Origin of the sequence: Glutamicibacter sp. (assembly GCF_035257265.1) — a bacterium.
In the GTDB taxonomy this organism is placed as follows: Bacteria; Actinomycetota; Actinomycetes; order Actinomycetales; family Micrococcaceae; genus Glutamicibacter.
Map to the genome: position 1 here is coordinate 57,672 of NZ_DATEXC010000058.1, position 57,359 is coordinate 115,030.

A 57,359-nucleotide genomic window follows, 5' to 3' on the forward strand; every position below is an offset into this window, starting at 1 on the left:
CAGATCGCGGCAGAGCTCGAATATGCGGATCATGCGCACCTGACTAAAGATTTCCGGCAAGTACTCGGATTCACTCCCAGCGCCTATCGAGCGGGGTCTTTGGACTAGACCCCATCAACCCCACCGGACTAATCGAAACATGCCGCGACCGCGCTGATTTCGATCAAGGCTGAAAGGAGGCTCGCCGTGGCAACTGGTGGATTTGGTGAAGCCAATTTGATGGCGATGGCTCCATAAGCCTGCGAAATATCGACACCGTCAACTTGCGGAAGATTCCGCGAATTCACCTTGCTCAAATCAACCCCGGCAGCGTTCAGAGCTACTTGTGCGCGTCGCAGCGCGCTGACTTTGGGCTGTCATTGTTTCCTTGGAAGCTATCGGGATGCTCACGCGAACGTCTACGGTGAAGGGCCGGAAGATTTGTGCCGCTGCTCCCATCATGGAAACCCTGGATAACTTTGCCTTGCGGGCCGGGCAGCGGGTACGTGGAAGATTTACGCCACCGCCTGCGGAACGTTCAAGACCAGGACAACTCGTATTTAGCTTTCGCCCGCCGAAAAGTTCACACTTCCGGACATAGAAAAACGCCCCGAACTCTTCTTGCGAAGTGTTCGGGGCGTTTTCAGTTATTCACGTAATCCGTGAAATCACTAAGAAAGCTTACTTAGCCTTCTCAACGATCTCAACGAGACGCCAGTTCTTGTCTGCTGACAATGGGCGAGTCTCTGCGATTACAACCAAGTCGCCAATGCCGGCTTCGTTGTTCTCGTCGTGAGCCTTCACGTTCTTGTTGCGACGCATGACCTTGCCGTAAAGGGCGTGCTTAACACGGTCCTCAACGTCAACGACGATGGTCTTCTGCATTTTGTCGGAAACCACGTAACCACGGAGGGTCTTGCGGTCGTTGCGCTCTACAGCTGCATCCACGGCGTTATCCTTCTCGCTCATTACTTGGCTTCCTTGCCCTTCTTGGTCTCTTCAACCGGGACAACGACTTCCTGACGAAGACCCAGTTCACGCTCACGCATTACAGTGTAAATGCGTGCGATATCGCGCTTGATGGACTTCAGGTTGCCGTGAGTCTCTAGCTGGCCGGTAGCCGACTGGAAACGCAGGTTGAACAGTTCTGCCTTGGCCTTCTTCAATTCCTCGTTCAAACGAGCATTATCGAAGCCGTCCAGGGACTCGACGCTTAGATCCTTAGAACCAATAGCCATCCCTATTCACCACCCTCACGACGCACGATACGTGCCTTCAATGGCAGCTTGTGGATTGCTAGGCGCAATGCCTCTTTAGCTACCTCTTCTGAGACGCCATCAAGTTCAAACAAGATGCGTCCTGGCTTTACGTTGGCAACCCACCACTCCGGGGAACCCTTACCGGAACCCATGCGGGTTTCGGCTGGCTTCTTCGTCAGTGGACGGTCTGGGTAAATATTGATCCAGACCTTACCGCCACGCTTGATGTGACGGGTCATCGCGATACGAGCTGCCTCGATCTGACGGTTGGTCACGTAAGCAGGAGTAAGAGCCTGAATGCCGTATTCACCGAATGAAACAGTGGTTCCGCCCTTGGCAGCGCCGGAGCGCTTTGGGTGGTGCTGCTTACGGAACTTTACTCGACGTGGGATAAGCATTTAAGCCTGTCCTCCTTCCGCAGCCGGAGCTGCAGCGCCCTTGCTACGTTCTGGACGACGACGACGCTCGCCACCACGTGGGCGATCGTTGCCAGCGCCACCACGGCCACCGCGAGCAGGAGCTGCTGCGGCCTGCTGTGCAGCAAGTTCCTTGGCGGTTACGTCACCCTTGTAGATCCAGACCTTCACGCCGATACGGCCGAAGGTGGTCTTGGCTTCGAACTTGCCGAAGTCGATGTTCGCACGCAGGGTGTGCAGCGGCACACGGCCTTCGCGGTAGAACTCCTTGCGGGACATTTCTGCACCGCCAAGTCGACCGGAGCACTGAACGCGGATGCCCTTGGCACCAGCGCGCATTGCCGACTGCATTGCCTTCTTCATCGCGCGGCGGAAAGCCACACGTGAAGCAAGCTGCTCGGCGATGCCCTGGGCGACCAACTGGGCCTCCATGTCAGGGTTCTTGACCTCGAGGATGTTCAGCTGAACCTGCTTAGCCGTCATCTTCTCCAGTGCGCCACGGATGCGATCTGCTTCGGCGCCGCGGCGACCGATAACGATGCCCGGACGTGCGGTGTGGATATCCACACGAACACGGTCACGAGTACGCTCGATCTCTACGCGGGCAATGCCTGCACGATCCATTCCGGTAGACAGCAATGCGCGGATTTTTACGTCTTCTTTTACGTAATCTGCGTAGCGCTGTCCTGGCTTGCTGCTATCGGCGAACCAGTGCGAAACGTGGTCAGTGGTGATGCCGAGACGGAAACCGTTCGGGTTTACCTTCTGTCCCATTTAGTTCTCCCCACCCTTCTCCGGGGTTGAAACAACCACGGTGACGTGGCTGGTGCGCTTCTTGATCTGGAATGCGCGACCCTGAGCTCGCGGCTGGAACCGCTTCATGGTCGGTCCCTCGTCAACAAACGCTTCGCTGATGATCAGCTCGTCCTCATTGAATGCTTCACCTGCGCGGTCCGCGGCGGCACGGGCGTTAGCCACTGCCGATGCGACAACCTTGTACACTGGCTCCGAAGCTGCCTGTGGGGCAAACTTCAAGATAGCCAGCGCTTCGTTCGTCTGTAGACCACGAACAAGGTTGACGACGCGCCGGGCCTTCATAGGCGTCACGCGGATATGGCGCGCAATTGCCTTGGCTTCCATTGCTTTCCTTCTCTCGTCTTTCGAAGAAGTGCTAAGCATCTCTAGATCCCTTGCGGGACCTAGCGACGCTTGCCCTTCTTGTCGTCCTTCACGTGGCCACGGAACGTGCGGGTCAATGCAAACTCTCCGAGCTTGTGACCGACCATTGATTCGGTAACAAACACAGGAATGTGCTTACGACCGTCGTGCACGGCGATGGTGTGTCCCAGCATGTCCGGGATGATCATCGAACGGCGGGACCACGTCTTGATGACGTTCTTGGTGCCCTTTTCGTTCTCAGCTTCGACCTTTAGGAAGAGGTGCTGATCGACGAAGGGGCCTTTCTTCAGGCTGCGTGGCATGTTTCCAGGCTCCTATCGCTTGTTCTTGCCGGTCTTGCGACGACGCACAATGAGCTTGTCGCTTTCCTTATTTGGACGACGAGTACGACCCTCGCGCTTACCGTTCGGGTTGACTGGGTGACGTCCACCGGACGTCTTACCCTCGCCACCACCGTGCGGGTGATCAATTGGGTTCATGGCAACGCCACGCACGGTTGGGCGAACGCCCTTCCAGCGCATACGGCCAGCCTTACCCCAGTTGATGTTGATCTGCTCAGCGTTACCAACTTCGCCGATGGTTGCGCGGCAGCGCACATCAACGTTGCGGATTTCGCCCGATGGCAGACGCAACTGCGCGAAGCGGCCTTCACGAGCTACCAGCTGGATCGATGAGCCAGCGGAGCGAGCCATTTTGGCGCCACCGCCTGGGCGCAACTCGACAGCGTGGATAACTGAACCAACAGGGATGTTACGAAGCGGCAGGTTGTTACCTGGCTTGATATCCGCTGCTGGGCCGGCCTCGACCTTGTCGCCCTGCTTGAGGTTGTTCGGTGCCACGATGTAGCGCTTGGTTCCATCAATGTAGTGGAGCAAAGCGATACGTGCGGTGCGGTTCGGATCGTACTCGATGTGAGCAACGGTTGCCGGAACGCCATCTTTGTCATGACGACGGAAGTCGATGACGCGGTAGGCACGCTTGTGTCCGCCACCCTTGTGCCGGGTGGTGATCTTACCGGAGTTGTTACGGCCGCCAGTCTTGGTGAGTGGACGAACCAGTGACTTTTCCGGAGTCGATCGGGTGATTTCTGCGAAGTCAGCTACCGACGAGCCGCGAAGACCCGGGGTAGTTGGCTTGTACTTACGAATTCCCATTATTTAAATTCCTCGTTAAAGTGGTCTCCGCTTAGGAAAGCGGACCGCCGAAGATGTCAATCGATCCTTCTTTCAAAGTGATGATTGCACGCTTGGTATCCTTGCGTGCACCCCACCCGAATTTGGTGCGCTTGCGCTTACCGGTTCGATTCATGGTGTTTACGGACTCAACCTTGACGTTGAAGATAGCTTCAACGGCATTCTTGATTTCCGCTTTGTTTGAACGTGGGTCAACCAAGAAGGTGTACTGACCTTCATCGATTAGGCCGTAGCTCTTTTCCGATACGACTGGTGCGATGACCACGTCGTGCGGAGCCTTTGAGAAGATGCTCATTACTTGGCTTCCTCCTTCTGGACCAGTGCTTCGAAGGCAGCCTTGGTGAAGACTACGTCATCCGAAACCAGAACATCGTAGGTGTTCAACTGGTCGACGTATAGAACGTGCACAGAATCAAGGTTGCGTACCGAAAGGGCAGCAACATCGTTTGCGCGGTCAATGACGACGAGCAGGTTCTTACGTTCGGTCAGCGAACGCAAGGTAGCCAGAGCTTCCTTGGTCGATGGCGTTTCGCCAGAAACCAGGTTCTCGATCACGTGAACACGATCGAAGCGTGCACGATCAGACAAAGCGCCGCGCAGTGCAGCAGCCTTCATCTTCTTCGGGGTACGCTGCGAGTAATCGCGTGGGGTTGGACCGTGGACAATGCCACCGCCGGTCATGTGTGGAGCACGGATCGAACCCTGACGGGCGCGGCCGGTACCCTTCTGCTTGAACGGCTTGCGACCGGCGCCGGAAACTTCCGAGCGGTCCTTGGTCTTGTGGGTACCCTGACGGGCAGCAGCCAACTGTGCAACAACAACCTGGTGCAGCAGTGGGACGTTGGTCTGTACGGCGAAGATGCTCTCTGGCAGTTCGACGTTAAGTGCCTTAGTCATTTACTTATGCTCCCTTCACGGCGGTGCGTACGAGAACGACGCGACCGCGGGCGCCTGGAACGGCACCCTTGATCAGCAGGAGGTTCTTCTCAGCGTCGATAGCGTGAATGGTCAGGTTCTGAGTGGTTACGCGCTCAGCACCCATACGACCAGCCATCTTCTGTCCACGGAAAACGCGACCTGGGGTCGATGCGCCGCCGATGGAACCTGGCTTACGGTGGTTCTTGTGAGCACCGTGGGATGCAGGAGCACCGTGGAATCCGTGGCGCTTCATAACGCCAGCGAAACCCTTACCCTTCGAGGTGCCAACAACATCGACCTTCTGGCCAGCGTTGAACAGCTCTACGGATAGTTCCTGTCCTGCGGTGTACTCTGCGACGTCTTCGGTACGCAGTTCCACCAGGTGTCGACGTGGGGTCACGCCGGCAGCTTCAAAGTGACCAGCCAGTGGCTTGGTGACCTTGCGTGGGTCGATCTGGCCGTAGCCGATCTGAACTGCGGTGTAGCCGTCACGTTCTGCATTAACTAGCTTGGTGACAACGTTGCTGTCAGCCTGCACGACGGTGACTGGGATCAGAATGTTGTTTTCATCCCAAACCTGGGTCATGCCGAGCTTCGTGCCCAGCAGGCCCTTTACATTGCGGGTTGCGGTCATAGTTTTCTCGCCACCTCCCCTTAAAGCTTGATTTCGATGTTGACATCCGCTGGCAGATCGAGACGCATCAGCGAATCTACGGCCTTCGGGGTCGGATCAACAATGTCGATCAGACGCTTGTGCGTGCGCATTTCGAAGTGCTCACGGCTGTCTTTGTACTTGTGTGGCGAACGGATAACGCAGTACACGTTCTTTTCCGTTGGCAGCGGCACTGGGCCGACTACGGTTGCGCCTGCGCGCGTGACCGTCTCAACGATCTTCCGAGCAGAAACGTCAATGACCTCGTGGTCATACGACTTCAGCCGGATGCGGATTTTCTGTCCCGCCATGGCGTCATGCCTCTTCCTGTTAGCACTATCAAAAATTACTGTGCCTATATACGGGTTCTTGCGAACCGGCACGCCTTACGCTGCGACTGAATCCGGATTAGATCCGGGTTCCTCACCCGCAGGTGGCTCCGACCCCCGCGGTCGGGCGTGTCGTGAAATTTTCAGTCACGACAGTTCCGACATAGTTTTCACTTTGTGCGAAGGTCTTATAGTTTGTCACCGTTGTATCGATCCCGAACCCCAGGCATTATCCTGCGTGAGAGTCGATCCCTGTCGAACAAACCATTTCCGATTACCCCTGACGGGGATCGGGTTGCAATCAAGCAACTTATCTAGTCTGACAGGTCGACCGCCCTCGCGCAAATCTTTTGTACTGATTTAGCGCCGTGATCTTGACCTCACGAGTTCAAATTGTCTTGATCTGGCCGAGAATTTTCATCCCGGCCGAACTCAGCGCGGGTTTGGACTGGTTGCTCATCGCCGCGTGGTTTGCGTTCCACCCGGATCAGCTTCAATACCGCAGCCACAATCAACCCAACCCCGGCAAGCACCAGCCAGAGGAAAGCCAGGTAACGCAGGAACCACAGCACGGCCACGGTAATGGCAATCGCACCCCACCAGATGCAGCGTTTCTGTCCAAGCTTGAGTCCCAGGACAATCAAGGCGGCAAAGAAGAACAGGCTAAACACCTGCGCGAATCCATTTCCGTCTAGCAAGGTGCTAATCTGCGTGAGCGAGGCCAGGACCGCAGCGGTTATCACATACTGCTGGGCTGCAGGACCTCGTTTGCCCATGAAGTGCCGCGCGGCCAGAATAATCGCAAGCACCGTGAAGTACAGGAAGAAGACACTGAGAACAGGCATCTGGCGAATCTGAACATAACCGCTGAAGGCCAGCAGCCCACCGAGCGCTATGAGCGCGTCGCTCCCCAACAGCTGCCAGCGCGCAGGTAATTCGAAGAACCTGACCACGGCACCGGCGGCAAAGATCAGCAGCGCGCCGGCGATAATCCATGCGGTGCGCAGATCGTTGAAGTGCACCAGCAGACCGGCGGCTGCCGTGCTGAGAATCATTGCAGCGAAATAAACCCGGGCGGCTTGTCCCGCAACGTCCTTGGAAGAGTGCACGCCTCCCGGGTAGTGGGGCACCGGCTCCGCGAACCTGCCATGCAGCAGCGAAATTACCAGCAGCACAATCGCGGTGAGCAGCAGCTGCCAGGTAGGGTCCATCCATGGCTGCAGGCTGAACCTAGATCCTTCACGCCAGTAGGCAAGACCTTGGCCAACGGCGCCGAGCAGCGCCGCACTGGAACCGGCTGCCACCCATGCGATCTTCCGAGTATGCACCAAAAGTCCGAGTTGCCCCGCGCCAACCAGCAGCACCAACGCGGTCCAGCCAGCACCGGTAGTGATCAGAGTGATGGTCAGCAAGGCAAAGAGTGTGCCAAAGACCGGGGCGAAGCGCAGCGTGGATGAAATCCTCAAAAGCCATTGCGTGCCAACTGCCAGCAGTGCCACGGTGAGCAGCAGGATTTGTGCCACCTGTGCAGACCACCAAGGCCCGTGAATCCACCCGGTTACTTCGAAGCTTTGAATACCTTGAATATAGATCAGCGCGCACAGCCCGATCACCGACGCGAACAAGAGGAACTCTGCATGCTGCGTTTGTTTTCTCAGTGCATAGAAGCCCTTCACCGAGTGAATAATCCACAAACAGATCCCGAGCAGCATGGTGCCGCGATCAAATGATGCGAAGCCTAAATCGCCCGCGAGCAAGACCAACGGCAACAGGCAGACAAGGCCTACGGTAACCCAACGCATTTCTTGGCTCAGTGGACGCTTTGCACGCATCACCAGGAACAAGCGGACCAGCTGCGGGAGCATCACCGAAACTATCATCAGCGCAAAGCGCCCTGAGTAGTCAAAGTCGAAGAAGTTCGCGAACCACCAGATGCAAACGCTGAAGGTCAGTTGCGCTGCGGCTGCGTAGACCGTTTTCCAATGCGGCGCGTGGACCTTGCGCGCATTGAGCAAATAGAAGCCCAGATTTGCCAGCCCAACAATGACCACGATGAGCGCTGATCCTTGGAAACTGAAAATCAGCAGCGCGGCGCTGGCGGCCAACACCATGATGCGCAGTATTTGCGCATCGCGCTGTTGGCCGTGGCTGTCCAGGCGCCACCCTGCCAGGATCACATTGACTAGTGCAAGGATGATCCCAAACCCAAGCCAGATTCCTGCATTCAGCGTCAGGAAGCTTGCTTCCTCGTGCACGGCCACCGGGTGATGCAGCGACACGACGTAACTGAGCGTCATCACCGCAAGCAGCACCGAGGCACCAAAATGAATGAGGTCTTCGCGTGTGGCCGGAGCCTGGCCTTTTCTTCGAAGGGTCGAGAACAGCCACAGTGCAAAAAGCGGCAGCCATAAACCCACCACCCAGGCTAAGTTCAAGGCATCGAACTCCACTGCAGCGCGGCCGTAGCCTGGCGCCGCAGCCGTTTGCTGTCCATACCCGGTCAGCAGTTCTTGCAGTGCCCGGCCCACAAAACCGCCGAAGACCAGTACGCCAAGCCAGCGGGTCAGGTCCAAAACAAGGTGCCAGCGACCCTGTGTTTCATTGCGGAACGCAAGGGTCAGCCCAATAAGAGCTACCGCCAAAGCCGGCAGCACCCGCCACGCGAATAGACCGCTGGCCGTCATGGCTAGCAGCGCCAGCATGACCAAGGCGACGGCTTCAATCTTTCCCCGCTGGCGCAGTGCATTGAGCGTGAATACCTGCAGCACGGGAATCAACAGCACCGCGTACCACCAAGGCACCAGTGGTAAAGCGGCTTGCACCAAGGCTGCGAGCGCTGAGCCAATGACCAGCGCCCACATTGCAATGCGTTCGGTCCGCCACCAGCTGGCAGGAACTTGGAAGAGCTGGCGGTAGCCACGGGCAAAGTGCGTGAGGGCGAACCCCTGCCCGGCCCACAGCACAGCGCTGACTGCCCAGGTGATGTGTGATTCCATTCCCAGATAATTGCCGGTAGCAAAGATCAGCAGCATGAAGGTCACTCGGGCCGCATAGAGCCGGTACAACCTGAACTGCTCAATAAGCCGAATTGCCAGAAGCAGGTGCGCGGTAACCAGGAAGAAGACCCAGAGCAGATCGCGTGGGTTCAACGAACCGTACATGATCAATGCCAGGCCGAGCACTAGCAACGGCAGAAGCTGCCCGGTGGCGAAGACCGCCGAATAGAACAGAGAGGAACGGACCTTTTGACTGCGCACGGCCAGCACAAGCAAGACCACCGAGAGCACCAGCAGGAAGAGCAGATAGAACAAGATGCCGCGTTGCACCGTAGCCGCGCAAGCCATGGTGGTGGAGACCAAGACGAACACTGCAAGCCACGCGAGCACCCGGGAACGTAAACGGACCGTGGCAAAAGCGACGGCGAGTGTACCGATGAGCGAGAAAACCAGCCATACCACCGGGGCAGAAAGCGGCAGCGTCTGGTAGGTGGCGATCCCCGAGAGCGGAAGCAAGGCCAGACCGGTTCCGGCGAATGCGCTGGCAGCAGGTTTGAGGTTTTCCTTGGCCGCATGCACGTAGAGACCTACGCCGTAGAAGGCTGCGGCGAGCATGAACAGCGCGATGAGTTTTGGAAGCGGTGGCAAAGCGAAGCTGAGGAAGAGCGCTGCGGCGGCCACGATGAGCAGAGCCGCTACGTACAGCGTGACGTTGATATTGCGTAGTTCTCGTTCGCGTGCGGTGAGGACCTTGACCGGACGTGCCGGCGCTAGCGGAGCAGCAGGCTTAACCGCCAGCTGCGCAGAAACGCCTGCGGGCAGGCTTGGCGCCGGATCATTCGCTGTCCGCTCGATTAGCGGCTGAACTGTTGGCGGTCCGTTGCTGGCAGGCTGTGGCAGCTGGACAGCTGCCGGCGCCGCTTGCCTGGCCTCGCGCGCTGCATAGCTGGCGGCTGCGTTATAACCTTCTTGCCAGGCCTGCTGTTTGGCTTGGGCATCGGTGGACTGCTTCTTTTTACCGACTCGATATCCGATTAGAAAGCTTAACGCCAAGAGCAAGAGCACTACGATGAACCAGAACATACTTCGCCCTTAACTAGATGAGCCCGTCATGGGATATCAACTCCTCCAATTAGACCACTGTCTAGATATACTTGCGAAGTAAGACGCATGGTTAAGCAAAAAGATCTCCACTGCTTCCGGAGAAGCAGTGGAGATCTTTTATGTCAGACCAGTCGGTCTAGATCATTAGCAGCGAACTACTTGGTGATCTTGGTGACCTTGCCCGAACCAACGGTGCGGCCGCCTTCGCGGATAGCGAAGCCGAGGCCCTCTTCCATGGCGATTGGCTGAATCAGCTCAACCGACATTTCGGTGTTGTCGCCAGGCATAACCATCTCGGTGCCTTCTGGCAACGTGATGACGCCGGTGACGTCGGTGGTGCGGAAGTAGAACTGCGGACGGTAGTTCGAGTAGAACGGGTTGTGACGTCCGCCTTCGTCCTTCGACAGGATGTAGACGTTGGCATCGAAGCCGGTGTGTGGGGTGATCGAGCCCGGGGCTACGATAACCTGTCCACGCTCGACATCGTCGCGCTTCAGACCGCGAAGCAGCAGGCCACAGTTCTCGCCGGCCCATGCTTCGTCAAGCTGCTTGTGGAACATCTCGATACCGGTAACGGTGGTCTTCTGGATCGGACGGATGCCGACAACTTCGACCTCCGAGTTGATCTTCAGGGTGCCACGCTCGGCGCGACCGGTTACAACGGTACCGCGACCGGTGATGGTGAAGACATCTTCAATTGGCATCAGGAATGGCTTGTCGCGATCACGAACTGGGTTCGGGATGTAGGTATCGACAGCATCCATCAGATCCTCGATGGACTTGGTCCACTCTGGATCGCCTTCCAGAGCCTTCAGGCCCGAAACGCGTACCACTGGAGCGTCATCGCCATCGAAGCCCTGCGAGGAAAGAAGTTCACGAACTTCCATTTCGACGAGCTCCAGGAGCTCCTCGTCCTCAACCATGTCCGACTTGTTCAGTGCGACCATCAAGGTTGGAACACCAACCTGGCGGGCCAGCAGAACGTGCTCGCGGGTCTGAGCCATTGGGCCGTCAGTAGCGGCAACCACGAGGATTGCGCCGTCCATCTGAGCAGCACCGGTGATCATGTTCTTGACATAGTCAGCGTGGCCTGGAGCGTCTACGTGTGCGTAGTGACGGCTCGGGGTCTGGTACTCAACGTGCGAGATATTGATGGTAATACCGCGCTGGCGCTCTTCTGGAGCCGAGTCAACCGACGCGAAGTCGCGCTGCTCGTTGACATCTGGGTACTTGTCAGCAAGTACCTTGGAGATGGCAGCGGTCAACGTGGTCTTACCGTGGTCAACGTGACCAATGGTGCCGATGTTGACGTGCGGCTTGGTCCGCTCGAACTTTGCCTTTGCCACAGGTTCCTCCTAGAAACGTTTACAGAAGACTTACTTTCGTTTGCGCGGTTCGCAAACGAACTGAAATTAGTCTACTGGGGGCTTGGATAAATATAAAAATTTCGGTCCTGCGCGGGCCCTGCATGTGATGCAAATCCCTCGTTGGCCGTTTGCGAGGCCGGCTTCATTGGCAATAAAGCCGGCTTCGCGATCGGCCACTCCCCCACACGGGCGGGGTCACGGCCAAGTTTGGTTCCTAGACGATTACTCGCCGCGGGCCTTCTGGATGATCTCTTCGGCAACTGCCTTCGGGACCTCAGAGTAGCTGTTGAAGGTCATCGAGTAAACTGCGCGACCCTGGGTCTTCGAGCGCAGGTCACCAATGTAACCGAACATCTCCGACAGTGGCACGGAGGCATTGATAACCTTCACGCCGGCTGCGTCAGACATTTCCTGGATCGAGCCACGGCGGGAGTTCAGGTCGCCGATAACGTCGCCCATGTACTCTTCCGGGGTACGAACTTCGACGCTCATCAGTGGTTCAAGCAGGATTGGGTTAGCGCGGCGTGCGCCTTCCTTGAATACCTGTGAGCCAGCGATCTTGAACGCCATTTCCGAGGAGTCAACATCGTGGTAAGCACCGTCGAGGACGGTAGCCTTCACGCCAACCATTGGGTAACCGGCGAGGATACCGTACTGCATGGCGTCCTGGATACCGGCATCGATGGATGGAATGTATTCACGAGGAATACGGCCACCGGTGACAGCGTTCTTGAACTCGTAGTTCACGCCGTCGACAACCTCGAGAGGTTCGAATGCAACCTGGACCTTTGCGAACTGGCCCGAACCACCGGTCTGCTTCTTGTGGGTGAAGTCAACCTTATCCACAGCAGTCTTGATGGTTTCGCGGTATGCAACCTGTGGCTTACCAACGTTGGCTTCCACGCGGAATTCGCGCTTCATGCGGTCCACCAGGATATCCAGGTGAAGCTCGCCCATGCCGCCGATTTCGGTCTGGCCGGTGTCATCGTTCAACGAAACGGTGAAGGTTGGATCTTCTGCAGACAGCTTCTGGATAGCGGTCGACAGCTTCTCCTGGTCACCCTTGGTCTTAGGCTCGATGGCCACGAAGATCACTGGTGCTGGGAACGACATCGACTCAAGCACAATCGGGTTCGCTGGATCGCAAAGGGTATCACCGGTGGTGGTATCCTTCAGGCCGATCACGGCGTAGATGTGACCTGCGTGGATCTCGTCTACCGGCTGTTCCTTGTTGGCGTGCATCTGGAAGAGCTTGCCAACGCGTTCCTTCTTCTGCTTCGTCGAGTTGAGCAACTGGGTACCTGAAGTTGCCTTGCCCGAGTACACGCGGATGAAGTTCAGCTGACCGAAGAATGGGTGAGCGGCAATCTTGAAGGCCAGAGCCGAGAACGGTGCGTCCTCGGTAGGCTCGCGAGTGAGCTCAACTTCTTCGTTCTTTGGATCGTGGCCGATGGTTACGCCGACGTCCATTGGGTTTGGCAGGAAGTCAATCACGGCGTCGAGCATAGGCTGCACGCCGCGGTTCTTGAAGGCCGAACCACAGTAAACTGGGTAGATCTCCGAGTTGATGACCATCTTGCGAATGCCGGCCTTGAGCTCGTCATTGCTGATCTCTTCGCCTTCGAGGAACTTCTCCATGAGCTCGTCAGAGCCCTCAGCGACGTCCTCAACCAGCTTGGCGCGGTATTCCTCGGCCTTTTCCAGCATGTCTGCAGGAATTTCGCGAGTCTCGTACGCGGCACCCATGGTGACGTCACCCTTGGAGTCGCCTTCCCAGACGAATGCCTTCATGGTCATCAGGTCAACGACACCGACAAATTCATGCTCGGAGCCGATAGGCAGCTGCATAACCAATGGCTTAGCGCCAAGGCGCTTCACGATGGTCTCTACGGTGAAGTAGAAGTCTGCACCCATCTTGTCCATCTTGTTGACGAAGCAGATGCGTGGAACGTTGTACTTGTCAGCCTGACGCCATACGGTCTCGGACTGAGGCTCAACGCCTTCCTTGCCATCGAATACTGCAACGGCGCCATCGAGCACGCGAAGCGAGCGCTCCACCTCAACGGTGAAGTCAACGTGGCCAGGGGTGTCAATGATGTTGATCTGGTTGTTGTTCCAGAAGCAGGTCACGGCGGCAGACGTGATAGTAATGCCGCGTTCCTTTTCCTGTTCCATCCAGTCGGTAGTCGAGGCACCATCGTGTGTCTCGCCGAGCTTGTGATTTACACCCGTGTAGAAAAGGATGCGCTCAGTAGTAGTGGTTTTACCAGCATCGATGTGGGCCATGATGCCGATATTTCGGACCTTATTCAGGTCAGTAAGCACGTCCTGTGCCACGTTGTCTCCCTTAAAGGTGAGGCAAGGAATGCTGGATGCCTGTTGACACCCAGCACTTCCAAGCGTTTCTTACCAGCGGTAGTGAGCGAAGGCCTTGTTGGACTCGGCCATCTTGTGAGTGTCTTCGCGACGCTTCACAGCGGCACCCAGACCGTTCGAGGCGTCCAAGATCTCGTTCATCAAACGTTCGATCATGGTCTTCTCGCGACGAGCCTTCGAGTAGCCAACCAACCAGCGAAGAGCTAGTGCGGTTGCACGGCCTGGCTTGACCTCAACAGGAACCTGGTAGGTCGCGCCACCAACGCGGCGTGAACGAACCTCAAGGGCCGGGCGGATGTTATCCATGGCCTTCTTGAGAGTCGAAACAGCGTCGGCGCCGGACTTTGCAGCGGCACCTTCGAGTGCGCCGTAAACAATGCGCTCTGCAGTGGACTTCTTGCCGTCTACGAGAACCTTGTTGATCAGCTGAGTGACCAATGGGGATTCGAAGACTGGATCAGAAACTAGTGGGCGCTTTGGCGCCGGACCCTTACGAGGCATTACTTACCATCCTTCTTTGCACCGTAGCGGGAACGAGCCTGCTTGCGGTCCTTAACACCCTGAGTATCCAGAGCACCACGTACAATCTTGTAACGAACACCTGGAAGGTCCTTTACACGACCACCGCGAACGAGCACGATGGAGTGTTCCTGCAGGTTGTGTCCGACACCTGGAATGTAAGCGGTAACTTCGATGCCACCGGCAAGGCGCACACGTGCGACCTTACGCAGAGCCGAGTTAGGCTTCTTCGGGGTGGTGGTGTACACACGAGTGCACACGCCACGGCGCATTGGGTTGCCCTTGAGGGCAGGAGCCTTGGTCTTGACGACCTTAGGCGAGCGGCCCTTACGGACCAGCTGCTGAATAGTAGGCACTTTCGTGTCCTTCCATTGTCTAAGTTTGTCGGCACCACAACCGGACAGGAATCTGCCAAATCATGGAGCTAGCTGCTTGCTTTACAGCCACAGGGTAAAATGCCCCTAGGCGTGCGAAAGTGTGGCATTTGTTGCGCAACCTGCCCGCAACCCGGACTGAGTCCATTTTGCCACACCTAAAACAATTGCTTTCAGTCTAGCATTAATCCGCCATCGCTCTAGGTTCAGTAAGCTATCTCACCTATCACCCGAGCATAACCAGCTAAGCTGAACGCCGGCCATACCGCAGATGACCACAGGCTGAACCTCGGTGCACAATTCCCAGACTAAGCCCTAGTTGAGAACTCTCCCAAATGACTTATCTCCTCTTTGTCAGGTATTAAAAGGAACGCCCGCCGATACCAAAAGGTACCGGCGGGCGTATTGACTAACTAGTCAAGCATCCGTGTTTAGCGGAAGTCTGAACCATGGTCGTAGTCATCCATCGAGATGGCCTGGAATTCTGGCGAAAGGTTGCCTTCCAGAGCATCGTCGTACAGTCCCGAGGAGAATGCCGAGGAACCGGTGAACAAAGTTGCCTTTGCTTCGTCGGTTGGCTCAACGTTGATCTGGGTGTAGCGATCCAGGCCGGTACCGGCTGGGATCAGCTTACCGATGATCACGTTCTCCTTCAGACCCAGCAGTGGATCTTCCTTACCTTCCATCGCAGCCTGAGTCAGCACGCGGGTGGTTTCCTGGAAGGAAGCAGCCGAGAGCCATGAATCGGTGGCAAGCGATGCCTTGGTAATACCCATCATTTCGTCACGACCGGCAGCTGGACGCTTACCTTCGGTGACGGCCTTCTTGTTCGCAGCGGTGAAGCGCGAACGGTCAGCCAACTCGCCTGGCAGCAATTCAGTTTCGCCGGACTCAATGACGGTGACGCGACGCAGCATCTGACGGACGATAACTTCCACGTGCTTATCGTGGATGCCTACACCCTGTGACTGGTACACGTCCTGGACCTCGCGGACCAGGAACTTCTGTGCTTCACGTGGGCCCAGGACTCGAAGAACCTGCTTCGGATCCAGGGTACCGCTGGTCAGCTGTGTACCGGCAATGATGTTTTCGCCCTCTTCAACCAACAGGCGCGAACGACGCAGAACCGGGTAGGCCTGCTTCTCGTCGCCGTTGTCTGGAGTGACTACAACACGTAGCTGCTTCTCGTCGTCCTCGATCGACACGCGACCGGTGACCTCGGACATCGGAGCCACACCCTTAGGGGTACGGGCTTCGAAGAGCTCCTGGATACGAGGCAGACCCTGGGTAATATCATCAGCCGATGCAACACCACCGGTGTGGAAGGTACGCATGGTCAGCTGAGTACCAGGCTCACCGATGGACTGTGCGGCGATAATGCCCACGGCCTCACCAATGTCAACGGTCTTGCCGCTGGCCAGCGAACGGCCGTAGCACAGTGCACAGGTACCAACGGCAGAATCACAGGTCAGCACGGAGCGAACGCGGATCTCGTCAACACCGGCTGCGTACAGCTGGTCGATGAGCACGTCGCCCACGTCGGAACCGGCTTCTGCCAGAACCTTGCCGTGAGCGTCCTTGGCGTCGGTAGCCAGCGTACGGGTGTACGCCGAGTTCTCGACGGTCTCGTGCATCATGCGTACACCAACGGAGTTGTTGGCGATCGGCACGGTCAGACCGCGGCGGGTGCCACAGTCTTCTTCGCGCACGATGACATCCTGTGAAACGTCGACCAGACGACGGGTCAGGTAACCGGAGTTAGCGGTCTTCAACGCGGTATCGGCCAGACCCTTACGGGCACCGTGAGTAGCAATGAAGTACTCCAAAACCGACAGGCCTTCGCGGTACGAAGACTTAATCGGGCGAGGAATAATTTCACCCTTAGGGTTGGACACCAGGCCACGGATACCGGCAATCTGACGCAATTGCAGGTAGTTACCACGAGCCTTGGAGGTCACCATACGGTTAATGGTGTTCAGCTCTTCCATACCGTTCTTCATTGCCTCGGCAACCTCATCGGTAGCCTTGGTCCAGATGTCGATCAGGTCCTGGCGGCGCTCGGTATCGGCGATCAGGCCCTTATCGAACGAAGCCTGGACCTTCGCGGCACGAACCTCGTAAGGAGCCAAGATGGCTGCCTTGTCCATATTCGAGGTAATGTCCGAGATGGCCACGGTGACGCCCGAGCGGGTTGCCCAGTAGAAACCGGAATCCTTGAGGTTATCCAAGGTTTCTGCCACAGCGATCTTCGGGTAGCGCTCTGCCAGATCGTTGACGATCTCCGAGAGTGCATCCTTGCCGGCAACCTGTGCCACCCATGGGTAATCCGCTGGCAGGGTGTCGTTGAACAACACCTGGCCCAGCGAGGTCTCCAGAAGTGCTTCGGTACCTGGCTCCCAGCCTTCTGGAGCAGGCTGCTCGTCAGAAGGAACGAAGTTCGGAACACGAATCTTGATCGGGGCGTTCAGGTGCAGTTCACGCAGGTCCATTGCCATTATGGCTTCGGCAACCGAGGTGAAGGTGCGTCCTGCGCCAGCTTCGTTGGCACGCTTGGTGGTCAAGTGGTGCAGACCGATGATCATATCCTGTGAAGGAAGAGCAACCGGGCGGCCATCCGAAGGCTTCAGAATGTTGTGCGAGGACAACATCAAGATGCGGGCTTCGGCCTGTGCTTCTGGGCTCAGCGGCAGGTGGACTGCCATCTGGTCACCGTCGAAGTCGGCGTTGAAGGCAGCACAAACCAGTGGGTGCAGCTGCAATGCCTTACCTTCAACCAGCTGTGGTTCGAACGCCTGGATGCCCAAACGGTGCAGGGTAGGTGCACGGTTAAGCAGTACCGGGTGCTCGGTGATGATCTCTTCGAGAACATCCCAAACCTGTGGACGGTAACGCTCGACCATACGCTTAGCGCTCTTGATGTTCTGTGCGTGGTTGAGGTCAACCAGGCGCTTCATCACGAACGGCTTGAAGAGCTCCAAGGCCATCTGCTTAGGCAGACCGCACTGGTGCAGCTTCAGCTGCGGACCGACAACGATGACCGAACGGCCCGAGTAGTCAACACGCTTACCCAACAGGTTCTGACGGAAACGACCCTGCTTGCCCTTGAGCATATCGCTCAACGACTTCAGCGGGCGGTTACCCGGTCCGGTGACCGGACGGCCACGACGGCCGTTGTCGAACAGGGAGTCAACAGCTTCCTGAAGCATGCGCTTTTCGTTGTTCACGATGATCTCGGGAGCACCAAGATCAAGCAGACGCTTCAGGCGGTTGTTGCGGTTGATCACGCGGCGGTACAGGTCGTTCAGGTCCGAGGTAGCAAAACGGCCACCGTCGAGCTGAACCATTGGGCGAAGCTCTGGTGGGATCACCGGAACTGCATCCAGAACCATGCCCTCAGGCGAGTTCTCGTTGACCAGGAAGGCGTTAACAACCTTCAGGCGCTTCAGTGCACGAGCCTTCTTCTGGCCCTTGCCCTCGTCGATGATCTGCTTGAGCAGTTCAGCCTCGGCCGCAAGGTCGAAGTTCTGCAGGCGCTTCTGGATTGCCTCGGCACCCATGGAGCCTTCGAAGAACAGTCCGTACTTTTCACGCATGGTGCGGTACAGGCCTTCGTCGCCTTCGAGGTCAGCGACCTTCAGCCCCTTGAAGCGTTCCCAGACGGCACGCAGACGTTCGGCTTCAGCCTTTGAACGCTTGTCGATCTGGAGCACGGTCTTCTCTGCCAGGGTGCGAGCCTTGTTCAGCTCGGCGCCCTTGGCACCGTCGGCTTCCATGCGCTCCAGCTCGGTTTCGAGCTCAGCGGCAATAGCCTTCTTGTCTGCTTCAGCGTTATTAGCCAGGTTGCGCAGTTCCAGATCATGCTGGGCCTGCAGGTTAGGCAATTCGGCGTGGCGGCGGTCCTCGTTTACCGAGGTGATCATGTAAGCAGCGAAGTAAATGACCTTTTCAAGGTCCTTCGGAGCAAGATCCAATAGGTAGCCCAAGCGCGATGGAACGCCCTTGAAGTACCAGATGTGGGTCACTGGAGCTGCAAGCTCGATGTGTCCCATGCGCTCACGGCGAACGTTGGCGCGGGTCACCTCGACGCCACAACGCTCACAGATGATGCCCTTGAAGCGCACGCGCTTGTACTTACCGCAGTAGCATTCCCAGTCGCGGGAAGGGCCGAAGATCTTTTCACAGAAAAGACCGTCCTTCTCCGGCTTCAGGGTGCGGTAGTTAATAGTTTCCGGCTTCTTGACCTCGCCGTAGCTCCAACCGCGGATTTCTTCTGCGGATGCAAGGCCAATGCGCATGAGGCCGAATGAGGAATCGTTGGACATAGGGTCCTTTTCTCTCTTCTTTGGTGTCTGAAGTCGATACGAATAAGTAAGTCTTGGTTTCCCGCTACGCTCGCTGGGCCAGCTGGCCTCCTGAGGCAGCGATCAAGCCTAGACCTCCTCTACGGAGTTTGGCTCCGACCGGGAAAGGTCGATGCCAAGCTCTTCCGCCGCACGGAACGATTCCTCGTCCGATTCGCGCATTTCGATCGTGTTGCCGTCGGTACCAAGTACCTCAACGTTCAAGCACAACGACTGCATTTCCTTGATGAGCACCTTGAACGACTCTGGAACGCCTGGTTCCGGAACGTTCTCGCCCTTGACGATGGCTTCGTAGACCTTTACACGTCCGTGGATATCATCTGACTTGATGGTCAGAAGTTCCTGCAGGGTGTAAGCGGCGCCGTAAGCTTCCAGCGCCCAAACTTCCATCTCACCGAAGCGCTGGCCACCGAACTGGGCCTTACCACCAAGTGGCTGCTGGGTAATCATGGAGTATGGACCGGTGGAACGTGCGTGGATCTTGTCGTCCACCAAGTGGTGAAGCTTCAAGATGTACATGTAGCCAACGGAGACCGGGTCCGGGAAAGGCTCGCCGGAACGACCATCGAACAAGCGGGTCTTACCGGTGTTACCGATCAGACGCTCGCCATCACGAGTGAGGTTCGTTGAATCCAGGATTCCGCGGATTTCCTCTTCCGAGGCACCATCGAAGACCGGGGTCGACACGGTGGTCGGTCCGGACTGGCGAGGCAGGTTAGGCAGATCCTTCACCCATGCTGGCTCGTTTTCGATGTTCCAGCCCTGCTTGGCAGCCCACGCGAGGTGGATTTCCATTACCTGGCCGACGTTCATACGGCCTGGCACACCCAGTGGGTTCAAGATGATATCCAATGGGGTTCCGTCTTCGAGGAACGGCATGTCCTCAAGTGGCAGAATCTTGGAAATAACACCCTTGTTACCGTGACGGCCGGCAAGCTTGTCACCATTGGTGATCTTGCGCTTCTGTGCCACGTACACGCGAACCAGCTGGTTGACACCAGGGGAAAGGTCGTCATCGTTGTCGCGATCGAAGATACGAACACCAATGACGGTGCCCGACTCGCCGTGCGGAACCTTCAGGGAAGTATCGCGGACTTCGCGGGACTTCTCACCGAAGATGGCGCGCAGCAGACGCTCTTCTGGGGTCAGCTCGGTTTCACCCTTAGGAGTGACACGGCCTACCAGCACGTCGCCGGCTTCAACTTCAGCACCGATGTAAACGATGCCGCGGTCATCAAGCTGGGACAGGATGTCCTCGGAGACGTTCGGGATGTCGCGAGTGATTTCCTCGGCACCAAGCTTGGTGTCGCGGGCATCAACTTCGTGCTCTTCGATGTGAATCGAGGTCAGCACGTCTTCGAAGATCATGCGCTGCGAAAGAATGATCGCATCCTCGAAGTTGTGGCCTTCCCATGACATGAATGCCACGAGCAGGTTCTTACCCAAGGCAAGCTCGCCCTTGTCGGTCGAAGGACCATCGGCGATGATCGACTGGAATTCCAGACGGTCACCTTCGTTTACCAATACGCGCTGGTTGTACGCGTTGCCCTGGTTCGAGCGGGAGAACTTCATGATGGGGTACATCGACTCGGTGCCGTCATCATTCATGACAACAACCAGGTCTGCGGAAACCTCGGTGACAACACCTGGCTTCAGTGCAACGATGGAATCGCCGGCGTCAACCGCGGCGAACTTCTCCATGCCGGTACCAACCAGTGGCGACTCCGAAGCCAGCAGCGGCACAGCCTGGCGCTGCATGTTGGCGCCCATCAGTGCGCGGTTGGCATCGTCGTGCTCGAGGAATGGAATCAGTGCGGTTGCAACGGAAACCATCTGGCGAGGCGAAACGTCCATGTAGGTCACTTCGGAAGGCTCAACGATAACGGGCTCGCCGCCACCGCCCTTTTCACGGACTAGTACGGTCTCTTCGAGGAAGCGGCCGTCTTCTGCCAATGGAGCGTTAGCCTGTGCGATGAAGTGCTGAAGCTCGTCATCTGCGGTCAGGTAGTCAACCTCGTTGGAAACAACGTTGTCCTTGACCCGGCGGTAAGGAGTTTCGATGAAGCCGAAGGAGTTGATCCGTCCGTAGGTAGCCAACGAACCGATCAGACCAATGTTCGGACCTTCGGGAGTTTCAATTGGGCACATACGTCCGTAGTGGGACGGGTGAACGTCTCGAACTTCCATGCCTGCGCGGTCACGGGACAGACCACCTGGGCCCAGGGCCGACAAGCGACGCTTGTGGGTCAGGCCGGCCAGCGGGTTGTTCTGGTCCATGAACTGCGAGAGCTGCGAAGTACCGAAGAACTCCTTGATTGCAGCTACCACAGGGCGGATGTTGATCAGCGTCTGCGGGGTGATCGCTTCCACGTCCTGGGTGGTCATGCGCTCACGCACAACACGCTCCATACGGGAAAGACCGGTGCGGATCTGGTTCTCGATCAGCTCGCCCACGGCGCGGATACGACGGTTGCCGAAGTGGTCGATGTCATCTACGTTGACCGGTACGTCGACAATCTCGCCCTTGCGGGTACCGGAGATGGTCTTCTCGCCTGCGTGCAACGCGACGAGGTAACGGATCATTGCAATGATGTCGTCCTGGGACAGAACCGATGGGCTCTCGGCGTCAACCGGAACCTCTACACCAAGCTTGCGGTTGATCTTGTAACGACCAACCTTTGCCAGGTCGTAGCGCTTTGGCTCGAAGTACATGTTGCGCAGCAGACCCTGTGCAGCGTCCACCGTTGGTGGCTCGCCCGGGCGAAGCTTGCGGTAGATGTCGAGCAAGGCTTCGTTCTGATCCTTGACGTTATCCTTCTCCAAGGTGGCACGAATTGAATCGTACTGGCCGAATTCGGAGAGGATCTTTTCTTCGCTCCAGCCAAAGGCCTTGAGCAACACGGTGACCGACTGCTTACGCTTACGGTCCAAACGCACACCAACCTGGTCGCGCTTGTCGATTTCGAGTTCGAACCATGCACCACGCGAAGGAATGATGCGCGAGGAGTAGATGGTCTTATCACTGGTCTTGTCAGGCGTGGACTCGAAGTACGCACCTGGGGAACGGACCAGCTGCGACACAACAACACGCTCGGTGCCGTTGATGACGAAGGTGCCCTTGTCAGACATCAGTGGGAAATCGCCCATGAATACGGTCTGCTGCTTGATTTCGCCGGTTTCATTGTTCATGAATTCGGCCTTGACGTACAGCGGTGCCGAGTAAGTGGCGTCGCGATCCTTGCACTCTGCGATCGAGTACTTAGGATCAGCGAATTCCGGATCGGAGAAGCTCAAGGACATGGTGTCCTGGAAGTCTTCAATCGGGGAGATTTCCTCGAAGATTTCAGCCAGACCCGAGACATTCGGCACGCTGGTGTCACCAGCGGCCTCGGCCTTGGCTAGGCGGGCCTTCCACAGGTCATTACCGATGAGGCGGTCAAAGCTCTCAGTCTGCAATGCCAAAAGGTTAGGCACTTCAAGGGGTTCGTTAATCTTTGCAAAAGAAAGTCGGCCAGCGTATGCAGCATCGCGAGCCGAACTAGCGGTTTGGTTGTTAGGGTTGCTCGAGGCGACCAAGATGGATCCTTCCAAAGACCGTCAGGTTTCCGAACGCCAACCGTGCTAAGGTGCCTGTCATAGGACAAGCCCTCGTGTGACGACGCGAACCCACCGCTATATGAAGGCCACGCGCGCAAACAGGGATGGCGCAAATTTCTACTCTACCGGAGTATTTTAAGCTTGTCGATATCCGCGAGAGAAATTCATGCTATAGTTTCTTGCTACTTTTCGAAGCGTCCGGATTTCAGGCACATTTCTGCCATTCACGGTTGTCACCGGCGATACCCAGATTCCCTTTCAAGCGAAAATTCCGCTCACATTTACCCATGTGAGAGATCAAAAGCAGAGTCTTGGGCGAATATCTGCGGCCCACCTTCACTCCCCTACCGTGAAATAAGAATTCTCGCGCCATATCGCCAGTGTGCAGTTACTCACAACGGCAATAATTCATCAACTTTGCCCATCACGACGTACCGGGTCAGCTGACGCACCGTAATTTTCTCGGAATCTTTTTTGGTCTCCGATTCCATTCAACTGCGGCTTCGCAAGGAGCCATCAATAGCTCCTCCAAGCCCGGCGGGATTCCTCCTGCCCCAGTTCCCCTACAGGGATCAGCATTCGCGGGCGCGCGCACTTTTTGAATTCTTTTTCATTCACCAGGCTCCTGCGCACGGCCCATGGTCTCAGAGATTGTGGACGCACAGCTAAGCCATAAGACATAAAGGTCGACTTATGAATGCCTGACTATGTGTCCTAGATCTCCAAAAGATCACGATTATGAGCTAGCCTCGGGGGAAGGCTAAACCCAAGTGGCAGGAGCATCCGTGGAATATGGACTCTTATTTCCCGCTTGACCCTGCCCGGGTAGTAAGCCTTGAGCCGGTACAAAAAATAGCAGTCAAAAGCTAGGAGTGAAGAAGCATGAATCAGTCAAAGGTTAACGAAGCACTCACCCGAGTCAGCCTCGACGCTTCACGTCGGGATATACCTATTGAAATTGTTCCGCGCGAGCCAGCCACCTCGCTAGAGCACGCAGCAGAACTGCTCGATGTGATTCCAGCGCATTTGCTGAAGACACTGGTCATTAAGCGATCCGATGACACTTACCTATTTGCTTTGGTACCAGGTGGACGGAAATTGAGCTGGCCGAAACTACGCGAAGCAGTAGGTGTTAACAAGCTGTCTCTGCCAGACGCAGATATTGCCTACGACGTCACCCGCTACGTACGTGGAACGATTACTCCGTTCGGTTCTCATTCGGTGCTTCCGGTATATATCGATGCCAGCGTTTTCACCGAACCCATCCCCGAGGCTGTCGCTCTAGGATGCGGTGAACCCGAACATGGGCTTCTGGTCGCTCCCCAGGACCTGGCTAACGGATTTGATGCCACGATTGCCGATATTTCGATTTCCGAGTAGCTGAGCCGAAACCTGAAAGCGGGATTCTTTTAGCCCAGGTATTCAATGCGGTCAGGGACTTGATGGATTCATTGCGTAGCCATAGCCCCACTGGTTTCTCAATAAAGCGAGCCACCAGGTAGGCCACGAGAAGCATGATGGCGAAGGTCAAAGCAAGCAATACGTATTTGTTCATGCTGTCGCTCAGGCTATGGATGATCCACCATCCCCAGATTTGGTGGAAGAGGTACAGCGGGTAGGTCAGCGAGCCTGCTACGACCAGCCACCGTGCCTGAATATTTTTCAATGGGGTCAACGTACATACTGCCAACAAGGCCACGCAGAACACTGCCAGCAGCGAGAAGTGCCAGGCGGGAACGGTCAATCCCGAGAGGTAGTCGTTATCGAAGCTGCCCTTCAATCCGGTGAAGTAGGCGGAGACCATGGTGTTGAACGCGACCATCGCCCAACGCCCAACAGTGTGCCCATTCTGATAAATCAAAAACAGCACCATACCGGCGGCGAACTGTGCCGCGTATTGACCTGCAATCCACTCTTGAGCTTTGTCCATGCCGGTGACGTGCAGGGCGATTCCGAGAGCCGGCCAGATAAACGACAGCCACATAATGTTTTTGATTTTAACTAGTCCGGCAACCAACAGCAGTGCAAGCAACACGTAGAAGCGGAACTCCACCCACAGGGTCCAGTACACGCCGTCGAGATCGCGCACTCCCATGCCCTGTTGGACCATGGTGAGGTTTGGGACGATATCCTCGCGGCTTCGTCCGTCTTGCGCGTCAGGCCAAATTTTGAAGGTGAGAACTGCCGCTGCAATCACCGCAAGCCAGTAAGCCGGATATAACCGGCCCAAGCGTGAGCCAATGAAGTGGATCAGGTTCTTGCCCTGGACGGACATCAAGATTACGAAGCCAGAGAGCAGGAAGAAGAGCTGCACACCAATCAAGCCGTAGCGGCTGAACTGCGAAAGAACCGGCCAAGCTTCTGGAGCTTTAAGTCCCCAGTGGCTGTGTCCCCACGCGGTGTAGTGGTAGAGAACCACAATTAAGGCAGCGCTGATTCGCAGGCCGTCTAGTAAACCTAGCCGTGCGCCTGTCTTCTTCGTTTCCTGAGTTTGAGTTGTTGACACCATTTCACTGTAAACAATGAACTTGAATAAACCCTGTTAATAGAAACGTTATAAAACATTAGACACATTATTTGACTTTAACGACCAAAGGGCCCACGGACCCGAAGTCCATGAACCCTTTGGCAATAAGTTGCGAGTGACCGCGATACTTACTTTACGGTTACAGTTGCGCCGGCAGCTTCGAGAGCTTCCTTTGCCTTTTCTGCAGCTTCCTTGGTTGCGCCCTCAAGGACGGCCTTTGGAGCCGAATCAACGACCTCCTTGGCTTCCTTCAGGCCGAGGGAAGTCAATGCACGAACTTCCTTGATAACTGCGATCTTCTTGTCGCCAGCCGACTCAAGAACGACATCGAATTCGGTCTGCTCTTCTTCAGCTGCGGCTGCGCCGCCTGCTGGGCCTGCAACGGCAACTGCAGCTGCAGTTACGTCGAAGGTCTCTTCGAATTCCTTCACGAACTCCGAGAGCTCGATGATGGTCATTTCCTTGAATGCTGAAAGCAGCTCTTCAGTGCTGAGCTTCGCCATGGTCGGCGTCCTTTCGGTTTTGGCCCTGAGGCCTATGAATTGGGGTTACGATGCGAAAGAGTCGCGAAAGCTTAGGCTTCTGCCGGAGCTTCCTCGGCAGCTGCGCCACCGTTCTCTTCTTCTAGCTTCAGACGCAATGCGTCCACGATGCGCACAGCAGCGGAGGCCGGAGCCTGCAGTACTGCAGCAACGCGAGCGAGCTGAGTTTCGCGGGATTCCAGGGCTGCCAGAGCGGCGATGCCGGCCTGATCAAGGGCCTTGCCCTCGAAGAAGCCAGTCTTGACGACAAGCTTCTCATTAGCCTTTGCGAACTCCGTGAGGCTCTTTGCGGCAGCAACTGCGTCACCCTTAATGAAGGCGATTGCAGTCGGACCGGAAAGCTGACCATCGAATGCATCGATGCCAACTTCCTTCGCTGCGATAGCGGTCAAGGTGTTCTTCACAACTGCGTACTTGGTATCCTGACCAAGTGCGCGGCGAAGTTCCTTGAGCTGTGCAACGGTAAGCCCACGGTATTCGGTCAAGACAGCCGCAGTTGATTCCTTGAAGTCTGCAGCGATTGCTTCAATCGCTACAGTCTTGGTAGGCGTTGCCATAACACTCCTTCCGGGGATTTGTTCGGTACCGTTTCATAACCGGCGAGGCCAATAAAAAAGGCCCCGCGCAGGAGCACAGGGCATTTCAACTAATTCAAGTTAAAACAAATCTATGAAACCTGCGTTGGCCGCTCTTGCGAGCTCTTCGGGACTTATGCATGCATATGTCCGGCCGACGGTCTTCGGTATCTCTAGTCTAAACGGGGATTGTGGCATCTTCCAAATCGGTAGACGCCTTGGCCCCATGATTCGACTCACTTAATGGTCGTTAAAAGACAAGGCCTGAAGCCAGCACTTGGGGGACGCTGACAACAGGCTACTTGTCGATACAAAAGTTTTGGGGAAACTTTCATATCCAGGTCCTACATGGTCTTGGGGGGCCCATGTAGAAGCTGCCGAACAAGTCGGTGCTTTAACCTTATCACCACTTATTAAAGTAAAGGAACACATCTCAGGTAGATCACGGACAAAACTCAGGCAATTCGCATCTATACCTGCTTCTGCCAAGTCTCTGCTGCTTTGCCTCTAGTCATGGCGGGATCCCCCGGCTGCCAAAAAACTGTGGTGCGGCAAAACACAGCACCATGGGACGGTACTCACCTGGGCTTTACAGCACCAAAGCTACGCTGAGCTGCCGCGGTTTTACTCAGGTTCATGGAATAGCAAAAACCGCGGGGTAGATCAGATTTCTCTGATCTACCCCGCGGTTCTAATACTCGTTAAGGCTTAGGCCTCCACGCGAGTTACGTTCGAGTCAACAGGGATGCCTGGACCGAAGGTAGTCGAGATGGTTGCCTTCGAGATGTAGCGGCCCTTGGAAGAAGAAGGCTTCAAACGAAGTACTTCTTCCAGTGCTGCTGCGTAGTTCTCGTTCAGCTGCTTGGCTTCGAAGGAAGCCTTGCCGATGATGAAGTGAAGGTTGGCGTGCTTGTCGACGCGGAAGTCGATCTTGCCACCCTTGATGTCGGTAACAGCCTTGGCCACATCCATGGTCACGGTGCCGGTCTTAGGGTTTGGCATCAGGTTACGAGGACCCAAGATCTTACCCAAGCGGCCAACCTTACCCATGAGGTCTGGGGTTGCTACGGCCGAGTCGAAGTCGGTCCAGCCGCCCTGGATCTTTTCGATCAGGTCGTCCGAGCCTACGAAGTCAGCGCCGGCTGCGCGGGCTGCTTCTGCCTTGTCGCCGTTGGCGAAGACAACCACGCGGGCGGTCTTACCGGTGCCGTGTGGAAGGTTCACGGTACCGCGAACCATCTGGTCTGCCTTGCGTGGGTCAACACTCAAGCGGAATGCAACCTCAACGGTCGAGTTGGTCTTCTCGCCTGCGATGTCCTTTGCCAAGGCAATTGCCTCGGTTGGCTCGTAGAACTTGTCAGCCACGATCTTAGCCGCGGCGGCTACGTATGCTTTGCTGCGCTTTGCCATCTGCGTTATCTCCTTATGCAGTCGTGGTCATATGGACCGCGCCCGGTCCTGCCACGGGCAAGCGGGGGGTTCCCTGCTCGCCTTGATAATAAATTCTTTGGTGTAGTCACCGAGGTGAACTACGAAAAGCTAAAAATTAGCCTTCGACAGTGATGCCCATGGAGCGGGCGGTACCGGCGATGATCAACGAGGCGGCAGCCAAGTCGTTAGCGTTGAGGTCAGCCATCTTGGTGTTGGCGATCTCTTCAACCTGTGCCTGGGTCAGCTTTGCAACCTTGTCGGTGTGCGGGGTAGCCGAACCCTTAGCAACGCCAGCAGCCTTCTTGATCAGCTCTGCAGCTGGAGGAGTCTTGGTGATGAAGGTGAATGAACGGTCTTCGTACACGGTGATTTCAACTGGTACAACGTTACCGCGCTGCGACTCAGTCGCTGCGTTGTAAGCCTTGCAGAATTCCATGATGTTGACACCGTGCTGGCCAAGTGCTGGACCAATTGGAGGAGCCGGGTTAGCAGCGCCTGCATTGATCTGCAGCTTGATGAGTCCAGTGACCTTTTTCTTTGGGGCCATGTCGGGTCCTTATGCTCTTGCAGTTCCCATAACACAGGAGCGTGTCACGGGTTGTGGCTGTCGTGGCGCGACAGCCGAACGTACCCTCACCCCGTAAAGCAAACGGAATGGGGCACGAAGACTTAATACTACTGGATCTTGGTGACCTGATTGAAGTTCAAGGTCACTGGGGTCTCGCGCTCGAAGATCGAAACGAGGACAACCAGCTGAGCAGATTCCAGCTTGATTTCGGAAATCGTCGCCGGCATGGTCTCGAATGGACCGTCGTTGACGGTAACCGCTTCCCCGACCTCAAAATCGACGGTGACTTCGGTGATTGGCGAACGACCTGGCTTGGAAGCCGATGGCTGTTCGATCGGATCAACCACGGTGTGCTCCAGCATGGAGAACACTTCGTCAAGGTTCAAAGGGTTCGGATCGTGAGCGTTTCCAACGAAGCCGGTGACGCCTGGAGTGTGTCGAACTACACCCCACGAAGCGTCGGTAAGTTCCATACGAACCAGGACGTAGCCCGGAATACGTACACGACGAACGATTTTTCGCTGAGTATTCTTGATCTCAACGACTTCTTCCATCGGAACCTGGATCTCATAGATGAAATCATCCATGTCCTGGGTCTGAATACGGGTCTCGAGGTTCAGCTTGACGCGGTTTTCGTAACCTGCGTAAGTGTGAATAACGAACCAGTCGCCTGGCTGACGGCGCAGCTTCGAACGGAATTCTTCCTTGAGCTTTGCGACTACGTCTTCTTCAGACTCTGCTTCTTCTTCATCGCCTTCTACTTCGTCTTCTGCAGACTCGGTTTCAGCTTCAACAGATTCGTCTTCAACAACTTCGGTCTGAACTTCTTCTTCAGCAACAACGGCTGGAGCTTCGGTCTCGTCTGTTGCAACGTCAGCGGAGGTTTCTACCTGCTCGCTTTCAGTTTCAACGAACTCGTTTTCGACCTCGTCATTAATCTGCGGTTCGAGTTCCTTGTCGGACACTGCAGCTCCTGCTTTCTTTGACTGAATGACATCTAACTACTTGCCGGCGATTATACCGCCGTGGCAAATAATTTACTGTTCTGGCTGATTAGTAAACAGGAGGATCGAGCCTTGGCCCAATACGAGGTCAAGGACCGTAACGATCAGCATGACGATGCAAACGAAACCGATTACGACGAGCGTGTAATTGATTAGCTCGCTCCGCGTTGGGGTCACGACTTTTTTTAGTTCCGCGATTACCTGGCGCAGGAAAAGGAAGATGCGTCCGAAGAAGCCCTTCTTTGCCTTGTCACCGTTTCCGGGATTAACGGCAGCTGATTCGCTCAACTTGATCCTCGTTTCAAATTTTTTGGCCAGTTGAAACAATCACGGTGTGTCGCAGCCGGATCGACCACAACACACCGTGATTTGAGATTCGCTGTGCGATTATTATCGCAACTGCGCAGGGCAGACAGGACTCGAACCTGCAACCTGCGGTTTTGGAGACCGCTGCGCTACCAATTGCGCCACTACCCTTTGAGCTACTGCTCTTCACTACACACATCTTAGCCGATAGGTGTTTGACCATGTCGTTGTCGATGTCTGAGCAACGAGAAATAACTTTACGCAACGAAATAGCAAATGTCGAACTGACTGCCCACTGTGTGTCGCACACCGCATTCGGCACCACTGATCATAAACAGTTCGTGTCATTTACCGACTTCGCCGGGCATAGCTAATTGCAGGCTACTAGGATTGAAGAAAACAGCAGCTCACGTACCGTCAGGATGCATTTTCTATGTCTAGAATTTCTCGCCGCATCGGCGCCATCTCCGAGTCCGCCACCCTCGCAGTTGATGCCAAGGCGAAAGCACTCAAAGCCGCCGGGCGTCCAGTGATTGGATTCGGCGCCGGTGAGCCGGACTTCCCCACCCCGGACTACATTGTCCAGGCAGCAGTCGAGGCAGCCAAGGATCCAAAGAATCATCGGTACTCCCCCGCTGCAGGTCTGCCAGAGCTTCGCGAAGCCATTGCTGAGAAGACCTTGCGTCATTCCGGGTACGAGCTCAGTGGATCTCAGGTACTGGTGACTAACGGCGGCAAACAAGCGGTCTACAACACCTTCGCAGCCCTGCTTGATCCAGGCGATGAAGTCATCATCCCGGCACCGTACTGGACCACCTACCCGGAGTCCGTCCAGCTTGCCGGTGGCGTGCCAGTATCGATCTTTGCCGGACCCGAGCAAGGCTACAAGGTCACCATTGAGCAATTAGAGTCGGTGCTCACCGAACGCACAAAGATTTTGCTGTTCGTCTCACCGTCTAACCCGACCGGCGCGGTGTACACCGCGCAGCAGATCACCGAAATTGGCCGCTGGGCTGCCTCTAAGGGTCTGTGGGTAGTCACCGATGAAATCTATGAACACCTCACCTATGGGGACGCTACCTTCAACTCGATCGCCACGCTGGTCCCTGAACTCGAAGATCGCGTGGTCATCCTCAACGGTGTCGCGAAAACCTACGCCATGACCGGTTGGCGCGTGGGCTGGATGGCCGGACCACTTGATGTCATTAAGGCGGCCACTAACCTGCAGTCCCATGCGACCTCCAACGTGGCCAACGTATCCCAACGTGCGGCTTTGGCCGCCGTTGCCGGTCCGCTGGATGCGGTTCAAGAGATGAAGGTGGCCTTCAACCGTCGCCGTTTGGCTATTGTCCAGGGGCTTAACGCTATCGAGGGACTGCACTGCCCAATGCCAGATGGTGCTTTTTACGCCTACTCGGATGTGCGTGGACTCTTAGGCCGCAAAATCCGTGGAGTTGTGAACAACACGAGCGCCGAACTCGCCGCGTTCATTCTTGAGCAGGCCGAAGTCGCAGTCGTTCCCGGCGAAGCCTTTGGCCCGTCCGGATACATTCGCATGTCCTACGCGCTAGGCGATGCGGACCTCGCAGAGGGTGTCTCACGCATGGCTAAATTGCTGGGCGACACCGAATAAACCTTCACCTAAAACACGTGTGGCTCGATCCTTGAGGATCGAGCCACCCGTGTTTTAACGCCCCTTTAGAGGATTTTTCGGTCTACTGCCCAACGGGTAAGCTCATGGCGATTTGAAAGCTGTAGTTTGCGCAGGACATTAGAGACATGCGATTCAACAGTTTTCACTGAGATAAATAGTTCCTTGGCTACTTCCTTGTAGCTGTAGCCGCGCGCAATCAGGCGCATCACCTGCAGCTCACGGTCCGAAAGCAAATCAAGTTCTTCATCGATGCCCGTCACCGCGGCCACGCTGGAACTTCCGAAGGCGTCCAGCACAAACCCTGCAAGCCGCGGTGAGAAGACCGCATCCCCACCGGCCACCCGGCGGACCGCGTCAGAGATCTCGGTCCCGGAAATGCTCTTGGTGACATATCCGCGCGCTCCTGCACGAATTACGGTGACAACGTCCTGTGCGGAGTCTGAAACGCTGAGTGCCAAAAACTTGGTATTGCCCAAAAGATGCGCGCAGCCGGCAAGTACTTCGGCACCTCCGCCACCACGTCCACCTGGCAAATGCACGTCGAGCAGCACCACATTAGGGCGTTCTCGATCAATGACCTCGATGGCGCTCTCTACGCTGTCTGCCTCGCCAACGATCACTAGATCTTCGCTGAGATCCGCGCGTAGGCCGGAACGGAAAATTCCGTGGTCATCAACTAGGACAACGCGGATGTTCTGGTCTTTGCTCAGTTCGCTACTCATTGTTTTGTTCTTCCTGCTCGCTGCTTCGCGGCATGCTCAAGGCTACTTCGGTGCCGGTTTTTCTACTGCGAATGATGGCTTTGCCACCGGCACGATCCATACGGCCAATAATCGATTCGCGCACCCCATGCCGGTCCTCATCAATTGCTTTGACATCAAAGCCGCTGCCTCGGTCCCTGATAAAGATTTCTACCAGTTCCTTTTTGCATTCCAGATATACGGAAATCGTTCCTTCTGCATGTTTAGCCGCGTTCATCATTGCCTCGCGGCTTGCTGCGACTAAAGCTTGCTGTCCGTCGAATCCCTTGGCGTGACCCACAGCAACCACGTCAACATCACGGAACATCAGTTTTTCGATATTATCTGCTTCGGACTTCAACTCCACGACTACGTCTTCTTCATCGAGATCTTCGGTCTCATAGAGCCATGCTCGCAGTTCACGTTCTTGCACTCTGGCTAGGGTACGCACAGCCGCCGGATCATCGCTGCGCTTTTGGATTACAGCCAGCGTTTGCAGGACTGAATCATGCAGATGCGCGGCAAAGTCAGCGCGTTGCGCGGCGGCTTGGCGAGAACTCCGCTCGGCGAGGTAGTCACGCCACAAGCGGGCACCCCACGGAAGCAGCACCACCACCGCGCCGGCAATAATTGCTAACGCCGCCCACATGCCGCCGATAAGGTCCGAGGTGCTTACGGTACCGCTCAAAATTGCCAGTAGCCCACCGATGGCAAGAATCAGGCCAAGAATCAACCGCCCGAGCACCATTGCCCTGGATTTACTGTCCCCCGATAAACGCTGCCCATCGATCTGCAGCCAAGCCAAAAGCACACCAGCCACAATGCCCATGGCCGGCCAAATCAGGTCCCAGCGGATATTCAGTCCCAGCCATTGGGCTAAGGCCAATACGGCAATAAGTAACAAGCCCGTACCAATGAGCGTCTCCCGCCAGGAGGCGAGCTTCGCTGTCATTTCCTGAGGGCTTGGGATCCCTTGCTGAACTCGTCCCATTTCCTCGGCGAGCGTTCGCCTGCTTGTCCCCCACGAACGCAGTTGGCCGGCTTTGGATTCTTCGGCACTCGGGGTAAAAACCCACAACCAGGCATAGAGCAGCACCCCTACCCCGCCTAACGCGGTCAGGGCGACAAATCCGAAACGAACATAGCTCACCGGGAATCCAAGGTGCGTTGCTAGCCCGTCGCATACCCCCGCGATGAGCCCTGAATCGCTGCGAACAATCGAAGTGCGCTGCTCAGAACTTTCCATAGTGATAAGTCAAGCATGATCCAGGAAGGAAAACCGGACTTGGAGTACAAGTGGGGGTCCACTCAGGGGAAGAATCAGGGTAGGCCCTCATAGCGTCAATACGCTTGGCGCGAGAAGATTGAAATATGAACAACGAACACCCTTCACGCAGCAATATCTTTGAGCGACTGCGCGGCGCCGGCATTAATCGCCAAGACTCGCAGTGGCTCGGCGGTGTCGCAGCCGGTATCGCCACTCGACTCAACGTTGATGTGGTGTTGGTGCGTGGCGTTTTTGTTGCACTGAGTTTGTTGGCTGGTTTCGGGCTCATTATTTACGCGATTGCTTGGGCCCTGCTGGCTGATACCAGCGGAAAAATCCATTTGGAACAGGCTATCGTCAACAAAGAATGGGCTGCCGCATTAACCGGTGCTTCTATTTTTCTTGGTGTTGGCATCTTCGTAGCCCCGTGGCTTTTGAGTACTGTGGCACCAGTTCTCTGGCCGGTACTGGTGATTGCCGGTATTGCATTTGTGATCTTTAGCCGCAGAAACAGTAAGTTCGCGGGGTCTGAAGCTCCGCATTCGGAGGATCACAAACCCAAAGCTCCAGCGCCGGCGACCACGTCGGCGGCCCATCCGGGCACTGGGTCGACCATCGAAGTTCCGTGGCGAGATTCCGGGGAGCAATCTTTTAGCATCGGCGCTACCGTGCCGACCGCCAGAGTCGCGGCGACCGCTTCCTTCGCCAACACACATCAGCAGCAACCGAAGTCTGAGGAGAAGCCAGTGGAACCCGACACCTACGGCGCCGGCCAAGAGCCGCGCTATACGCCGCCACGTCAGGATCCAGCCTTCGGCAAGTCGGCAAAGAAGCTACGTAACGCTCCTCCGATCCCTGGCTGGGTCTCCACGGTGATCCTGGGCGTAACGGTGCTTGCCGTCGCGCTGATTCTCAGCCTCGATTACCTCAAGGTGGTGGATCTGCCAGGAAACGGCTGGTCCGTAGCCTTAGCATCCGGTTTGTTCCTTGTGGGCCTGTCTATGGTCTTTGCGGCACTTTCAAATCGCACCAGTGGAGGGCTCTTAGGTTTAGCCATCCCCTTGCTCGTACTCACGGTCGTCTTTTCCGGGTCAGACTTCCGTCCCGGCAATAATGGAATTTATCAGTCAGCCGATAAAGACAGCGAGTACAGTGCGGTCTTCAGCAGTTCCACGGTAGATTTACGCGGCCTGAACAACATCACCGCCCCAAAAACCGTTGAAATTGATTCGGTTTTTTCCAAGCTTGATATTGCCTTACCAGCGAACGTTCCGGTCCAAATCGAAACCAACGGGCTTTTCCTATCCGATGACGGTGCTCAGTTACCCCAGGACAACAGGAATTTCCCTGAGGGTGCTCCGGTACTCACGGTCAAGATTGATGGGGTCTTCTCCAGCTTTGACACCAGCATTTCAACACCGGACCTCACCGGAACCACGACAGATTTCTAAGGAGCAGACACCATGAACACCTCGACACAGAGCGAATCAAAGTTCCCTGCCGGCACGCTGGTTTTCGGTCTGATCCTGATCGTCGTTGCGCTTGCCTCGCTGAGTCAGACGGTCTTTGACTGGCAGTTCGACACTCCCTTGTTCTTCATCAGCCTCGTAGCACTGGCCGGTGTAGCAATGATTTTTTCGGGAATTGCGTCGGCACGCAAAGCTAAGATCAAGAACAACGACAACTTTTCCAGCAACAACAAATAACTTCAGGAGAAATCATGGATACCTTCTTTAACCAGATCCGTTCAATGCCACTACGCCGTGGTCCAGCCCGTATGGTCGCCGGAATCGCTGGCGGCATTTCCGAAAAATTCGGTTGGGACGTCACCTTGGTCCGCATCGGCATGTTGCTTTCCTTCCTCCTGCCGGTCATTGGTATCGGCGCCTACATTGTGGCGTGGCTGCTCATCCCAGCCCAGGACGACACGATTGTATTGCAGAAGATGCTCCGCAAGTTTTAATCATCGTTTCCCCTCAGAGCGGGTTGCTTTCCACTAGTAATGGAGGCAACTCGCTCTTGTGGTTTTAAACACGTAGAATCGAACACAACTCGATGCTCAATGGCGCGCGGAATCGAAAGACGTCCGAAGGGTTTTCCGCGGATATCCGGCGCCTAATGCACATAACTTTTCTTAGGTTCACCGTATATCCGAGGTCTTCCCTGCTTACTAAGTGAGGGTTAATGCGCATTGGAATCATGACCTCGGGTGGCGACTGCCCCGGTCTTAATGCAGTGATTCGTGGAGCCGTACTCAACGGCATCAAAAGTTACGACTATGAATTTGTTGGCTTCCGCGATGGCTGGCGCGGAGTCAAAGACGCAGACTACTTCGAGCTGCCACGCACCGCCGTACGCGGTATCGCCAAACAGGGCGGAACCATTTTGGGCACCTCGCGCACCAACGCTTTTGAAGGTGAAAATGGCGGGGCTGAAAATATCGCGGCGATGCTCAGAGAACACCAGATCGATGCGTTGATAGCCATCGGCGGCGAAGGAACCCTAGCCGGCGCACAGCGCCTCTGCGAGGCCGGTTTGCCGGTGGTGGGTGTGCCCAAAACTATTGACAATGATCTTGACGCCACCGACTACACCTTCGGTTTTGACACCGCCAACCAGATTGCAGTTGAAGCAATCGACAGGTTGCGCACCACCGGCGATTCACATCACCGCTGCATGATCGCCGAAGTGATGGGCCGGCACGTGGGTTGGATTGCCCTGCATGCGGGTATGGCCTCCGGCGCTCACGCGATCCTGATCCCGGAGGTTTCCACCACCATGGAGGAAATCTACCAGTGGGTCCGCGAAGCACATGAGCGTGGACGCGCCCCACTAGTTGTTGTCTCCGAGGGCTTTGTTCCCGAAGGTTTTGATGAAGCGTTCTCCGTGCGCGGGGTCGATAGTTTCGGCCGGGCACGGCTGGGAGGCATCGGTGAAATGCTCGCCCCACTTATCGAAGAGCAGACCGGATTGGAAACTCGCGCGACGGTACTAGGACATATCCAGCGCGGTGGCGTCCCCACCGCCTTCGACCGGGTGTTAGCCACACGTCTGGGTATGGCAGCTGTAGATTCGGTGGCGGACAGCGCATGGGGCACCATGGTGGCTATTCATGGCACCAAAGTAAACCGGGTGCCGCTGCGAGCAGCCTTGAATAATCTCAAACGTGTACCGGCCGACCGCTATGAAGAAGCACGAGTACTCTTTGGCTAAAACAGATTAACGAAATGGTCGTGCCCTTGTCTAAGGACACGACCATTTTTTGATGCGTGGTGCTTTTACTTGCCCGGTGGGGTGCGCAAGAACCCGGTGAACCGGCCAGCGGTTTGTCCGGCGTCCGGGGCCACAATAACTTCCTGGGAGGCAGGGTAAGCACTTTCGCCATCGACCACGGTCAGTACGGCTTCGGGATCAACGTTGCGCTTGATGACACCCAAGGCAATCGGACCGGCTTCGAAGTGCAGGCTCGTCGAGGTCAGCTTGCCCACGGTGCGTTCGCCTAGCTTAATCTCCGAGCCCTCGGCTGGCAGAGTATGCATCGATCCGTCTAGGTGCAAGAAGACCAGTCGTCGTGGCGGATGTCCAATATTGTGCACCCGGGCAACGGTTTCTTGACCCTTGTAGCAACCCTTGTCCAGGTGAACCGCGGTACGTAACCAATCCAGCTCGTGCGGAATGGTTTTGTCATCATTTTCAAAGCCGAAGCGTGGTTCCCACGCTGCGATACGAAGAGATTCCACGGCCATGGTTCCGGCGAGCTGTTCGTCGCCAACGGCCTGGGCTAGTCGGTCAAGCTCCACAATATGCAAAAACCAAGGACGTTCCAGACCGGGGTGGTCCTCACGCGAGTAAGCCCAGCCGCCGGCGCTGATCTGTGGCCAAGGGTTACGCCAAACCAAGTCATTGCATGTGGGAATCTCACGCACTGCACCGAGTACACCGTGGGTGCCGGAGAGATTCGTAATCTCTACACGCAACATGAACCGCATTGAATTAAGGAATTCACGCAGTGGCTCGGCACGGCCAAGCTCGGTAATGAGCAGTACTCGATCGGTGTCAATGAGCACCTTCATCTCATGCTCAATACGGCCCTGCACCGAGAGCAGCAGCGCTTGGCTGGATTCTCCGGGTTTCAGATTGGTGATCGATTGGCTGCTCAGCGTGTTCAACCAGCTTTGGCGGTCTTCACCGCGCAGCTCCAACACATCGAGGTGACTGAGATCAGCAATAGACTTGCCCGCAAAAAGGTCACGGGCTTCGCGGGTCGGAGCACCGTAGTGGGATGCCACCCCGGCGTCTGCACCGGTTCCGGCAATCGCTGACTGCCGGTCCAGGAGTACCGACCGGTAGGAATTTTCGCTCATCTTTAGGATTCCATCGCTTCTGCAGTGACGCGCTTGAGGGCGGCCGAGGCATGTGCCTTGAGCTCGTTGTTTCCTAAGGAAACATCCCACCGCCAGAACAGATCTCCGTTAACGAGTCCATACATTCGGGTGGACGAGGCATACTGTTTAGCATTTTTGCTGCGCAGCAGCGCTTCGGTAGCCAGCTGTATACGCGGGCCGTCAATGAGCCCGTAATAAAGTTCGGAGATTCCGCCAGGCTGCACAATATGCGCTTGGATCTTAAATCCCTCTTTGGTGTGCAATTTCTGCACATCATCTGCCGAGCGTAGCGCCGGGAAGATATCTCCGGGTGTCATCCCTGGTCCGGAATCGGCATCTTGCTGTTGGCGTTCTAACGCCCAAAAGCCGCTTTCAACGGACAGGATGCGCAGCTTGGTGCCATCGGCATCGGTTAGCCACGCTTCGCTGCGGTATTCCAAATATGGTGCGCCGACGTCACGGAAGGTGACATGCTGCCAGAAGTGCGGATCCGACTCTTCCCCTTCACCGAGGCGCCCGGTCCCTGCCCAGCTGCCAATAAGCCAAGCGAAAGGGACGAGTTCCGGCGTGAGATCCGTGGGAATATCAAAAGCCATTAAACTAGCTGCTCCTTAAAGCCTTGTTAAATGAAAATAGCGCACACATTATTGTGTGCGCTATTTCTACTTCTGCCCCTTGAAAAGACGCTTTACAACAAGTCCAGCGAATCCGGCCATGCCCAGACCTGCAACGGTCAGCAAGGCGAGGAAGAAAATTTCGAGTGCAAGGTAATTTTCATTCATGCCTACATCTTAGCCCGAGCGCCTTGCCATTTCCGACACTCGTGACGAAGCAGGCATCACATTTCTTCAATTAGTTCAACAAGGCCATCGCATACCAGCTCAGTGCCCCTGCCAGCAGCAGGATGCCGCAGGCTAGCGCGAGCACCCCTGAGATAGTGCGCACACTGCGTGAGGACAAAGCCAACGCGCGCAAGCTACCGACCAGCAGACCTGAAAGAATTCCGATGCACAGCGCCGGAGCCCAGTGCGGGCCAAAGGTCAACGCGCTAGCCAGCGCGCCGAGGGCGCCGCCAATAAGCGGTGCAAGGATAAAGGTGATGCGGTCAGGCCAGCGAGTAATCGCGATAGCTCCGGCACCGAGCAGCGCCAACAACGTGGTCAAGGTGGTCCCAAATGCCGTGTCCGTAAGCCCAATCGCCGCCCACCCGGCGCCCTGGGTCACAATAGCCAACCCGGTCACTCCGGACACCACACCTGCAAGTCGTCCCTCGGAGGAAGCACCACGCAATACTTGCGTAATGAAAATCAGCAGCACCCCGGCGGCAATGACCTCCACGCTATGTGAAGTTTGCGTGGCTCCGGGCATAAAAAGGGTCGCCGCGGTGGATGCTACTGCACAGAGTGACAAGATCACGCTCAGGGTCCACGGGGTCTCCGAACGTGTCATCCGAGGCCAAGCGTAGGCAAAAATTAGTTGCACCACTACGGCGACAATTGCCATTGCGAAGTTCACCGAGCTCCATGCGGCAGCTCCAAGCAACAGGGCGGCCGCCAGCAGCCCACTGATCAGTACCTTGATTCGCAAACCAAATTTCCCATCGGTAATAGTCGGGGCACTTGCATGTCCACATGCAAGCTTTGAATGGTTCTTTCCTTATACTGTGACACGTAAAAACTAAATTTTTGTAACTATTTGGCAGGAGGAAGTCCGTCATGGCGCACCTGCTGCTCCTGAGCAACAACGCAGACACCGGCGCGCAGGTACTTCCAGCGCTAGAACTACTGCTTCACGAAGTTCGTTGCCTACCTGCAAACTCCGAGGCTCTCAGCCAGCTAGGTGAGAGCGAAGCGGTCATTCTTGATGCTCGCACCGATCTGGTCGCGGCTCGAACCCTGGCGCAAACCATACACTCTACCGCCAACCTGCCACTGCTTTTGGTCATTGGCGAGGGTGGCCTTGGAGTGTTGAACTCTGGATGGAACATTTCAGATTTCATCATGCCCACCGCGGCTCCCGGAGAATTAGAAACGCGCATCAGGCTGATCCTTTCGGCACATCCCGAAACCGAGGCACCGAAAAACACTTCCGGGCTAACTATCGATGAACTCAGTTACACCGCTCGGATAGATCGCCGCATGCTGGATCTGACGTACAAAGAATTTGAGCTGCTCAAATATCTCTGGCAATTTCCTGGCCGAGTATTCACCCGTGAACAGCTACTGCACGAGGTGTGGGGCTACGACTACTACGGAGGCACTCGAACCGTGGACGTTCATGTGCGTCGTTTACGCGCAAAGCTCGGTACCGATCACGAACAATTGATTGGCACTGTGCGAAATGTCGGCTACCGCTTCCACAGCGAAGTTTAAGTTTGTTCCGCTACTAGTCCGCGCGCGGATCATCGGGCTAAGGTGAAGGTATGAGCGAACTGCCACAGACAACTTTGACCATCCAAAAAACGCAAGGTGAACTGGAAGAACGCGATCTTTCCGATGTTCGCAAACTTGCCACAACGGCGCAGGAATCCGATGGGAATCCCCCGCTCAGCGACCAGACTCTGGTGGCCCTAGCTACTGAAGATTCCGCCGATTCGGTGCTCAGCCTGCGCGCCGAACTCCAGCTGGAACCAGGAGTAACTGCCTTGGTTGGCGTGCTTGCCGCGGTACGTGACAGCGCGTCAAATAGCTGGGTGGTAGAACTGGTGGTGCACCCCGAACACCGCGAGCAAGGAATCGGGTCGGCGTTACTTGAACGTCTGGGCGAAGACCTTGAACTAAGAAGCATCCAGGCGTGGGCTCATGGTGGACATCCGGCGGCCAAAAAGTTAGCGGCCGGCATCGGCCTTGCCACCGTGCGCGAGCTGTACAAGTTGCGCCGTGATGATTCCGAAGCTTTGGAAGTTCCCGAACTCAAACAACGCAGCACGGTGCGTACCTTCCGTGTAGGCGAGGACGAGCCTGCTTGGCTGGCAGCAAATAGTGCCTCCTTTGCGCACCACCCGGAACAGGGTTCGCTGACCTTGACGGACCTGGATGCACGTATGGCCGAAGACTGGTTTGACCCAACGGGCTTCTTCCTGGCCTTTGATGCTGAAGAACAGCTGATCGCTTATCACTGGACCAAGATCCATCCCGCAACAGCCGACGAGGTCCGCCCGATGGGCGAGGTATATGTCGTCGGTGTGATTCCCGAGGCGCAAGGCCTGGGTCTGGGCCGAATTTTGACGGCGATGGGTGTGAACTACCTCTTGGAGCTCGGTGTGGGCTCGGTGCTGCTCTATGTAGATGCAGATAATGAACCTGCGGTAAATCTGTACCGTTCACTGGGCTTCACACTTTGGGACACCGACATCATGTACGGTCCGCAGCCGATAGAATAATAATGCACCAGCGATAAACCAGTTTTTGAACGGTGCGTTGAGGTGCAACGAGGTTTCCACTTGCAGAAAGAAGCGAGTTAAGTAGATGACTACCACCCCGAAACAGCCGGCATCACAGCTTCGTGATGTACCAGCAGCCAAGATGAACGAAGACCGCATTGAGCCGGCGGTCAAATCGCCCGTGCGGCATCCCGAGGGTGATTTTAACAATGAACGCTTCTTGGATCGCGAGCTATCTTGGCTGCACTTCAACGCGCGGGTCCTAGAACTCGCCGAAGATGCCAGCCTGCCACTGCTTGAACGAGTCAATTTTCTTTCAATCTTCGGTTCAAATCTGGACGAATTTTTCATGGTGCGTGTGGCCGGACTCAAACGCCGCATTGCCACGGGTATGGCAGTTCCCGCAGCCAACAGCATGAACCCGGTAGACCAGCTTGAACTGCTGCTCAATTCTGCTCATGAGCTGCAAACCCGCCATGCGATGGTTTTTGCCGACCAGGTGCGTCCGGCCTTAGCCGAAGAAGGCATTCGCATTACTCGTTGGGACGAGCTAGGCGACACCGAACGCGAAACTCTCTCCGCATGGTTCATCTCACAGGTGTTCCCGGTACTCACCCCACTCGCCGTGGATCCTGCCCACCCATTCCCTTACATCTCCGGCTTATCGTTGAATCTTGCGGTGGTGGTGCGCAATCCGCTGACCGGCAAGGAGCTGTTTGCCCGTCTCAAGGTGCCGGACACCATTGCCCGGCTCGTGGGTATCGATGGTGTCAAAGCCGCCCACTCCTCCCAGCGCACCGCACGTTTCATCCCGCTTGAAGCACTCATCGCGGTGCACCTGGACCTGTTGTTCCCAGGTATGGAAATCGTGGAGCATCACTTCTTCCGGGTGACACGTAACGAGGACCTGGAAGTTGAAGAAGATGACGCGGAAAATCTTCTACAGGCTTTGGAGAAGGAACTGCTGCGCCGCCGCTTTGGCCCACCGGTTCGTTTAGAAGTTGTCGATGACGTTAATCCACAGATCCTCGAACTTCTGGTCCGCGAACTGAATATCGAAGACGACGAGGTCTTTAGGCTGCCCGCGCCACTGGACTTGCGCGGGCTCGGTGTGATCGCCTCCTTGGACCGGACCGAACTGCACTACACCAAGCATGTCGGGCATACTTCCCGGTTCCTCAACGAGTCGGAAACCGCGAAGGCCGCCAACGTTTTTGGGGCGGTCCGCAGGCGCGACATCCTGTTGCATCACCCCTACGATTCCTTCTCCACCTCGGTACAAGCCTTCTTGGAACAAGCAGCCTCTGACCCTAAGGTCATGGCAATCAAGCAGACCCTGTACCGCACCAGCGGGGACTCCCCCATTGTTGACGCACTGATTGACGCGGCCGAGGCCGGCAAGCAGGTCCTTGCCCTGGTAGAAATTAAGGCCCGCTTTGATGAGCAGGCAAATATCAGTTGGGCCCGCAAACTTGAGCAAGCCGGCGTGCACGTGGTCTACGGGATTGTGGGCCTGAAAACCCATTCCAAGCTCTCCTTGGTGGTTCGCAAAGAAGGCGACAAGCTGCGTCGCTACTGCCATATCGGCACCGGTAACTACCACCCACGCACGGCCCGCTACTACGAGGATTTCGGCTTACTCACCTGTGACGAGGCCGTTGGTGAAGATGTCTCAAGGCTCTTCAATCAGCTCTCCGGTTACGCTCCGCGCTCCACCTATCACCGGTTGCTGGTGGCCCCACGAACCGTACGCACCGGGCTGCTGGAACTGATTGAAAAGGAAATCAGCAATGCCGGCGAGGGCAAAGAGGCCTCGGTCTACATCAAGGTCAACTCGATGGTTGATGAAGCCATCATTGACGCGTTGTACCGAGCCAGCCAGGCCGGGGTTAAAGTCAATGTGATCGTGCGCGGTATTTGTGCGCTGCGCCCAGGTCTTCCAGGCTTAAGCGAGAATATCGAGGTTCGTTCGATCCTGGGCAGATTCTTGGAACACAGCCGAGTATTCATCTTTGCTAATTCCGGTGACCCGCTGGTCTATATCGGCAGCGCCGACATGATGCATCGAAATCTGGACCGTCGGGTGGAAGCCTTAGTTTCCCTCCGCGATCAGGAAGATATCGACACTATGACGGGATTGATGAAGCGTTATATGGATGACTCCACCATGAGTTGGCATTTGGGTGCCGACGGGGCTTGGACCAGACATCATCGAGATGCCGATGGAAACCCGCTGACAGATATCCAATTTTGGCTCATGGAAGAACATGCCCGGCGTCGAATGAGCGGGCTGCACAACTAGTGACCAGTACTCCAGACTCCCGCTTGGTGCTTTGCTCACTGCAACGATCCAGCGATGCCGAAGAGATCCGGCTCGGCGAATTTGATGTGATTGCGGCCGGGGCGATCCCTTGGCGTATTGAACATGGACAGCTGCAGGTGATGCTCATCCACCGTCCGCGCTATGACGATTGGTCTTGGCCCAAGGGCAAGCTTGACGCGGGAGAATCAATTCCCGAATGCGCGATTCGGGAGGTCCGTGAGGAAGTCGGGCTGAACATCACCCTGGGGCTGCCGCTGGCGGCCACCGCTTACACGGTCAAGAGCAAAACGAAGGTTGTCTACTACTGGGCGGCACAAGTTGATGCTGGGGTCATTGAGCAACCCGACGGGACCGAGTGTGATCAGTCGCGCTGGGTTCAGGCAGAGCAGGCTCGCGGGCAGTTAACAAACCCCTCGGATATCGCTCCGCTCGATGACCTGATCAAGGCCCATGCGCACCAGCGTTTAGGGAGCATGCCCTTTATCATCGTGCGTCATGCCAAAGCGAAGCCGCGCGGCAAATGGACTCGTGCCGAAGGTGAACGTCCGTTAGCCGCCACCGGCAGACGCCAGGCCCTCGCACTGGCCCGGATGCTCGAAGCTTGGCGTCCTTCACATGTCGCTTCGTCCCCATGGATTCGTTGTGTCCAGACGGTGACTCCCTATGTGTCCGTGCACGGGATCAAACTGAAAAACATCAATGCGATCACCGAGCACGCGGCCAATCGAAAACCAGCCAAGGCCACCCGCGCCCTTGAAAAGCTTGTGGCCAAGGCACGCTCGCAGGTGGTGTGCATGCATCGTCCGGTGCTTCCCTTGGCCATGGCAGTCTTGCGTTCTAAGCTTTCGGCGAAGGCTGCCGCGATCCTACCGAGCAGGGATCCATTCTTAGAACCGGGCGGAGTTATCGTTGCCCATCAGGTGCCCGGATCCAAACATCAGTTCGTCTCGGTGGAAATCCACGCGCCTTATCACGACTAGCCACTGGACACGCGTTGCATCTACCCTCCAAAGCGACTATGACTAGAGGTGAGAGAAATCACGTCCAAGGAGGCTAATGCCATGTCCGCTCATCAGCCAGAGCATCCGGTTCAGAAAATTGTGCATCAAGGGTTGCGTCTGGATCATGACGAAAGCCGCCAGCGCTACAGTCTTTGGCATGGCTCCACCTTCATCGGTTTTATTGGTTATCAGCGCGAAGATCAGCTGGTGACCTTGCAGCACACCATCGTCAATGAGGAATTCGGCAGGCGCGGTTACGCGCGTGCACTGGTGACCATGGTGCTGGATAAATTACGCGCAGAGGGAGCAAAAATTGTTCCTGAGTGCAGTTACGTCCAGGACTTCTTGACCCGTTATCCCGAATACCACGACATGGTTGCCACCCAATAGCTAGCGAAGTCTCACAGTTCGGCTGTAGCTCTCGCGCCAGAGCTACAGCTACGATGGAATGGTGACTTCCCAGAACATCGAGACCCCATACGAAGATCTGTTGCGCGACGTGCTGGAAAACGGCACCGCCAAAGAGGATCGCACCGGCACCGGCACACTTTCGGTGTTTGGTCGTCAGCTCCGCTTTGATCTGAGCAAATCTTTCCCGCTGATCACTACCAAGCGGGTGCATTTCAAATCTGTCGCCGCAGAGCTCCTTTGGTTTCTGCGCGGTGAATCGAATGTGAAGTGGTTGCAGGATCAAGGGGTGCGCATTTGGAACGAGTGGGCCGATGCAGATGGCGAGCTCGGTCCTGTTTATGGTGTGCAATGGCGTAGCTGGCCCACCCCGGACGGTGCGCACATTGACCAAATTTCTGAGGTCATGGAATCTCTGCGCAACAACCCGGAATCCCGCCGTCATATCGTTTCGGCGTGGAATGTCTCGGAAATCAAGAACATGGCGCTGCCTCCGTGCCACGTGTTCTTCCAGTTTTACGTGGCCGATGGAAAACTCTCCTGCCAGCTTTATCAGCGTAGCGCTGACATGTTCCTCGGAGTCCCTTTTAACATTGCGTCCTACGCGCTGCTGACCAAGATGGTCGCCGCGCAGCTTGATTTGGAACCGGGAGAGTTCATCTGGACCGGTGGAGACACACATATCTACACCAACCATCTGGAGCAGGTTCGCGAACAGCTCAGTCGCGATCCGTATCCCTACCCCACGCTGGAATTCGCGTCCCAGCCAAAGTCAATCTTTGACTACACGCTCGAAGACTTTGTGCTCAACGATTACCAGCATCACCCAACGATCAAGGGAAGCGTTGCGGTATGAGTTCACGTCACGCTAAAGAAACTCAGAGCCTCATAGGTGCCATTTGGGCGCAGGGCGCCAACGGCATTATCGGCGCTGGCGGAACGATGCCCTGGCATGTGCCAGAAGATCTCGCGCATTTTAAGCGGGTTACCGCCGGCCATCCGGTAATCATGGGCCGCAATACCTGGGACTCTTTTCCGGAGAAATACCGGCCCCTGCCAAACCGCAGTAATATCGTGCTGACCTCCGGTGACCACGACCAACTGCGCACCGCCGGCGCACTTCCTGTCGGCTCGGTCGACGAAGCTTTGGCGCTGGCTGGACAAAGCGAAGGCAGCGAAGAAATTTGGATTATCGGCGGAGGAAAGCTCTACGCCGCCACCCTGGATTTGTGGGACATCGCCGTGATTACACGGCTGAATTTCAGCCCGGCCGGGGATACCAAAGCTCCCGCATTGACTGAAGACTTTGTCCTGTCCTCAGCCGACCCGGCTGAGCAATGGCACAGCTCAAAAAGCGGAACCGAATACCGCTTCGAATCTTGGATCCGTGAAAAGGACTAACCTACGTGAAAAAATACCTGAGCGAGCTCAAACAACACTCTGACGCGTTGTTCATCCTCGGATACATGCTGTTCCCGTTGCTTGCCCTTGTGGTAGCGGTGCTGGGATTCTTTATGGTCCTCGACGGCGCTAAGATCTTCGGTCTTATCTTGTTGCTGGTCCCTACCCAGCTATTTATCTTTGCCGCAATGTGGGCGATCAAAAATCGCAAACTGCTGCTAGAGGAGAAGTAAAGCTTCTGCTTATTCAAATCACACTCGAACCCGGCTGGGGCTCGGGTGTGATTCTGCTTTAACTGCTGTAACGAACCGAGCCGGTTGCCGTGAAGCGTCCTACCATGGAGATATGACTTCATCTGTTGGATTTGTTGGTTACCGTGGCATGGTTGGCTCCGTGCTGATGCAGCGCATGCTCGACGAGGGCGATTTTGCGCAACTGAACCCGGTCTTTTTCTCGACGTCGAACGCCGGTGGTGCAGCCCCTGGCTTTGCGCAGGGTGCCGAACCGCTGCAGGACGCCTACGACATTAAAACTCTGGCCAAGCTGCCGATTATCGTCACCGCTCAGGGCGGAGATTACACCGCCAAGGTGCACAGCGAGCTGCGTAAGTCCGGTTGGGATGGCCTGTGGATCGATGCAGCCTCCACCTTGCGCATGAACGAAGACTCGGTCATCGTGCTGGACCCGGTGAACCGGAATGTCATCGACCAGTCGTTGGTTGCAGGCGTTAAAGACTTTGTCGGAGGTAACTGCACCGTCTCATGCATGCTTATGGGTTTGGGCGGGTTGTTCAAGAACAACCTGGTCGAGTGGAGCACTTCCATGACCTACCAGGCAGCATCCGGTGGCGGTGCACGCCATATGCGTGAGCTGCTGACCCAGTTTGGTGACATCAATTCGGCGGTCTCCGCCGAACTCGCCGATCCGGCCTCCGCCATCTTGGACATTGACCGCAAGGTGCTTGAAGCTCAGCGCGGTGGATTGGACGCCAGCCAGTTTGGTGTACCTCTCGCAGGCTCGCTGATCCCGTGGATTGACGCAGACCTCGGCAACGGCCAGTCCCGCGAAGAGTGGAAGGCCGGAGCGGAGACGAACAAGATCTTGCAGACCTCCGGGGATCATCACATCATCGTTGATGGCCTGTGCGTGCGTATCGGCGCGATGCGTTCGCACTCCCAGGCGTTGACCATCAAGCTGAAGGATGACCTCTCGGTTTCCGAGATCGAAGCACTGCTCGACGAGGACAATGAGTGGGCCAAGGTTGTGCCCAATGAAAAGGAAGCCACCATGGAGCGGCTGACCCCGGTCGCTGCCTCGGGCACCTTGGATATTCCGGTGGGCCGTATCCGCAAGCTGGAAATGGGACCTAAGTACATTTCCGCGTTCACCGTCGGTGACCAGCTGCTCTGGGGCGCAGCAGAGCCATTGCGCCGCATGCTGGCCATCGCTCAGGGTCGCCTGTAAAGACAAACCATTTAGCCCCTTCGAATTCGATTCGAAGGGGCTTTTTGTGCGCTAAAGCGCTAAATCAATGAGTAATGGTTCGTTGACCAGTTCAATGCCAAAGCGTTCTTGTACCCCCGCACGCACGGCGCGTGCGACAGCCAGTAGGTCTTCGGCGGTAGCACCACCTCGGTTCGTGACAGCTAGGGTGTGCTTGGTGGACAAGCTAGCGCGGCCTTGAGCCAGACTGAACCCCTCGGTGCCTTCGAGTCCGAAGCCCTTGGAGAATCCTGCCTGGTCGATCAGCCAGGCTGCGGAAAGCTTCACCAGACCATCGGTGTCCACCGGATAGTTTGGGGCGCCTTCTGGCAAGCGTTCAAGCACCAGCACGTCAACAATCGGGTTGGTGAAGAAGGACCCGGTGGAGTGCGAGTCCACGTCCTTCGGTTCGTAGACCATGCCTTTGGAGCGACGTAGTTCAAGCACCTGCTGGCGCACCAGCTGCGCCGAGGCGGATTCACCGGGTGCAACGCCCAAGCGGCGAGCTAATTCCGCATAACGTATCGGCGCCGAAACTTCTGACCGAGTAAGTTCAAAGGCAACTTCGAGCACCACAAAGCGCGGCGAACCGGCTACGCTGGTGCGCTTGATCAGCGAATCCCGGTAGGAGAATTCGAGCTCTTCACGATGTAGCGTCAGCGCGGTTCCGAGGTGCCGGTCATAAACCCGCGCCCAGGCCAGGTGCTCAGACACGTCGGCGCCGTAGGCACCCACGTTCTGCACCGGGGTGGCCCCGGCGCAACCCGGGATGCCGGACAGCGCCTCCAAGCCGCTTAGGCCTTCTACGAGACTGTATTCCACGCAGGCGTCCCAGTTTTCCCCGGCAGCGACGCGCAATAACAGCGTATTGGTGCCCAACGCTTCAAGCTGCAAGCCGCGGGTGGCGATCTGAATGGCGGTTCCCCGGAATCCGCGGTCATTGATCACCAGGTTTGAACCGCCACCGATCAGCAGTACCGGGGTGCCGGCAGCATCGGCTGCCGCCAGCGCAGAGACCAGCTCTTCTTCGGTACCTGCCACTACCAATTGGTCGGCGGGTCCACCGACCTTCGAGGTCGTCAAATTCTTCAGCATGCTCCTACTTTCGCATAGTTTCGCGTTGCTATTTTTCGCTTCGGTGATCGGCCACATTGGAAGAGAGGAAGAAGGCCAAGAGCACCAGAATCGAGATGGATCCCAACGCCGGCAACAGGCCGATAGCGCCTGCTAGAAGGCCCAGCAGTGGCGGTCCGCCTAAGAACGCGCCATAACCAATGGTGGAGACCACCGAAACGCGGGTGGCCGCCCGCAATGGATCCTGCGAGGCTGCGCTCATGGCCAGTGGGAAAGTCAGGGCAACACCCATACCCCAAATGGCCAGGCCGATAAATGCAATGGGCAGGTTTCCGGCAAAGGCAAAAAGCAGCACACCTATCAGCGCTGCAATGGCACTGGCTCGAATCATAATCACGCGTCCCAGACGCAGGATCAGATCACCGGACAGCAGCCTCGTGAGGGTCATGGTGCTGACAAATACGCCATAGCCAATCGCTCCGGTGGCCTCGCTCGTTTGGTAACCGTCGGCTAAGGCCAGTGCTACCCAGTCCCCTGCTGCTCCCTCGGCCAAAGCCATGCCGAGGACCAGCACGCCGAGCAAGATAGTTTGTGGTTCTTTCCACGCTTGCGCCAATGAGGGGCCCGTATGGTTGCGCGGGGTACGGCTGAAATCTTCACCGAAGCTCCGGGCGCTGACCAGCACCGTCACCACGATGATCACGCCCATCACCGCATAGTGCACATATAGTGGCAGATTGACCGCCGCTGCCAACGCGCCAATGCCAGCTCCCAGCACCGTGCCGATGGAGAAAAAGCCATGCAGCTCCGGCATGATGCTTCGGCCCAATGCACGCTCCATGGCTGCGCCCTGCACATTGGAGGCCACGTTCCACGAAGCGGTACCCAGTCCTTGAGTGAACAGGAAAATCCCGGTCAGCCAGGTGGATTCAAACACCGAGGCGCTGATCCCGATCAGCAGCAACGAACTACCCGCCAAGGTGGCAGCTATGCGCATGACACTGGTGGCTCCGAGCCGCAACACTGCTTGTCCGGAGAGCGCCACGGACAAAAACGACCCAGCGCTCAGGCACAACAGCAGTAAACCGACATTCGCGTGGTCTAGCTGCAGCGCGTCGCGCAATGCCGGGAGCCGGGAGACCAGAGCCGAGATCAACAGGCCGCTGGCCAGGTAGGCGGCAAGTAACCCGTTGCGCCAGGCGATTACCGTGCCCTCGCCGCCTAGTTGCTTGTTCAGAGCTGGACTACCGCCTGGCACTTCATCAGTACCTTTGTGCCGTTGGCGGTGACCGTCAGGTCCACGCGTGCCGTTTGTGCTTCCTCATCCAGTGCACCGATCTTGCCTTCAACCTCAATGGCGGTGCCTTCGGCATCGCTTGGGTTGCTCCCTGCGGGATCTTCCACCACAACCGGCTTGGTGAAGCGGGTCTGGTAATCCACGATGGCGCCCGGGTTTCCTACCCACGCACCGACAAGATCAACAACTGCACCCATGGTGAACATGCCGTGGGCGATCACCGAGGGCAGTTCGACCTCTGTGGCAAAGCGTTCGCTGTAGTGGATCGGGTTAAAGTCTCCCGAGGCACCTGCATACCGCACCAGGTCCCCACGGTTGACCATGACGGTCGTTGAACCGATTACCTGGCCTTTTTCTAAGCTAGAGAATTTGATCACGGTTTAGTCCCCTGCCCGTACCAGTAGCGATGAAGTGGTGGTGGCGACCTTCTCGCCTGACACCGTGGTGATTTCGGCGCGCGTGGTGATCATTGCACCTGCACCCATTTCACGGATCTGGTCCACATAGAGTTCTGCCAGCAGTTCGTCTCCGGCCACAATGGGGCGGTGGTGAGTGAAACGCTGGTCAGCGTGCACCACACGAGAGAAGTCAATTCCGGAGGCCGGATCTGAGATCAGCTGCGCATCTGCGCGCTGCGCGATGATGATGACAAAAGTCGGCGGGGCTACCAAATCTGCGTAACCCAATGCTTGGGCGGCTTGCACGTCAAAGTGCGCCGGGGAGCTAGCTTTTGTGGCCGTGGCGAATTCACGAATTTTTTCGCGGCCTACCTGGTAGGACGCTCCAGCGGGGTAAATATGCCCCACGAGGTCAGGGTTGATACCCATTAGTTCTCCTGAACGTTGCGAGTTACTCGGTTACTTTTGCTTCTTGGCGCGCGGAACGGCAAGCCCATTGGCGATACGCCACTTGCGGGTGTCCTTGGCGCGGATAACTAAGCCGATGATGTGGCACAGCATGCCCACAATCATGATGCCAATGGCCGTGTATACCAGCGAGAGCGAGGGGATGTTCGAGCCAATAATTGCCAAAATGATGCCAAAGCCCATGACCCCCATGGCGGTGAACACAAACTTTTTGTAACGCGGTGAGGCCGCTTCCCATGGAGTGTTGGTCATGGCATCCAGTTTAGTTCAGAGTGCACGGTACAAAGCGCAAATGAAGGGATAAAACGGGTGAAACTCAGAACAATGGCGATTGTTCTTCGAAGAACTGGCCACGTTGCACTTCGATATCCACTTCACGGGTTTTCAACTCCGCCGCGTCCAGCAAGCGCAAAGTAGTGTTTTCCCCGCTGTCGACCAGAATGCTCTGGCCAAGCACTCCGCGCACGCGCAGATTCATTTCATGGCCGGCAATGGGTTCCGTCCACGGATGTACTGTTTTTGAATCCCAGGCTCGCACCACTTCCATGGCGTAGGCAGGCTGCTCCCACTTTTGGTCTAGCAGTTCCACTCCATACGCGGCTAGTTCACCTTGGGCCTCTAAGAATTTCTTGGCACGAGTCGCCTCTAACGCGTTGGCTGCGTCCAGACTAGTTTCGTCGAGCTCCCATGAGGTCAGCCCCTTGACCTTGGATTTCTGTCGGACTTGTTGTTTAAGACCCACGTGCTCGGTCACTAGGTCTTCCAACACTCGAATCGCACCACCATCACTGGCGCGCGCCACGTATCTAGCGCTCACGGCTCCTTGCTGTGCCAGACGGGTCCACTTACTCTGTGTGGAGGTCGTACCAACCTTGGTCGCGCCATGGGCAAAACTTGCGACATAGAGGAAATGTGGTTGTTCTAGATATTTGCGCAGGCCCTGCGGTGCCTCTCCAGTTTTGTGAAACTGGTGCATGAATTTGCTCTGGTCCGAACGCCGGCACCCCTCGCATTGAGTTCCAGTGTTAAGTCCCTTGAGTTTAGGGCAGCTATGCAGTGTTCGTGAGCCATCATCGCGCATGGTGACATAACCTAAACAAAATTTAGTTTGCCCAACACGTAGCTTGATTGAACGGTTTTCGCTGAGTGGTTCGTTGACCCATTCATCACCGCGACGCAGTCTGAGCACCGGGACCGGCTCATGGGGCGAGAAGCTAATGCCATGGCAAAGCTGCCGGTTTTCACGTTCGAGAATCATCTGCGCCTTTCAACAAGTTCTGCATTCAACGTTAGAGCATTGGACTTCTCGCCTCAGCACGCGCAACGTGCATCGGATTCATGCGCAATTCTTAGTCGACAGGATTAGGGTTGGAGCAAAAGACGAACAACTAGTGTGTTTCGAGTCTGCTAACTGAGCTAGAGGTGGTCGAGATTTCTTCCAATACAGATGAATCCCACGAAGTAATTCCATTGCCGTCGGTGGAGTCTTCAAGCTCCAACGGTGCCCTAGTCTACGATTTTGCGCATTCGCTACGGCAGTCGCTTCCAAAATTCATGATGGAGTACCGGTTCGCCGCGGACGAGGTGCTGACTAAGGTTTCAATTTTGCGCGAGGAATTTTTATACCTTCACAAGTACAACCCCATCGAACATGTTTCGTCGCGCGTGAAATCTCCAGAGAGTATCCTGCGAAAAGTCGTCAAGCGTGGCATCGATCCGGATCTGGCATCAATTAGAGCCAACATCACCGATATCGCCGGTATCCGTATCACCTGCAGTTTCATCAAAGATACCTACAAGGTGCTACACACGCTCACCGCACAAAATGATCTGAAAGTGTTGCAGATCAAGGACTACATCAAGCATCCAAAACCCAATGGGTATAAGAGCTTACACCTGATTCTGGAGATCCCGGTGTTCCTTTCCGAGGGCCCAGTCCCGGTCGTTGTTGAAGTACAGATACGCACCATCGCTCAGGATTTTTGGGCGAGTCTTGAACATAAGATTTTTTACAAGTATGAGGGCGCGGTTCCTGAACATTTGGTCGAGGAGCTCACCGACGCGGCAAACGCCGCGGAAAAGTTGGATCTGCAAATGCAACGGCTGCATACCGCGGTACACGGACATGATGTCAATGCAGAGTCGCCCACGGTAGGAGAACCGTTCGACGAGAGCTTGATGCAACAGGTCAGAGCCCTGGCCATGAAGTCAGCATCAAAAGAAGAGTGAGTCATATTTAAACGAGGAAAGCCTCGAAAACTCTAGGAGTTTTCGAGGCTTTTGTCGGTAGCGGCGCCGGGACTCGATCCCGGGACCTCACGATTATGAGTCGTGCGCTCTAACCAGCTGAGCTACGCCGCCACAAGTGGGAAGCCATCCTGTAGAAGCCAAGATGACTTCCCACTCAGAGCCCCCTGCCGGAATCGATCCGGCGACCTCGTTCTTACCAAGAACGCGCTCTACCACTGAGCTAAGGGGGCAACGAGTAAATACTCTACACGGATTTCTCAGCAAAGAAAAATCGCAGTCCACGTTGAATTGAAATCCGGCAAATCACCTATATAGCCAAGTCAAGTATGGATACGAATTTCGAATCGGAGCTTAGTTTCAGAAGTTCAGAGAAAACTTCTCCAGTGACGCTACTCACGAATTTGGTCAAGACTTCACTAGTCGTTTAGCAACGCGATGGCTAGTGATTCAAATGCAGGCATCAACGGATCAAAAGTCGAACATTGCTGCAAGTGCCTTCCTCCTACTTCACGAAAATCCACCAAGCGGTCACATCTATTTCGAAGCGCAGAAAGCCTACTGAGATCCGATTTTGTGACCTCCGGCACTCACCCTAGGGCGATTTTGAAAACCCTTTCAATGTGTGTAAAGTATTTATCTGTTGCCCCCTTAGCTCAGTGGTAGAGCGCGTTCTTGGTAAGAACGAGGTCGCCGGATCGATTCCGGCAGGGGGCTCAGATAAGAGGGAGAGAATCTTTTATAGATTCTCTCCCTCTTGCTTTATTTAACACCCGATTCGGTTCGGACCAGAACCGCTAAAACTTTCGAATTTCAGTAATCCACAGGTCGAATACTTACCTCTAAAACGTCTGTCTCACGCTATAAAATGGAATTATGTACGAAGGCGGATGCGACGATCGCGATAACTTCGAAAACAAGGCTCCGAAGTGGCCACCAGACAATGGACTTCATGAAGGCTGTGAAGCCTTGGTGGGAAAAGTTAATGACAACCTGAGCCAGATCGTTGCCCATGGCGGCAGATCGGCTTACTCAGCTGCACTTAATGAGCTGGAACGCACCAAAGCTAGTTTCTGTGCAGCTCAGATTAGGATGGCTTACCTTTTCGAAAAAGAAGTCGTTCGCGACCATGAGGAACGTGGCGTCTTCATAGACGAAAGCGAACGCGGTGCTGCTTCTGCGGTGGCAATGAGCCGTCGTCAGCCCCCGACGGGTGCCCGAAGCTACATGAAATCTTGTCGGATACTGGTAGAAGATATGCCGAATCTTTTACTAGCTCTTGATCTCGGCGATCTCTCGGAGCGACAGATACTCGCCGCTGCGTCCCCATTGCAAGAAGTTAATGCTGAACATCGTAGGGAATTCGACCAGCTGTTTCGCACTCATCCTGAGATGTTTGAAGGGCTAGGCGTCAAGGCAATCGGCGACACAGTTCGCAAGTTCACCGAACGTTTTGAAAGCACCACTAAGGCTTTCCTGGCTGAAGATGAAGCCTCGAAGCGTTACTCACGATTTCGCAAGAGCGAAAATTGCGTCATGCTCAGCGCCAAGCTCCCGCTCGCAGAAGGCACCGCCTTGTGCAAATCAATCAAGCAGCGAGTCAACGAACTACGTCGTAGCGGAGACCCTCGAACAAAAGATCAGCTGATGGCTGACATGTTGATTTGCAGTCAGATTGAGGGTTTCCCTCCCAAACTTCCGTTGTTCGTTGATATTAAACTGATCATGACGGATAAGAGTTTGCTCATGGGTGACCGCGAGCCGGCTAATCTACCCGGATACGGGATCATTCCTTCCCAATATGCGCGCGAACTAGTGGCGGGAGCGCAGGTACGGGTCAACGATTACTTCCATGAGTATCCGGAACACGACGACCTGGCATTACGAATCTTCACTTTCCCTGAAATCCAGCGGTTGTATACCGCACCCGGAAATCAAGATCTGATTGCCATGGATTCCAAAGCACGCGAGTTCCCGGACGCAATGAAGGAATTCATCAAGATCCGCGATGTTCATTGTCGGACTCCCTATTGCGATGGAATCATAGAAAACGTTGACCACGTGATGCAGCATTACCTTGGTGGTCCGACAAACGTAAAAAATGCCGACGGTAGATGCCAATGGTGCAATCTAGCCAAGGAACAACCGGGATGGTTTGAGATTGTGGTTCACGAACAACCACACTCGATGCGGATCAATCCCGGGGACGGTGCAATTTATCAGTCCTTGGCACCACCAGCAACGGGTGTAGTACGCGACGTTATCCCTCCGATTCTTCCGCATGGATATCGGTGGCAACGTGAATAGTTCTCAGAGAATCTAGATTCTCTATCTGGCTAGTGGGCATCTGGCACTGTTCAACCATTATGCCTACCCTGATTCACACTTGCGACGAGATCACTGCGCAATTTTACGGCCTCCGGGTGTTCCTTACAGACACGTTGCTAGACGCCGTGTGGCCTCTGCACGCGTTGGAGCGAGGAGAGTGAGCTCCGAGTCCATCCGGACTGACTAGGGAGGCTCAGCGCGACCTTTCCTGTCATTGGCTATGTCGCGTTTTAAAGAACAAAAAAGCACTCCCCCGAACCGTTTTCACGATTCAAGGGAGTGCTCTTAGGTTTTAAGACTTAGTAGTCGCGACGTCCGCCGCTACGGTTTCCGCCGCCGAAGCGCTTTTCGCCACCGCCGCGTCCGCCACCGAAGCCGCCGCGTCCACCGCCGCCGCCGAAGCCGCCACGTCCACCGCCGCGTCCGCCACCGAAGCCACCGGAACGCTTACGGTCGCCGTAGCCACCGCGGTCCGAATCTTCTGCTGGACTGCGACCGTTGTCTAGCTCCAGGTTGATGGCTTCGCCACCAATGCGGGTGTTAGACAGTGCACGCCACTGGTCCTTGGTCAGCTCTGCTGGCAACTCAACCAGGGTGTGATCCGAACGGATATCAATGCCACCGATTTCGGAGGAGTTGAAGCCGCCTTCGTTGGCAAGTGCGCCAACGATGGAGCCCGGCTGAACGCGGTTCTGACGACCCACGGCCAAACGGTACATTGCGTTGCCCTCGGCTGCAGTCTTACGACCACGTGGTGCACGCTCGCCACGTCCACCTTCACGCTCGCCACGTCCGCCTTCGCGGTCCATGCGAGCCTTCTTCGAAGGTGGGATCACTGGCTCGGTCATCAGCAATGGGCGACCACCCTGAGCCATCAGTGCCAATGCAGCAGCGATTTCAAGCTGATCTAGGTCTTCGTGCTCTGCAGCAAAACGCTCCACGATTTCACGGAAGGTGCTCAGGTCCTGACCACTGATCGTCTGGTCGATGCGATCGGTGAAACGCTGGATACGACGGTCATTGACCGTGTCCAGGGAAGGAAGCTGCATCTGAGTCACTGGCTGGCGGGTAGCCTTTTCAATCGCACGCAGTAGGTACTTCTCGCGTGGGGTCATGAAGAGGATCGCGTCGCCGGTGCGGCCTGCACGGCCGGTACGGCCAATGCGGTGCACGTAGGACTCGGTGTCGTGTGGGATGTCGTAGTTGATGACGTGGGAAATGCGTTCCACGTCAAGGCCACGAGCAGCCACGTCGGTTGCGACCAAGATATCGATCTTGCCCGAACGCAGGTTCTCGACGGTGCGCTCACGCTGCTGCTGTGGGATGTCACCGTTGATGGCTGCGGCGGTGAAGCCCCGGGCCTTCAGCTTGTCGGCAAGATCTTCGGTAGCCATCTTGGTGCGAACGAAGGCGATAACGCCTTCAAAAGGCTCGGATTCCAGGATACGAGTCATGGCATCGAGCTTGTGAGCTCCCATAACCTGCAGGTAACGCTGGGTGATGTTGGTGCCGGTCGAGGTGTTCGACTTGACCGAAACTTCCTGTGGGTTACGCAGGTATTCGGCAGCGATGCGACGAATGGTACGCGGCATGGTTGCGGAGAACAGTGCAACCTGCTTGTCCTTTGGAGTCGACTCCAAGATCTTGTCGACCTCTTCGGCGAAGCCCATGCGAAGCATTTCGTCAGCCTCATCCAGTACTACGTACTGAAGGTTGGACAGGTCCAGGGAACCCTTGTTGATGTGGTCGATGACGCGGCCTGGGGTACCGACAACAACCTGTGCGCCGCGGCGCAGTCCGTTGAGCTGTGGGCCGTATGGCGAGCCACCGTATACCGGAAGGACGGTGAAGTCGCTCAGGTACTTGGCGTAAGAAGTGAAAGCCTCAGCAACCTGAAGAGCCAGCTCGCGGGTTGGAGCTAGAACCAGGATC

General features: G+C 56.1%; 55 protein-coding genes and 4 tRNA genes (2 of these 59 cut by a window edge). 19 read left to right on the top strand and 40 right to left on the bottom strand.

Annotated features, from left to right (window positions below; translation table 11 throughout):
• Positions 1-108, top strand: partial view of a helix-turn-helix domain-containing protein gene (locus VJ369_RS16660; RefSeq protein WP_324093136.1) — the 3' end only. It extends 684 nt beyond the left edge of the window; 108 of the gene's 792 nt are visible here — the last part of the coding sequence; the start codon falls outside the window, past its left edge; it ends in the stop codon at positions 106-108.
• A gap of 552 nt (positions 109-660) precedes the next feature.
• Here VJ369_RS16660 and rpsQ read toward each other — a convergent pair.
• The 18 genes from rpsQ to rpoB form a co-directional block, all read right to left on the bottom strand.
• A complete protein-coding gene (rpsQ, locus tag VJ369_RS16665) occupies positions 661-948 on the bottom strand; it encodes a 30S ribosomal protein S17 (RefSeq protein WP_324093137.1) in 288 nt (95 codons plus the stop codon).
• Complete coding sequence (rpmC, locus tag VJ369_RS16670; protein ID WP_324093138.1) at positions 948-1,217, bottom strand: 50S ribosomal protein L29; 270 nt, start codon at positions 1,215-1,217, stop codon at positions 948-950. The genes rpsQ and rpmC overlap by 1 nt, the downstream gene beginning before the upstream one ends.
• Positions 1,218-1,219: 2 nt before the next feature.
• Positions 1,220-1,636: a 50S ribosomal protein L16 gene (gene rplP / locus VJ369_RS16675; protein ID WP_096256896.1), complete on the bottom strand. Its 417-nt coding sequence runs from the start codon at positions 1,634-1,636 to the stop codon at positions 1,220-1,222.
• A complete protein-coding gene (gene rpsC, locus VJ369_RS16680) occupies positions 1,637-2,428 on the bottom strand; it encodes a 30S ribosomal protein S3 (RefSeq protein ID WP_096256897.1) in 792 nt (263 codons plus the stop codon).
• Positions 2,429-2,794 (bottom strand): 50S ribosomal protein L22, encoded by a 366-nt coding sequence (rplV, locus tag VJ369_RS16685; RefSeq protein ID WP_096256898.1) that lies wholly within the window; start codon positions 2,792-2,794, stop codon positions 2,429-2,431.
• Positions 2,795-2,853: 59 nt separating this feature from the next.
• Positions 2,854-3,135 carry a 30S ribosomal protein S19 gene (gene rpsS / locus VJ369_RS16690; protein WP_096256899.1) on the bottom strand — a complete coding sequence of 94 codons (282 nt, stop codon included), beginning with the start codon at positions 3,133-3,135 and terminating at the stop codon, positions 2,854-2,856.
• Between the two features lie 12 nt (positions 3,136-3,147).
• Complete coding sequence (gene rplB / locus VJ369_RS16695; protein ID WP_096256900.1) at positions 3,148-3,987, bottom strand: 50S ribosomal protein L2; 840 nt, start codon at positions 3,985-3,987, stop codon at positions 3,148-3,150.
• Positions 3,988-4,018: 31 nt separating this feature from the next.
• A complete protein-coding gene (rplW, locus tag VJ369_RS16700; RefSeq protein ID WP_096256901.1) occupies positions 4,019-4,321 on the bottom strand; it encodes a 50S ribosomal protein L23 in 303 nt (100 codons plus the stop codon).
• Positions 4,321-4,923 (bottom strand): 50S ribosomal protein L4, encoded by a 603-nt coding sequence (rplD, locus tag VJ369_RS16705; RefSeq protein WP_096256902.1) that lies wholly within the window; start codon positions 4,921-4,923, stop codon positions 4,321-4,323. The genes rplW and rplD overlap by 1 nt, the downstream gene beginning before the upstream one ends.
• A gap of 4 nt (positions 4,924-4,927) precedes the next feature.
• Positions 4,928-5,578: a 50S ribosomal protein L3 gene (gene rplC / locus VJ369_RS16710; protein ID WP_096256903.1), complete on the bottom strand. Its 651-nt coding sequence runs from the start codon at positions 5,576-5,578 to the stop codon at positions 4,928-4,930.
• A 20-nt stretch (positions 5,579-5,598) separates the two neighbouring features.
• The gene (rpsJ, locus tag VJ369_RS16715) at positions 5,599-5,907 is read right to left on the bottom strand and encodes a 30S ribosomal protein S10 (protein WP_013349689.1); all 309 of its coding nucleotides are present in this window, start codon (positions 5,905-5,907) and stop codon (positions 5,599-5,601) included.
• Positions 5,908-6,305: 398 nt separating this feature from the next.
• The gene (locus VJ369_RS16720) at positions 6,306-10,004 is read right to left on the bottom strand and encodes a hypothetical protein (RefSeq protein ID WP_324093139.1); all 3,699 of its coding nucleotides are present in this window, start codon (positions 10,002-10,004) and stop codon (positions 6,306-6,308) included.
• Between the two features lie 176 nt (positions 10,005-10,180).
• The gene (tuf, locus tag VJ369_RS16725; protein WP_324093140.1) at positions 10,181-11,371 is read right to left on the bottom strand and encodes an elongation factor Tu; all 1,191 of its coding nucleotides are present in this window, start codon (positions 11,369-11,371) and stop codon (positions 10,181-10,183) included.
• A 243-nt stretch (positions 11,372-11,614) separates the two neighbouring features.
• Positions 11,615-13,729: an elongation factor G gene (gene fusA, locus VJ369_RS16730; protein WP_324093141.1), complete on the bottom strand. Its 2,115-nt coding sequence runs from the start codon at positions 13,727-13,729 to the stop codon at positions 11,615-11,617.
• Positions 13,730-13,798: 69 nt separating this feature from the next.
• Positions 13,799-14,269, bottom strand: coding sequence for a 30S ribosomal protein S7 (gene rpsG, locus VJ369_RS16735; RefSeq protein WP_096256908.1), 471 nt, complete (start codon positions 14,267-14,269; stop codon positions 13,799-13,801).
• Positions 14,269-14,643: a 30S ribosomal protein S12 gene (rpsL, locus tag VJ369_RS16740; protein WP_047119685.1), complete on the bottom strand. Its 375-nt coding sequence runs from the start codon at positions 14,641-14,643 to the stop codon at positions 14,269-14,271. The genes rpsG and rpsL overlap by 1 nt, the downstream gene beginning before the upstream one ends.
• A gap of 449 nt (positions 14,644-15,092) precedes the next feature.
• A complete protein-coding gene (locus VJ369_RS16745; RefSeq protein ID WP_324093142.1) occupies positions 15,093-18,983 on the bottom strand; it encodes a DNA-directed RNA polymerase subunit beta' in 3,891 nt (1,296 codons plus the stop codon).
• Between the two features lie 108 nt (positions 18,984-19,091).
• Positions 19,092-22,598 (bottom strand): DNA-directed RNA polymerase subunit beta, encoded by a 3,507-nt coding sequence (gene rpoB, locus VJ369_RS16750; RefSeq protein WP_324093143.1) that lies wholly within the window; start codon positions 22,596-22,598, stop codon positions 19,092-19,094.
• A 903-nt stretch (positions 22,599-23,501) separates the two neighbouring features.
• Between rpoB and VJ369_RS16755 the strand changes: the two genes are divergently transcribed.
• Positions 23,502-23,999: a YbaK/EbsC family protein gene (locus tag VJ369_RS16755; protein WP_324093144.1), complete on the top strand. Its 498-nt coding sequence runs from the start codon at positions 23,502-23,504 to the stop codon at positions 23,997-23,999.
• Here the strand turns inward: VJ369_RS16755 and VJ369_RS16760 are convergent.
• The 8 genes from VJ369_RS16760 to VJ369_RS16795 form a co-directional block, all read right to left on the bottom strand.
• Complete coding sequence (locus tag VJ369_RS16760) at positions 23,953-25,128, bottom strand: acyltransferase (protein ID WP_324093145.1); 1,176 nt, start codon at positions 25,126-25,128, stop codon at positions 23,953-23,955. The two genes, VJ369_RS16755 and VJ369_RS16760, sit on opposite strands and share 47 nt — an antisense overlap.
• A 146-nt stretch (positions 25,129-25,274) precedes the next feature.
• Entirely contained in the window at positions 25,275-25,649 is a 375-nt protein-coding gene (gene rplL, locus VJ369_RS16765) for a 50S ribosomal protein L7/L12 (RefSeq protein WP_096256913.1), read from the bottom strand.
• Between the two features lie 71 nt (positions 25,650-25,720).
• Positions 25,721-26,245: a 50S ribosomal protein L10 gene (rplJ, locus tag VJ369_RS16770; RefSeq protein ID WP_324093146.1), complete on the bottom strand. Its 525-nt coding sequence runs from the start codon at positions 26,243-26,245 to the stop codon at positions 25,721-25,723.
• 726 nt (positions 26,246-26,971) lie between these two features.
• Positions 26,972-27,673 (bottom strand): 50S ribosomal protein L1, encoded by a 702-nt coding sequence (rplA, locus tag VJ369_RS16775; RefSeq protein ID WP_096256915.1) that lies wholly within the window; start codon positions 27,671-27,673, stop codon positions 26,972-26,974.
• 136 nt (positions 27,674-27,809) lie between these two features.
• Positions 27,810-28,241, bottom strand: a complete 432-nt coding sequence (gene rplK, locus VJ369_RS16780) for a 50S ribosomal protein L11 (protein WP_096256916.1) — start codon at positions 28,239-28,241, stop codon at positions 27,810-27,812.
• Between the two features lie 128 nt (positions 28,242-28,369).
• A complete protein-coding gene (gene nusG / locus VJ369_RS16785; protein ID WP_324093147.1) occupies positions 28,370-29,227 on the bottom strand; it encodes a transcription termination/antitermination protein NusG in 858 nt (285 codons plus the stop codon).
• 72 nt (positions 29,228-29,299) lie between these two features.
• Positions 29,300-29,554 carry a preprotein translocase subunit SecE gene (secE, locus tag VJ369_RS16790; RefSeq protein ID WP_324093148.1) on the bottom strand — a complete coding sequence of 85 codons (255 nt, stop codon included), beginning with the start codon at positions 29,552-29,554 and terminating at the stop codon, positions 29,300-29,302.
• 116 nt (positions 29,555-29,670) lie between these two features.
• Positions 29,671-29,743, bottom strand: a tRNA-Trp gene (locus VJ369_RS16795).
• Positions 29,744-30,005: 262 nt separating this feature from the next.
• Between VJ369_RS16795 and VJ369_RS16800 the strand changes: the two genes are divergently transcribed.
• On the top strand, positions 30,006-31,205 hold the full coding sequence (locus VJ369_RS16800) for a pyridoxal phosphate-dependent aminotransferase (RefSeq protein ID WP_324093149.1): 1,200 nt from the start codon (positions 30,006-30,008) through the stop codon (positions 31,203-31,205).
• Between the two features lie 65 nt (positions 31,206-31,270).
• Here VJ369_RS16800 and VJ369_RS16805 read toward each other — a convergent pair whose 3' ends face one another.
• Positions 31,271-31,948 carry a response regulator transcription factor gene (locus tag VJ369_RS16805; RefSeq protein WP_324093150.1) on the bottom strand — a complete coding sequence of 226 codons (678 nt, stop codon included), beginning with the start codon at positions 31,946-31,948 and terminating at the stop codon, positions 31,271-31,273.
• Positions 31,941-33,212, bottom strand: a complete 1,272-nt coding sequence (locus VJ369_RS16810; RefSeq protein WP_324093151.1) for a PspC domain-containing protein — start codon at positions 33,210-33,212, stop codon at positions 31,941-31,943. The genes VJ369_RS16805 and VJ369_RS16810 overlap by 8 nt, the downstream gene beginning before the upstream one ends.
• Before the next feature lie 125 nt (positions 33,213-33,337).
• Here VJ369_RS16810 and VJ369_RS16815 point away from each other — a divergent pair, with 125 nt between their 5' ends.
• From VJ369_RS16815 to VJ369_RS16830, 4 genes are all read left to right on the top strand, one after another.
• Positions 33,338-34,684 carry a PspC domain-containing protein gene (locus VJ369_RS16815; RefSeq protein ID WP_324093152.1) on the top strand — a complete coding sequence of 449 codons (1,347 nt, stop codon included), beginning with the start codon at positions 33,338-33,340 and terminating at the stop codon, positions 34,682-34,684.
• 12 nt (positions 34,685-34,696) lie between these two features.
• On the top strand, positions 34,697-34,939 hold the full coding sequence (locus VJ369_RS16820) for a hypothetical protein (protein WP_324093153.1): 243 nt from the start codon (positions 34,697-34,699) through the stop codon (positions 34,937-34,939).
• Positions 34,940-34,953: 14 nt separating this feature from the next.
• Positions 34,954-35,196 (top strand): PspC domain-containing protein, encoded by a 243-nt coding sequence (locus VJ369_RS16825; RefSeq protein WP_105675556.1) that lies wholly within the window; start codon positions 34,954-34,956, stop codon positions 35,194-35,196.
• Between the two features lie 221 nt (positions 35,197-35,417).
• Positions 35,418-36,446, top strand: coding sequence for an ATP-dependent 6-phosphofructokinase (locus VJ369_RS16830; protein WP_324093154.1), 1,029 nt, complete (start codon positions 35,418-35,420; stop codon positions 36,444-36,446).
• A gap of 65 nt (positions 36,447-36,511) precedes the next feature.
• Here VJ369_RS16830 and VJ369_RS16835 read toward each other — a convergent pair whose 3' ends face one another.
• The 3 genes from VJ369_RS16835 to VJ369_RS16845 all read right to left on the bottom strand — a co-directional run bounded on the left by VJ369_RS16835 (position 36,512) and on the right by VJ369_RS16845 (position 39,205).
• Positions 36,512-37,597, bottom strand: a complete 1,086-nt coding sequence (locus tag VJ369_RS16835; RefSeq protein ID WP_324093155.1) for a folate-binding protein — start codon at positions 37,595-37,597, stop codon at positions 36,512-36,514.
• A gap of 2 nt (positions 37,598-37,599) precedes the next feature.
• A complete protein-coding gene (locus VJ369_RS16840; RefSeq protein WP_324093156.1) occupies positions 37,600-38,214 on the bottom strand; it encodes an FABP family protein in 615 nt (204 codons plus the stop codon).
• A 256-nt stretch (positions 38,215-38,470) separates the two neighbouring features.
• Positions 38,471-39,205: a hypothetical protein gene (locus VJ369_RS16845; protein ID WP_324093157.1), complete on the bottom strand. Its 735-nt coding sequence runs from the start codon at positions 39,203-39,205 to the stop codon at positions 38,471-38,473.
• Positions 39,206-39,333: 128 nt separating this feature from the next.
• Between VJ369_RS16845 and VJ369_RS16850 the strand changes: the two genes are divergently transcribed.
• From VJ369_RS16850 to asd, 9 genes are all read left to right on the top strand, one after another.
• Entirely contained in the window at positions 39,334-39,990 is a 657-nt protein-coding gene (locus VJ369_RS16850; RefSeq protein WP_324093158.1) for a response regulator transcription factor, read from the top strand.
• Between the two features lie 50 nt (positions 39,991-40,040).
• Positions 40,041-41,000, top strand: coding sequence for a mycothiol synthase (mshD, locus tag VJ369_RS16855; RefSeq protein WP_324093159.1), 960 nt, complete (start codon positions 40,041-40,043; stop codon positions 40,998-41,000).
• Between the two features lie 85 nt (positions 41,001-41,085).
• The gene (locus VJ369_RS16860; RefSeq protein WP_324093160.1) at positions 41,086-43,302 is read left to right on the top strand and encodes an RNA degradosome polyphosphate kinase; all 2,217 of its coding nucleotides are present in this window, start codon (positions 41,086-41,088) and stop codon (positions 43,300-43,302) included.
• Positions 43,302-44,303, top strand: a complete 1,002-nt coding sequence (locus VJ369_RS16865) for an NUDIX hydrolase (protein ID WP_324093161.1) — start codon at positions 43,302-43,304, stop codon at positions 44,301-44,303. The genes VJ369_RS16860 and VJ369_RS16865 overlap by 1 nt, the downstream gene beginning before the upstream one ends.
• Positions 44,304-44,384: 81 nt before the next feature.
• Complete coding sequence (locus tag VJ369_RS16870) at positions 44,385-44,714, top strand: GNAT family N-acetyltransferase (protein WP_324093162.1); 330 nt, start codon at positions 44,385-44,387, stop codon at positions 44,712-44,714.
• 58 nt (positions 44,715-44,772) lie between these two features.
• Entirely contained in the window at positions 44,773-45,588 is an 816-nt protein-coding gene (locus VJ369_RS16875; RefSeq protein ID WP_324093163.1) for a thymidylate synthase, read from the top strand.
• The gene (locus VJ369_RS16880; protein ID WP_324093164.1) at positions 45,585-46,133 is read left to right on the top strand and encodes a dihydrofolate reductase; all 549 of its coding nucleotides are present in this window, start codon (positions 45,585-45,587) and stop codon (positions 46,131-46,133) included. The genes VJ369_RS16875 and VJ369_RS16880 overlap by 4 nt, the downstream gene beginning before the upstream one ends.
• Before the next feature lie 5 nt (positions 46,134-46,138).
• Complete coding sequence (locus VJ369_RS16885; RefSeq protein WP_096256935.1) at positions 46,139-46,366, top strand: NF038396 family protein; 228 nt, start codon at positions 46,139-46,141, stop codon at positions 46,364-46,366.
• A 112-nt stretch (positions 46,367-46,478) separates the two neighbouring features.
• Positions 46,479-47,597: an aspartate-semialdehyde dehydrogenase gene (asd, locus tag VJ369_RS16890; RefSeq protein WP_324093165.1), complete on the top strand. Its 1,119-nt coding sequence runs from the start codon at positions 46,479-46,481 to the stop codon at positions 47,595-47,597.
• Between the two features lie 51 nt (positions 47,598-47,648).
• Here the strand turns inward: asd and VJ369_RS16895 are convergent, their stop codons facing one another.
• The 6 genes from VJ369_RS16895 to VJ369_RS16920 form a co-directional block, all read right to left on the bottom strand.
• Positions 47,649-48,767 carry a UDP-N-acetylmuramate dehydrogenase gene (locus VJ369_RS16895; RefSeq protein ID WP_324093166.1) on the bottom strand — a complete coding sequence of 373 codons (1,119 nt, stop codon included), beginning with the start codon at positions 48,765-48,767 and terminating at the stop codon, positions 47,649-47,651.
• Positions 48,739-49,947 (bottom strand): MFS transporter, encoded by a 1,209-nt coding sequence (locus tag VJ369_RS16900; protein WP_324093167.1) that lies wholly within the window; start codon positions 49,945-49,947, stop codon positions 48,739-48,741. The genes VJ369_RS16895 and VJ369_RS16900 overlap by 29 nt, the downstream gene beginning before the upstream one ends.
• Positions 49,923-50,363, bottom strand: a complete 441-nt coding sequence (locus VJ369_RS16905) for a MaoC family dehydratase (RefSeq protein WP_324093168.1) — start codon at positions 50,361-50,363, stop codon at positions 49,923-49,925. The genes VJ369_RS16900 and VJ369_RS16905 overlap by 25 nt, the downstream gene beginning before the upstream one ends.
• Before the next feature lie 3 nt (positions 50,364-50,366).
• Complete coding sequence (locus VJ369_RS16910; protein ID WP_105675587.1) at positions 50,367-50,813, bottom strand: MaoC family dehydratase N-terminal domain-containing protein; 447 nt, start codon at positions 50,811-50,813, stop codon at positions 50,367-50,369.
• A gap of 30 nt (positions 50,814-50,843) precedes the next feature.
• Positions 50,844-51,104, bottom strand: a complete 261-nt coding sequence (locus VJ369_RS16915; protein WP_105675589.1) for a hypothetical protein — start codon at positions 51,102-51,104, stop codon at positions 50,844-50,846.
• Positions 51,105-51,168: 64 nt separating this feature from the next.
• A complete protein-coding gene (locus VJ369_RS16920; RefSeq protein WP_324093169.1) occupies positions 51,169-52,110 on the bottom strand; it encodes a DUF2797 domain-containing protein in 942 nt (313 codons plus the stop codon).
• A gap of 296 nt (positions 52,111-52,406) precedes the next feature.
• Here VJ369_RS16920 and VJ369_RS16925 point away from each other — a divergent pair, with 296 nt between their 5' ends.
• Positions 52,407-53,081: a GTP pyrophosphokinase gene (locus tag VJ369_RS16925; RefSeq protein ID WP_414652674.1), complete on the top strand. Its 675-nt coding sequence runs from the start codon at positions 52,407-52,409 to the stop codon at positions 53,079-53,081.
• Positions 53,082-53,139: 58 nt separating this feature from the next.
• On the opposite strand, the gene VJ369_RS16930 is transcribed toward VJ369_RS16925, so the two are convergent.
• Both VJ369_RS16930 and VJ369_RS16935 read right to left on the bottom strand, forming a co-directional pair.
• A tRNA-Met gene (locus VJ369_RS16930) sits at positions 53,140-53,213 on the bottom strand.
• Between the two features lie 47 nt (positions 53,214-53,260).
• Positions 53,261-53,332 (bottom strand) — tRNA-Thr (locus VJ369_RS16935).
• A 412-nt stretch (positions 53,333-53,744) separates the two neighbouring features.
• Between VJ369_RS16935 and VJ369_RS16940 the strand changes: the two genes are divergently transcribed.
• A tRNA-Thr gene (locus tag VJ369_RS16940) sits at positions 53,745-53,816 on the top strand.
• Between the two features lie 159 nt (positions 53,817-53,975).
• Complete coding sequence (locus VJ369_RS16945; protein WP_324093171.1) at positions 53,976-55,406, top strand: HNH endonuclease; 1,431 nt, start codon at positions 53,976-53,978, stop codon at positions 55,404-55,406.
• Between the two features lie 320 nt (positions 55,407-55,726).
• On the opposite strand, the gene VJ369_RS16950 is transcribed toward VJ369_RS16945, so the two are convergent.
• A protein-coding gene (locus tag VJ369_RS16950) for a DEAD/DEAH box helicase (RefSeq protein WP_324093190.1) crosses the window boundary here: on the bottom strand, positions 55,727-57,359 show its 3' portion. 275 nt of this gene lie beyond the right edge of the window; the window shows 1,633 of its 1,908 coding nt (coding positions 276-1,908); its start codon lies off the right edge, out of view; it ends in the stop codon at positions 55,727-55,729.

Bases quoted from the DNA above. Each gene is read 5' to 3' on its own strand.
- rpsQ (WP_324093137.1), bottom strand. From the start codon at position 948: ATGAGCGAGAAGGATAACGCCGTGGATGCAGCTGTAGAGCGCAACGAC.
- rpmC (WP_324093138.1), bottom strand. From the start codon at position 1,217: ATGGCTATTGGTTCTAAGGATCTAAGCGTCGAGTCCCTGGACGGCTTC.
- rplP (WP_096256896.1), bottom strand. From the start codon at position 1,636: ATGCTTATCCCACGTCGAGTAAAGTTCCGTAAGCAGCACCACCCAAAG.
- rpsC (WP_096256897.1), bottom strand. From the start codon at position 2,428: ATGGGACAGAAGGTAAACCCGAACGGTTTCCGTCTCGGCATCACCACT.
- rplV (WP_096256898.1), bottom strand. From the start codon at position 2,794: ATGGAAGCCAAGGCAATTGCGCGCCATATCCGCGTGACGCCTATGAAG.
- rpsS (WP_096256899.1), bottom strand. From the start codon at position 3,135: ATGCCACGCAGCCTGAAGAAAGGCCCCTTCGTCGATCAGCACCTCTTC.
- rplB (WP_096256900.1), bottom strand. From the start codon at position 3,987: ATGGGAATTCGTAAGTACAAGCCAACTACCCCGGGTCTTCGCGGCTCG.
- rplW (WP_096256901.1), bottom strand. From the start codon at position 4,321: ATGAGCATCTTCTCAAAGGCTCCGCACGACGTGGTCATCGCACCAGTC.
- rplD (WP_096256902.1), bottom strand. From the start codon at position 4,923: ATGACTAAGGCACTTAACGTCGAACTGCCAGAGAGCATCTTCGCCGTA.
- rplC (WP_096256903.1), bottom strand. From the start codon at position 5,578: ATGACCGCAACCCGCAATGTAAAGGGCCTGCTGGGCACGAAGCTCGGC.
- rpsJ (WP_013349689.1), bottom strand. From the start codon at position 5,907: ATGGCGGGACAGAAAATCCGCATCCGGCTGAAGTCGTATGACCACGAG.
- VJ369_RS16720 (WP_324093139.1), bottom strand. From the start codon at position 10,004: ATGTTCTGGTTCATCGTAGTGCTCTTGCTCTTGGCGTTAAGCTTTCTA.
- rpsG (WP_096256908.1), bottom strand. From the start codon at position 14,269: ATGCCTCGTAAGGGTCCGGCGCCAAAGCGCCCACTAGTTTCTGATCCA.
- VJ369_RS16745 (WP_324093142.1), bottom strand. From the start codon at position 18,983: ATGTCCAACGATTCCTCATTCGGCCTCATGCGCATTGGCCTTGCATCC.
- VJ369_RS16755 (WP_324093144.1), top strand. From the start codon at position 23,502: ATGAATCAGTCAAAGGTTAACGAAGCACTCACCCGAGTCAGCCTCGAC.
- VJ369_RS16760 (WP_324093145.1), bottom strand. From the start codon at position 25,128: ATGGTGTCAACAACTCAAACTCAGGAAACGAAGAAGACAGGCGCACGG.
- rplL (WP_096256913.1), bottom strand. From the start codon at position 25,649: ATGGCGAAGCTCAGCACTGAAGAGCTGCTTTCAGCATTCAAGGAAATG.
- rplJ (WP_324093146.1), bottom strand. From the start codon at position 26,245: ATGGCAACGCCTACCAAGACTGTAGCGATTGAAGCAATCGCTGCAGAC.
- rplA (WP_096256915.1), bottom strand. From the start codon at position 27,673: ATGGCAAAGCGCAGCAAAGCATACGTAGCCGCCGCGGCTAAGATCGTG.
- rplK (WP_096256916.1), bottom strand. From the start codon at position 28,241: ATGGCCCCAAAGAAAAAGGTCACTGGACTCATCAAGCTGCAGATCAAT.
- VJ369_RS16800 (WP_324093149.1), top strand. From the start codon at position 30,006: ATGTCTAGAATTTCTCGCCGCATCGGCGCCATCTCCGAGTCCGCCACC.
- VJ369_RS16805 (WP_324093150.1), bottom strand. From the start codon at position 31,948: ATGAGTAGCGAACTGAGCAAAGACCAGAACATCCGCGTTGTCCTAGTT.
- VJ369_RS16810 (WP_324093151.1), bottom strand. From the start codon at position 33,212: ATGGAAAGTTCTGAGCAGCGCACTTCGATTGTTCGCAGCGATTCAGGG.
- VJ369_RS16815 (WP_324093152.1), top strand. From the start codon at position 33,338: ATGAACAACGAACACCCTTCACGCAGCAATATCTTTGAGCGACTGCGC.
- VJ369_RS16820 (WP_324093153.1), top strand. From the start codon at position 34,697: ATGAACACCTCGACACAGAGCGAATCAAAGTTCCCTGCCGGCACGCTG.
- VJ369_RS16825 (WP_105675556.1), top strand. From the start codon at position 34,954: ATGGATACCTTCTTTAACCAGATCCGTTCAATGCCACTACGCCGTGGT.
- VJ369_RS16830 (WP_324093154.1), top strand. From the start codon at position 35,418: ATGCGCATTGGAATCATGACCTCGGGTGGCGACTGCCCCGGTCTTAAT.
- VJ369_RS16835 (WP_324093155.1), bottom strand. From the start codon at position 37,597: ATGAGCGAAAATTCCTACCGGTCGGTACTCCTGGACCGGCAGTCAGCG.
- VJ369_RS16840 (WP_324093156.1), bottom strand. From the start codon at position 38,214: ATGGCTTTTGATATTCCCACGGATCTCACGCCGGAACTCGTCCCTTTC.
- VJ369_RS16850 (WP_324093158.1), top strand. From the start codon at position 39,334: ATGGCGCACCTGCTGCTCCTGAGCAACAACGCAGACACCGGCGCGCAG.
- mshD (WP_324093159.1), top strand. From the start codon at position 40,041: ATGAGCGAACTGCCACAGACAACTTTGACCATCCAAAAAACGCAAGGT.
- VJ369_RS16860 (WP_324093160.1), top strand. From the start codon at position 41,086: ATGACTACCACCCCGAAACAGCCGGCATCACAGCTTCGTGATGTACCA.
- VJ369_RS16870 (WP_324093162.1), top strand. From the start codon at position 44,385: ATGTCCGCTCATCAGCCAGAGCATCCGGTTCAGAAAATTGTGCATCAA.
- VJ369_RS16875 (WP_324093163.1), top strand. From the start codon at position 44,773: ATGGTGACTTCCCAGAACATCGAGACCCCATACGAAGATCTGTTGCGC.
- VJ369_RS16880 (WP_324093164.1), top strand. From the start codon at position 45,585: ATGAGTTCACGTCACGCTAAAGAAACTCAGAGCCTCATAGGTGCCATT.
- asd (WP_324093165.1), top strand. From the start codon at position 46,479: ATGACTTCATCTGTTGGATTTGTTGGTTACCGTGGCATGGTTGGCTCC.
- VJ369_RS16895 (WP_324093166.1), bottom strand. From the start codon at position 48,767: ATGTGGCCGATCACCGAAGCGAAAAATAGCAACGCGAAACTATGCGAA.
- VJ369_RS16910 (WP_105675587.1), bottom strand. From the start codon at position 50,813: ATGGGTATCAACCCTGACCTCGTGGGGCATATTTACCCCGCTGGAGCG.
- VJ369_RS16915 (WP_105675589.1), bottom strand. From the start codon at position 51,104: ATGACCAACACTCCATGGGAAGCGGCCTCACCGCGTTACAAAAAGTTT.
- VJ369_RS16920 (WP_324093169.1), bottom strand. From the start codon at position 52,110: ATGATTCTCGAACGTGAAAACCGGCAGCTTTGCCATGGCATTAGCTTC.
- VJ369_RS16925 (WP_414652674.1), top strand. From the start codon at position 52,407: ATGATGGAGTACCGGTTCGCCGCGGACGAGGTGCTGACTAAGGTTTCA.
- VJ369_RS16945 (WP_324093171.1), top strand. From the start codon at position 53,976: ATGTACGAAGGCGGATGCGACGATCGCGATAACTTCGAAAACAAGGCT.